Below are 55816 nucleotides of genomic sequence, written 5' to 3'. Positions count from 1 at the left end.
CTTGCAGCACTGCGCGCGCTCTCCAACCCACACCGCCTGGCGATCCTGCAGTGGCTCCGCGACCCCGTGAAGAATTTCGAAGAACAGAAAGTCGACGCCACACGCTACGGGGTGTGCGTCTCAAGCATCAGGAAGCGTTGCGAGGTCTCCCAGTCCACCGCCTCGCAGTTCATGGCTACCCTCGCAGACGCCGACCTCGTGCAGACCACCCGCATTGGACAGTGGACGTACTTCGCCCGCAACGAGGCGGCCATCGACCGGTTCCGGTCCTCCGTGGCCACGTCCCTCTAAGCCTTCCCAACCTCCTGTCGCGGGAAAAGTGAGTGAAGGCAATAAGCTTGCCCGGCATCCCAGCCCAGGAATCCGGCATCGCGTCAGCGCAACTGAACTCCGCCCAGCAGATCGGCGTCGCCCTTGGCGTTGCAGTGCTCACCACAATCTCCGTAAGCATCACCGAATACAGGCTCCCCGACGCACTGACAGCGCTGTACACCTCACGCGCCTCTAGAGACGCTGCAGCAAACGCAACAGCCAGCGCTGCACTCACGAGTGGCTACACGACGGCGCTTTTCATCGCGGCCATCCTTCTCGCGGCATCGACGCTTATCACCGCGCTGATCATCAACGCCGGCCGCCAAAAGGAAACCACCCAAGCGGCCACTCCCTAGGCAAGCCCTAAAAACAAACAGCCAGCTACGCAAGCCTCCACCGGCGGGATGCGCAAGGAATAGGGCACGGCAGGGATCGGTGTCACAAACGATCGATTACTGAGACCGTCGGGCGGTTTTCAGGGCGGGTCAGGACTGTCGAGGTAATGAGACGCGGCAAATTGTCCTCGCGGGAACGTTGCGGGTCTCCTTCCGCCGACGTAGCCTCGGCCTGGTGAACGGCGAAGGAAAGCGAAGAGAAACAGGGGCGCGGCTTTCCTGCCGATCGGATCGTTTTCGTTGCCGTTGCGATCGCAATGATATTTCTGGGAACCACGGCCTGGATGGCGTTCTTCACGATGGGCATCACGTTCCTCATCCTCGGGATGCAGAAGCCCGCAGACAACGATGAGCGTCCACCCAGCGAGTCTTCACGAGGCTGACCGCGACCGCATCATCGCGCTGAATACTTTTGTGTCCCTGTTTCTGGGGAAGGGACGGGGTCAGGCGGCCCGTGAACGCCGCCTCGGACCGCAGGCTCCCGGCACATAAGAAAGCCCCTCGACGGAGGGGCTTTCGCGGATGAAGCAGTGGGTTGGTGGTGTTGGTCAGCGGTGATGTGCGCCCCCTTCCCGGACTTCGTGTCCGTCTGACTGCATTCGATACCGAAAGACTTTAATAGCTGATCCGCGGATCATCCAGCCGCAATGCGGCGTGTCATCCCGCACACGGGATCGCCGCCCAGCTTCGGTGCCCCCGGGCAGGAACCATGCGCACCGGTGGATCCGCAGCGGCCAGTGCCTGCCCAACGGTTCTTCGGGCGACCCGGTACTCCCGGACAAGGCAGCGGATGGATAAGCCCTTAACCCTGGCATCCCGGCGGATCCTCGAGAATAGCTCCACTCTCGACTCCATCACTGCCTTCCACCGTTGGGAAAAACTCTGATGGAACCAACCGTGGGGCGGGCGCAACTCAAACTGCGATTCATCAACGGGCGAGCCGCGAAGTGGGCCCAACTCAGACTGCAGAACCGGTCCCCACTCAAACTGCCATAATCAGCGCCGTCAAGGCAGCCCGGCTGTGGCCGACCCGGGAAAAGAGAGGGTGTGCACAATGTGCACACCCTGGGCTTCGGATCGGGTCGTACCGGTTCCGGACTGGGCCGGATTGGCGATGTTTGCGGGGGAGTGGCGGAAATTCAAGGGCTGGAACCCGGTTCGAGTCCCACCTCGGGCACGTGTTTTCCCTGTTCAGGGGCTTGTGGTCCTCTGAATGTGTACAAATCTCCTTTTATGGGCCCCTGCGGGGGCCCATTTTTGTTGTTGGCTGTTGCTTTCTGGCGGCTCCTCTCTTGGCTTGGACAGCGGTGTTGCTGCTCACTCCTGCATGGCCGGGAGCGCCTGGAACTGCATGACCTGGGATCAGATCCTTAGGGTTATCCCTGTTGGCAGCCGGAACCCCTGGCAAACTGTCGCTGTCCTCGATGATGTTCTCCAGCATCGGGCAGGACTGGACGAACCGATCGGGTTTGGTGACGGCCGGGGTGCCGCCTGCACAGCCGCCTGGGCTTAGTTCAGTCTCAGCCGATCCTTGTTCCTGCCGGTCAGGCCGTGGTCACCATTGATCAGCTCCTTGGGGGACGCCCAGGCCTAAGCGCCTTGCGCGGCGCTGCCAGGTCCTGGTCGTTGGTGCAGACCCGGACGCAGCCATGATCTGTGCGGGCGGTGCAACCGTCGCGATTGTTCAACCTGAGCGGCACAGTTTTGCAGGCGGGGTATACGCGAATCCAGGATTCCACTAGCTGTATCGGATTTCTCGCAGCGCCAGTGCGGGCAGATGGTGTCGCGGTGGGGGACCGGCTTACGGGACGGGCCGGAAGAGGCGCCCGTAGTGCGTCGATGGATCCGCGCCCCTCCTGTTCTTGGGATTGCATCGTCCACCCGACGTAAGAATGTATTCGACCGCCGGCGATTATCAACTGCCGAAAAATTAGCCCACGTAGGCTATGCATTAGGAAAACAAAAAATGGGGGAACAACATGAATCAGCCGATAGACGCGGACGAGAAGGAACGGATCGCTTCTTGGAACAAACGGTGCGCGAAAGTCTGGTTCAAGTACCTTGCTTTCGTCGTTCTAACCTTTGCTCTTCTGCTAGCGCCCTTCATCCAGGTTTTCCACTACTTCCTGGACGTGACCGTCCCCTTGGTTTCAGGTGAACTGATTTATGGGCAGCCCGGCTACCAGGAATACCAGACCGCGAAGGACTGGTATCTAATTATCCTGGCCGTCCTGCTTGTCCTCTTCAGCGTCGTCTACTACCTCGGCCATCGTTGGTACAAGAGGGCAATTCGCGCTCTTGGCACACCACCGAGCGGAATGTTCAACCGATGGAATCGCTGGGTAGTGGGCTCAGCGCAAGAATCCTAAAAAGCGCAAAGCCGGCGGTACGGAAGTTTGTTCAAGAAATCCTTCGTCAGACGACAAAGCGTCCTATGGGCCACAAGCTTACGGGCATCAGTGAGGGCGGACTGAGGCAACCGCACATGACGTTGCGACGAACATCGCCGGGCGGACGGAGGGCGGGTCCGGTGAAAGAAGCCCGTCGGTAGGATCGACCTATGACCCGTAAGCCCTGGATGACTCTTAGTCCGCCTGCCCATATAGTCGAGCGTTTCTTCGCAAAGCACGGACGGGCTGGCTTGGTGCTACCTGACGGTTGGTACGGGAGGCCTTTCGATTCCCTCTTCGCTCTCACCTCCGCCGTGGATCTTCCGGATGGGCTCAAAATCGAGATTGAAGGTGGAAGGGAACTGATTTGTGAAGGCAACGTGACCATCGTCAAGACGGAGTTCGAGGAATATCCGGCTTTGAGGATTGAGGGGTTCAAGTCGGGGAACCCCCACGATGGCGTCGTAGATCGGCAGAACTATGGCGAGTCAGGTGCGGTCGTCTTAGTTTCCTAGGTGGGGCAGTCACCTCTGGCGCTTGGCGGGGCAGATCAACACCCTCAGCTCGAAGGGCGCGGGTTTCAGTGACTGCGCCCCGGATCAGAGGAGCGAAGATGGCCACCAGGACGGCGGTATATGTAATGGACCGCCACGGCTGGGCTATGTCGGCTGCGTCTAGGGTGGCCTGCAGGACACCGCTCAAGATGATGAGCCATAGCAGCGCCCACACGACCAGCCGTCGCCGTTTCGGCGGCATGCCGTCCAGGGAGTCGGACGGCCACGATTGCCACGGGTACCCTTTGCCGTCTCTGTTGCCTGACGTCACGACATCTGGGAGGCGACGAGTGTCGAACTCACGACGAACCCGATGCCGATGAACGCGAACATGGCGCCGAAGATCCGGATGAACGTCGGGTTGGCGAAGAACGATTTGGAGTAGTCGACCCCCATCGGCTTGTGGTCCTTGATCATCGAGGCATAGGCGCGCGTCGAGCCGCGAAGGTCCGCCGCCAGCATCACACCAAGGACGATGGCGGTGAGACCTAGCGCGGTCAGGCTCCACGGCATCACTGGGTTTTGCTTGCCCTCGGTGAATATTGCCGAAGCCGGCACGGACACGAAGACGACCGCGAAAGCGATCAGGTAGGCGACAAGGCCGCCCTTCACCGGCTGCCGTAATTTCATCATCGAACGCCAGGGCTTCATTGGTCCCCAATTCGGTAGTTTGGCTATTGCCGTCACCCTAGCCCGTCCGGGCGCCTTGGAGCCCCAGGAAAATGGCGGTCGGTGAGCCATTATCTGCGCACGACTTCGGGCGTGTCTTACGACGTGAACGGGTCGTTTGCCACCAGCCGCCGCGGAGCTTGGCCTTCATGGTCGCGGCGGTAGCGACGGAACCGCCTGCTATCTGTTGCTGAAGAACATCACCATGACGATGATGCCGCCGACAATGTCCAGAACACCCAGGATTTTTCCGGCTGTGGCCTTAACCCCGGCGGCTTCGGCTCGGCCGGCCATAATGAACGCCACGACGCCCGCCACGATGCCGAACAGGAACAGACCGATCACCCCGATGATGATGGAATTGCGGCGGTACTTCCGTCCCTCGTGGAAGGCGACTGCTCCCGACTCCGTCGGGCCATCCACTGACATCGTTCCGTGCAGGTCGTTGGACTCGCTCATGTATTCCCCCAATTTTCTAGGCCATCGTCGGCGTAATCGAGAGGCTACTACCTGTAGGGCAGCTGGCATAGAGCAGGAAGGAAAGGACTTTTGCCCCTACGGGGGCGACCCCGGTCTTTACGCAAACTGTCATGCCCGATCACGAAAATGACAAGCATGCTTCTCTAGTCATTGGACAAAGGCGGTGTCTAAAGTGAGCGTCATCACTCAGTTCCAAGTCTGGAGACACGATGTTTGTTGGGGAGGGCGGCCCTTGCCGCAACATTCAAATCGATCTGCCGGTGGCGATAGGCCGCCGGCTTTATTGTTGCGGGGCGCCACCCCTCTGCCTGGGCATCGGGCTACTGGCCGTCTCATAAATTATGAGCGGTGAAAAGAGAGACAAGCCAGCAGAGAAGCGATTCTTTCCCAGTGTCGGAGGGTCGTCGCCGGACTCCTCCCAGGGGTTTTCGCACTGTTCACAGATGTATCCCAACCATTTGGATTGCCTTCAAGGTGATCCTGGTGGCAGCGGCGCTGGGGTTTGCCGCTGCAAACCTGATCGGGTTGGCTGTCGTCAAACATCGTCGCTCTACTAAGGATGGAGAGCGAGGGATTACCTAGCGAGTGTCGTCGCACTCCCCGGGCCCTGTTGGGGCGGCCGGGGGACCCCGGACCGATACGCGGTCCGGGGTCCCCCTAAGGAGCCAGACCGTGGAAGTGCCTGAAAGAAGGCAAGGGACAGAGAAGTCCCCGGAAGGAGCAAGATTGAGCGTCCACTGGCGGGTGCCCAGGGCAATCGCCTGCCTAAGCGGCGGAGCGGCTTTCGTGGCATTCTCGGCGGGGTGGTGAGGGAATGATCTATTGGCCACTGATTCCTCTTACCGCAGGTCTAATTCTGCTCGGCGCCTGCGCTCTCTACGTGAGGTCAAAGCGACCCGATGGTTCTGGAAGCCACCCGAGGAGATGACTTATGGCCACCGCATTTCTTTACCTGGGCATTGCAGCTGCGATAGCTGCCATTGGCGTGCTGGGGGTTGGCCTCCGCCAGATGGTCCGGGAGCGGAGGACCACTTACCCGCGGGCAGTATTCACTATTCCTCCTGCTCTGCCTGGCTGGCGTAGGCTGCTTTTTCCTTTACGCAGGGCTGGTGTAACTACCCGCTAGAAGACCACAGACCGGACGTCGGTCCGGGGTTTGTACGAGAAGAAAGTTAGGAGGTGACGTCATGGGGCGAGCGGTCACAGCGATTGCCCGGGCGTCGTGGTGGCAAGTCGGCTTTCTCATCGCCCTCGCCATAGTGAGTCTGTTGGATCTGACCTTGCCACGCGTGGTAGGCGGCATCGTGTTGCTGGCCTTGGCCCTGGTGATCGCCGTGTGCAAGCTCTTTGTGCGGCGTGAGGGGCGAGGAGCCTCTGTCGAGGTTGATGCCACAAACCGAAGACCAAGGAAACCGACAGATGGTTAGGCCATATATCCCGCTCGCCGCCGGACTAATCATCTTCTGGGGTTGCTTCTTCTACGTGAGATCTAAACGACCTCCGCGGGGAAACCTTTCCCGGGCCGGGGCCTCGTCTTGGCCCTCCTAATGGTTGCGATCGGCTTGATGCTCTATGCATTGACCGGATTTCTGACAGCGTCAACGGGTTGATCCGAATCTTATCCAGGACAGTCGGTGCCGCACCGCCCACGGCTAGTGCCAGCAGTGGGGCAACGCACGATCGTAGAGGAGTAGAAGCGGAGATGGCTGTTGAGATGCTGAAGCCCTCACCCCGGGGCAGGTGGGAAAAGGCCGCTGTCACCTCACAGTTCTGGCTGCTCTTCGTCGCGACTATGGCCTCAAGCGTCGTCCGCGATGACCTGGGCTTCTGGGGATCCACTGCATTGACTGTTGTCATCATGGGCCTCGGATCGTTCCTGCTGGTCTACAAGGCAGTTCCCGAACGGAAAGAGCGGCTGGCTCGCGACGCCGAGCGCGGCGTCATCGAATGCGCACTCCGGTATGCGGACTCGCATCCCGATTCCCTCCGCGGCCGGTGGTTGCCGGGTTTCGCCGAAATCGGAACCGGCACGTTCAAGTTCCAGCCCGACTACATCGACAAGGGTGAGCCCGAAGGCAAGATCACTGTGTTCTCGGACGTCGGGCGCCAGGGCCAGATCGAGCCGCCCCCGAAGCGGCCTCGCGAGCTGAAGAAGAACTGGGGGATCGTGGCCCTCGCAACTGATAGAGGTCAGCTCCACTTCGCCACCGGGGAGCCTGGCTTGACGCTCATCGAAGCGCGACTGGGGTAATCATGGGAAAGAGATAGTCGACGGGCGGCCTCTAATCGTGCCATTTCGTATCCGTCAGTTCCGCGACCAACAGATCGGACCCTTCAATGACAGCCTTGCTAGCCAGAGTTCGTCTGCGGAAAGCAACCCTGATCGCTCTCATCGTGACCGTTGTTGCTTTCGCCGCGGCACTCATTCTCAGGGGCTTAGACAACGGCTCGTCCCCGCTGTTGACGATCACTTATGAATTGCTTCGAGCTGTCGCCGGGATGGGTACAGCCCTTTTGCTGGTCTTCGTTCCCCTGTACACGTGGCAGGAAAATCGGAAGGCACGACGTGCCGCCAAACGTCATGAGTGACGAGAGGCCAAGCTCCATCCGTAAAGGCCCATTCCTGTCTGAGCAGTGCCACAGGTGCCCGGCGCCTCGTTAGTTCCAGGTCTTGCGTTTCCCGGCGTGTAACCGGCAAACATCAAGATGAGGGGATATGTCCTTCACCATGAGGGAAATCAGATGTTCTGCGGTGCGGCGTGCCCGGTATAGGCGCTTCAAGCCGACATGGCCGATCTGCCGACACCACCCCCGGCGGCCGAGGGCAATGACCGCCTGCGCCGCGAGGGCCGCATCGTAATCGTGGGCGCGTCGCTGGCCGGGCTGAAGGCTGCAGAGCAGTTGCGCGCCGAGGGGTTCGCCGGCTCGCTGACCATGATCGGTGACGAGCCGGAGGCGCTCTATGACCGGCCCCCGCTCTCCAAGCAGGTGCAGACCGGCTGGGCGAGCTCAGCCGACACTACCTTGCCGCGGCGGCGTGAAGTCGGCGCCGAGTGGAAGCTGGGCGTGGCCGCCTCCGGGCTGGACTTGAAACACAACGTGGTGACCCTGTCCTTGTCCGCTGCCTTCAGCTTCGACAGCCACGACCGCCTCGAATGGTTTGAAAGCTCGCGCATATCCGTCCACGGCACTGTCGGAATGAGGTAGACGTCAAACCTGCGGCAGCAAGGGAAGGAGTCCAAAAACTTCTTGAGGGCGAGTTTGACGCTGTTTTCATTCACGCCGTGCCACCCTCCGACGAACGGCTCGGTGTGCTGACCCTGGAAACCGGGCCGATGGGGGTTGCCCTTCCATCCGGCAGCCGGCTGGCAAAGCTGGCAGCAATCAGTCCCCTGGATCTGAATGGCCAGGCTCTGATCTGGTTACAGCGCGACGGCGACCCGGATGTTCGCGAGCGGGTACTGGGTTTGCTGGTGGATGAAGGGATGATTCTGGGCCCGCACCGCTGGTCGCCGAGCATAGCCACCACCATGAGCCTGGTGGCTGCCGGCCTTGGCGTGTCGTTCAAAACGCCGCATCAGGTGGTACCAGGTGATCCTCCCGGCGTCGTGTGGCGCCCGTTTGTTGGGGTGTCTCTCCCCATGCCGACCGTACTGGTCTGGCTCCGGAACGGCGCCTCGCCATTGACCACCCAGTTGGTCGCTCACGCCCGGTGGTACGTCGCGAAAAAATTGTAAGGCGTCGGTGCGGTAGGCCCGCTGGTTGCCCCCAGCAGCGAGACGTAAACGGATCCTAATGTTCAGCCAGTCAACAATGCCGGTCCAACGTTTCCTGCGTCCCCATGGGGCGAATCTAGGCGCCTTTGCCATCAATGGACACGAAATCACGCATCTTGGCTGCATACGGCTGCGGTGAAGGAGGTTGCTTGTGTCAGGCATTTGTGGGCTGGCGTGGTCGTTGTGCGGAGTTGTCGCTAGCTTCGTAGGCGCGGCCTGTGCCAGCGCTTCTGCATTCCTGATCGGTCTCGGCGCCAGGAAATCGTTTGTAGACATCATTCGTGAACGGTGCCACGATGGCCGAATACAGGGCCCGGCGCGCCGGGCCGCGCCGGCGCAGAAGCGAGGCTGGAGGAACCAATGTCGGGGTCCGATCTAGATCGTGTGGTTGAGCAGTACCACCGAGCGCTCGATGCGTTCGTCAGGGGAGACCCGGAGCTGCAGAAGAAGCTGTTTTCGAGGCGGGACGACGTCTCACTGGCCAATCCGCTCGGCCTGCCGGCTCGGGGCTGGAGTGCAGTTGAGCAGACGATGGAGCGGGCGGTTTCTCAACTGAGGGAGGGCGAGCCCATCAACTTCGAGCGAATCTCGGGGTACGTCGGGACGGAACTCGCATACACTGTCGAAATTGAACGTGCCCGGGCCAAGGTTGGCGGATCCGATGAAGTATCCCCGATTTCTCTTCGCGTGACGACGATTTTCCGCCTGGAGGACGGACAGTGGAAAGTTCTCCATCGTCACGCAGATCCGATCACTTCCCCGCGGCCAATCGAGTCCATCGTCCAGGTTTAGGTCCGGGATCCGTGCCGCACCGGACAGGTCCGGTCGGCGTCCCGCCACTCGTGTTCCACGTCTAAGGAACTGGGACGGATCCGCTCTGCTGCGTCCGCGGCCCGGAGGGAATCATCGTCATGGTCGCAGAGCGGATCAGCCGAACCTCCAGCCGGCCGAGGTTGAAAAGTGCAGAGAAGCTACTGTGGTCCGCCGTGAATTCGTGAAGTCGCTGCTGGCGAAGAAGCAGCCGCCCAAGGGCTGGCAGCACTTCACCGTCCACGCCATCACCCATCACCCCGAAACGGCCAGCGGGTACGAGGGAACCGTCGCCGCCGAGATGGCCGGAGCCAAGACGGGGGGAGAGCCCGGACCCGGATGGCCCACGACCCGGAACACGGGACTACGTCACCAAACGCACCCAAGAAGGCCGCAGCTACCGCGAAATCCGCAGATCCCTCAAGCGCTACATCGCCCGAACGCTCTACCGCCACCTCAACGCCCTTTACGCCACCGCGGAACCGGCCCGATCCCAGGTTGCCGGGGCAGACCCTTACCCGGAATAGGAGCACCGGTTGAGCATGCCGGGCTTCGGTTTGATTACGGTTCAGGTGGTGTCCGGTTAAGGATCGTCAACCGGACAGGTTTCAGGCCCGGATTCTTGAGCGATTACAGTTTGAGAGTGAATTTCCACGCATTCAAACGCTTCATCGATCTTGCGTCTGCTCCTGCCGATGCACAGCCTGTCATCCAGGTTGAAGAACAGAACAGCGACTACGAATCTGGGGTTGCACGCATCGGGAAGGAGCAGTGGCGAATCCGCACCGCCCGGATCACACCGACGAAGCCGGGCGCCTTCGTCGCGGTCTGGAAGCGCGACGAAGGCGGATCGACCAGGCCCTTCACGGCTGACGAGTCGATGTCTGGACTGCTCGTCTTCGCAGAGGAGCAGGAACGGTTCGGGGTCTTCCAATTCACCACGGAGCACCTGATCTCGCTCGGATGCGTCAGCTCCGAGCTGCATCCTGGCAAGCGCGGTTTCCGCGTCTATCCCGCATGGTGCACCGACCTGAATCCTCAAGCGTCACGCACTCAGCGCGCGCAGGGGGCTGCGTTCTCCGAGCTTTCTCCGAGTAACGCGTCGCGGACCGTAACTGAAAACGATCGTGCCCTTCAACGGCGCCCGTAAGCCGGTGGTTCAGCGGACGCCCTGGTGACCGCAGGGATTCTTCACCGGGCAGGGGCCCGGCTCAGTAGAGTGGAACGCATGAGTCTTGAATGGGAACAAGTAATTGTCGATTCGGCACGACCGGCCGAGCTTGGACTTTGGTGGGCCAAAGCTTTGGGTTGGGTCGTGACTTTGGAAGCTGACGATGAGTTCGAAATTCGTTCTGCACCGGACCGGTTGCCAGGGTTGGTCTTCGTGCCGGTGGCAGATTCGAAGGTAACAAAGAATCGTCTTCACCTCGATTTTCGGCCGGACGATCCAGCGGCCGAGGTCGAGCGGATGGTCGCTCTGGGTGCCCGCAGGGTCGATGTTGGTCAAGGCGAGCGGCCGTGGACTGTACTTGAGGATCCAGAAGGCAACGAGTTCTGCGTTCTGGGAGCCCGAAAGAAGGCCAGTACCGACAGTTGAAAGTTCGGACAGACCACGGGCGAACGTCAGCGGATCCCTTGGCGGGCACTTGGTCGTGGCCAGCCAGCGGATGCTCCGAAGTACGAACATCGACCGCGCGTAGGCGCCTAACGGCATTTCGTGGAGTATAGGCTACATGCCATGATGACCAACGAGCGCCTCAAGCCACTGCTCGAGCAGTACGACTGGGCGACGGAACGACTTCTCACTCGCCTCGCCGGGCCCACCAGCAACTCGGGTGATGACAGCGATGTCGACGTACCGGTACTGACGGACGCCGAGTACCTCTGGGAACCGGTCGACGCGTGCTGGTCTGTACGGAGGCGCGCCGATGGGCCCGGACCGGGCGCCATCAAGCTCATCGGCGCGGGTGAGTGGGGGCGAGACGGCGCCCCCGAAAGTCCGTGGCCTCCGCCCCTCACGACGATCGCCTGGCGGCTTGACCACATCTCCGAAACGCTGTTGGGCCGATCCAACCACCTCGGGGGCGACCGAACGTTCGATCGAGCGACGTACGAATCACGACCAGATGCAGCCGGCGCTATCGAGAGGTTCCGTCAGGCCGCAGCCGACTGGCGCCGGGTACTACTCAGTGTCGATGAGTCCGACTATGACCGGACCGGGCTAAGCAGCTACCCGTACGGCAGCGATGCCGAGGAGACGTTTCCGTCGATCGTGTGGTGGGAGAACCAGGAGATCCTGCACCACGGAGCCGAGATCGCGCTGCTCCGCGACCTCTACGTTCACCACGCTCAGTAGCGACGAGCGCGCATCGCGGACAGCTCAGCTGGCGGAGTCTCTACGAAGTCGGCAATTCCATGAATGTGTCCCGAGTCATAGAGAATTTAACGTCATCTCGTGCACGAGATGATAAAGAGGATTACGTCTGCATCGGTGCATAGTGCCCGCAAGCCGGTCGATCACCGTGCCCAGGAAACGTGCCGCACGTCCCTTGCAGTTACTGGCCTAGGCCATGTACGTAAGACCCGCACGATCAAATGCACGGTGACGGGGGGATTGCTGCAACCCTGTTCCTCATGACTGGAATGAAGATCGGTTATGCCAGAGTCTCGACAAACGACCAAGACCTAACCGGCCAACGAAACGCTCTCCTTGCCCTTGGTGTTGAAGAGAAGCAGATCTTCGTCGATCACGGACTGACGGGATCTAACCGGGTTCGCCCTGGACTCCGTGAAGCGATGGCGGCATGCCGAGCCGGCGATACGCTGGTGGTGACCAAGCTGGACCGTTTGGCGCGTTCCCTTTCCGATGCCCGGGGTATAGCTGACGAGCTGACGGCCAAAGGGGTAGTCCTCAGTCTCGGCGGCAGCACCCACGATCCGACTGACCCCGTAGGCCGGCTGCTGTTCAACGTCCTGAATGGTGGCCGAGTTTGAGGCAGATCTGATCCGGGCGCGTAGATGACGGCGCCGGGCTTGGATGCCTGACTGGTCTGCTGGCTCTTGATGTCAGCGATGATGCTGTTGATGATGAGCCCGATGTCGTTGTACGGGGTAGCCGGGGGATTCCCTGGCACGCTCCAGGTGGTGACGTCGTAGACGGTGGTCAAAGCTGGTTCTCCTCACATCGTTGGGGGACTGAACGTTTGGGTGCTTCTAGAGGACACCGATCAGGTGACGGTGCCCCAACGGCCGCTGGCCGGCGTCAGGCGTTGCGGCCATCTGTGTGGGTGCTGCGGTGGCGGGGCTGCCGGTGGATGCCATGGCGAAGGCGGTGCCTGCTACTGCTACGGACACCGTGAAGGCCCGCAGCACGCTCCTGCGGCTGACGTCCGGGATGGGTTTCATCTGTTCTCCTTTGAATTGGTGACGAGAGGACCCTAGGGTCCCCAACCGGGCGTGCGAAGGTTGGAAAAGGGCCCGAACGCCAGGGTGGTCTTCGGGGCGCACAATATGCGGCATTTTGCCAAAATCTGCCAAAACGATTTGCCCATCGGCTGTGGGCTACGGTATGGCGGCTGCCATAGCGTCGTCAAGGGTCCGCAGGATTTCGATGTGATGCTTGACACGCATCCGTCGCCGCCCCTAATGTGATGCCAAGTCGATTTGGCAAAACGGTTTTTCACTGAGACTTGAAGTTTCCCAGCTCCACCCCAACCGTAGATTCCGTTCAAAAGAAAGGGAGTCGACAGCGATGTCCTCTCGAATCACGATTTCCCGGATCGCCGCCCTTGGCGGGCTGTCCACCGCGGTGCTCCTGGCAGCAACCGCCTGCGGGGCGGGGGGCCCGGCTGCGACGTCGGGTAGCGCCGCGAGCACCGTCAACGTCCTCGTCGAGGCCGGTGGCCACGCCGAACTGACAGGCGTCGCCGAACAGTGCACGAAAGATACAGGCATCAACGTCAACTTCGTCGAACTTCCTTACGACGGCATGTTCAACAGGCTCTCCAGCGAGTTCTCCTCCGGCAACGTCTCCTTCGACGTCGCCGCGCTGGACTCCGTCTGGCTTCCCAGCTTCAAGGACGCCGTCCAGCCCATCGACGAGCTCTTCACCGACGAGGCGAAGAAGGACATCTTCCCCGCGCTCGTGAAGGAAGCGAACGTGGACGGGCACTTTATCGGCATGCCGGCCTGGACCAACTCCGAAATCATCCTGTACCGCAAGGACCTCTTCGAGGACGCCAAGAACAAGACCGACTTCAAGGCCAAGTTCGGTTACGACCTCGCCGCTCCGACTACGTGGAAGCAATACCAGGACATCTCCGAATTCTTCACCAAGGACGGCATGTACGGCACAGACGTGAAGGGCGGCGTCGAAACCGAATGGCTGGCCCATGTCCTCCAGGCCGGTTCCCCGATGGTCCTCGATGCGAACAACAACGTTGTGATCGACAACGCCGCGCACAAGGACGCGCTCGACTTCTACACCAGCCTGGTCAAGTCCGCCCCTCCCGGCGCCGCTCAGGTCGACTGGGCAGCAGCGCAGAACCTGTTCAACCAGGGCAAGACCGCGATGACCCGGTTCTGGGCCCACGCCTACCGCCAGATCCCCAAGGATTCCCCGGTCGCGGGCAAGGTCGGCGCCGCTCCGATGATCGGCGGCTCCGCCGGTGTTGCCGGTGTTCCCGGCCCCTGGTACCTCTCTGTGCCCAAGGCAACCAAGAACAGCGACGCTGCCAAGAAGTTCGTCAAGTGCGCCTATGACCATAACGACCTGGGCATCGAATCCAGCCTCGGCCTGGCCTCCCGCATCTCGGCCTTCGAGAAGTACCAGGACAAGCCCGGCTACGAGAGCTTCAAGCCGCTTATCGAGACCCTCAAGGGCCAGGCAACGGCCACGCGCCCTGCCACTGCCAAATGGCAGCAGATAGTGGACACCGTCTTGGTTCCCATGCTGCAAAAGGCCGTAGCCGGCGGCGACTCCGCAACTCTCCTGGCCGACGCGAAAAAGCAGATCCAGGACCTCCTCAAGTAAGACTCCGCGGCCGGCACCGAAACACTAGTGCCGGCCGCGGCCCCAACCATCGGAAGAGAAAACCGTGCGTATCTCCGATCGCCGCTTCGCCCTGTACCTCATGGCGCCGGCGGCCCTGTTCCTGACAGTATTTGTGGCCTACCCGCTGTTCCGCCTCGTGGCAGACAGCCTCTTCAAGATCTCCCCGATCGCCGGGGGCCCCCGCGACTTCGTCGGCCTGGACAACTACATCCGCGCCTTCGCCTCCGAAGCATTCATGGGCGCCGGCTGGCGCACCCTGGCCTACACCCTCGTGGTGGTCGCCCTTGAGTTCGCCCTCGGGCTGGGAATGGCCCTTCTGTTCACGGCCCTTGGCCGGAAATCCGAGGTCTGGCGGACGGTGTTCCTTTACCCGCTGATGATCGCGCCCATCGTCGCCGGCCTGCTGTGGAAATTCCTGATGATCGACAACTTCGGGCTCATCGGCACCCTCCTGCACCAGGCGGGAATCCTGCAGAACCCCAACCAGATCGGCTGGCTCTCCAACCCGGACATCGTGCTGTTTTCCGTGGCCGTCCCGGATATCTGGCTTACCACCTCCTTCATGTGCCTCATTCTCTTCGCCGGCCTCCAGAACATCCCCGGCGACCTCATCGAGGCGGCCCGGCTCGACGGCGCCAAGGCCCCAACCCTGCTCTGCAGCATCATCCTGCCGCTCCTGCGCCCAGTCATCGCAGTGGCATTGGTTGTGCGCGGCATCGACGCAGCCAGGGCCTTTGACACCATCCTGATCCAGACCAACGGCGGCCCGCAGTCCGCCTCCGAAACCATGAGCCTGCTGATCTACCGCACCATGATCCGCTTCGGCGATCCAGGACTGGCCAGCGCCATGGGCACCATCTACCTGCTGGCCATGCTCGGCGTCGCGTTCTTCGCCGTCGCGACCATCTGGCGCCCAGGGAAGGACAACTGATGAGCACCGCCGACACCCCCATCAACGACCGTTTTGCCGCTGAGGCGGTGGCCTACCGCCCCCGGCCCGCAGGCGCCGTCTCGGCCATCCCGGCCACCGGCACCAAGGCGTCCGGTGCCACTGCCGGTGCTGCCCCCACCGGAGCCCTGACGGTCGAGCCGGCGACGCCCACTTCGGCAGTCTCGGGCACGGGTCGTCCCCGCCGTAGAAATCACCACGCCGAAGGCCTGGAAGCCGGCAGACGCAGCACCCGCACCCTGCTGTGGATCATCCTTGCAGCGGCGATGGTCCTCTACGGATTCCCGTTCCTCTACCTGCTGTTCACTTCCTTCAAGGCGCCGATCGACACCATCGCGGTGCCGCCCACCATCCTTCCCAAGGAATGGACGCTGGAGAACTACACCAACGCCCTGGGCCGCAGCGGAGTTCTGGCCTCGTTCATCAACAGCGCCCAGACCGCCATCATCAGCACCCTGCTGTCCCTGGTCCTGGCGGTTCCCGCGGCGTACGGGATCACCCGCTACAAGACACCGAGTGGCCGGGTGTTCATCATGGCCGCACTGGTCACACGGATGGTCCCGCCGGTCGCCATCGGCATCCCGTTGGCATCGATGATGTCCTCTGCGGGACTCGCGGACACCCCGATCGCGCTGTCCATCGCGCACACCACCATCTCGCTGCCACTGTCCATCTGGCTCATGTCCAGCTTCTTCGAGGCAGTTCCCAATGACCTTGAAGAGGCGGCCACAGTGGACGGGTGCAGCAGGCTCGGCGCCCTCTGGCGGGTGGTCATCCCGGTGGTCTCCGGCGGCATCGCAGTCACCGCGATCTTCGCCTTCCTGGCCTCCTGGAACGAGTTCCTCTTCGCCCTCCTGATGACCGCGGTCCGTTCCCAGACCACCCCCGTGGTTATCGCGAATTTCCAGACCCAGTTCGGACTCGACTGGGGATCCATGACGGCGCTGGCCGCCGTCTACTCGATTCCGGTCATCCTCCTCACACTTCTCCTGCAGCGCAAGATCGTCGCAGGCATGACGCTCGGCGCCGTCAAGGGCTGAGAAACCACAGCACAAAGGGAAGAACCTATGTCAAGCAACAACTGCTACGACGTGACTACGTGGCCCGTCGGCAATCCGTCCGAGGACGTCGGTGAAGTAATCAACAGCATCATCGCTGACATCAAAGACCGGCAGACGGTCACCGATGCGAATAACGGAGGAAAGCCAGGCGCGGTGATCTACATTCCGCCCGGGGACTACCACCTTCGTACGCAGGTGGTGATCGACGTCAGCTTCCTCAGGATCCATGGGTCGGGACACGGCTTTACGTCGTCGAGCATCCGGTTCAACGTTCCCGAAGACGAATGGCCCGACTTGCATGAGCTGTGGCCCGGAGGGAGTCGCATTCTCGTCGACATTCCCCTCGGCGGAGACGGGGAGGAATCCAAGGGAGCCGCCTTCTACGTTGAGCGAAGCGGGAGTCCGCGGATCAGCTCGGTCGAGTTCTCCAACTTCTGCATCGACGGGTTGCACTTCAACTCGGACGGCTCGGGGATGCATCCGGAGAACACCTACGTCAACGGCAAGACCGGTATCTATGTCGCGAACGCCAATGACTCATTCCGCGTAACCGGCATGGGGTTCGTCTACCTTGAAAACGCCCTCACCATCTACAACGCGGACGCGCTTTCCGTTCACGACAACTTCATCGCTGAATGCGGAAGCTGTATCGAGCTGCGCGGGTGGGGACAAGCATCAAAGATCACCGACAACCTGGTCGGAGCAGGCTTCAAGGGTCACTCGATTTACGCCGAGAACCACGGCGGGCTCCTGATAACCGCGAACAACGTCTTCCCCCGCGGGGCGAGCAGCGTCCATCTCAACGGCGTCACGCGTTCAAGCATCACCAACAACCGTTTGCATTCGTTCTACCCTGGGATGCTGATTCTCGAAGCGAATAGTTCGGAAAACCTCGTGGCCACGAACCACTTCCTGCGTGACCATGAGCCCTGGACGCCCTTCCTGGGAGTCGACAACGGACTGAATGACCTCAACGGACTTCTCTGTGTCAGCGGCAGCAACAACTCTGTCGTCGGCAACCACTTCTCCCAGATCATCGACTCACAGAGCATCCGGCCGACAGGTGCGACGCCTGTCATCATCCGGCTGATGGCGGGGGTTGGCAACTTCGTCTCCAACAACCACGTGGTGGCGATGGACGTTCACTCCAAGTCAAGTGACTCCTGCTTCTCGGCTCAGGTGGACGCTCTGTTGACGACCGAGGCTTCGGACGGCCTCGCCGTTACGGCCGTCATGGTCGATTCCGAATCAGCGCGGAATACGATCCTTGATTCCGGAAGTGACGCCCAAGTTATCGCAGACAGGGCTGTTAACGCCTTTAGGGCCACACCCACGATCGGTGTCGAGGCGGCACATGCACTTGTGGACCAGTATCCGGCTCAGGCCCGGCGAGACCCCCGGGGATCGCCATCCGGCCCCTGGGACGAATAAAACGCACTAAGCAATTACCCGGACGTAGAATCAGCATCAACATAAGGACGTGGGAGACAAATGAACAAGTCGGTTGGCATCAAGGACGTGGCAGCCGCAGCCGGCGTCTCTGTCACGACGGTCTCCCACGTCCTCAATGACGTTGCCTACGCCCGGGTGGGGGTGGAGACGAGGGAACGGGTCCACGAAGCGGCCCAACGGCTGGGTTACGGGCCCAACCGGCTCGCCCAGGCCCTGCGCACCCAACGCTCCGGGATGATCGGGTTCATCAGCGAGGAAATCGCCACCACCCCCCACGCAGGCAGGATCATCCTCGGGGCCGAGGAAACGGCGCGGGCCCGCGGATACAACATCATGATCATCAACTCCACCAGCACCAGCTCCCAGGATTCCAGGGAAAGTGATGTGGCGGATCTGCTGGACCGGCAGGTAGACGGCATTCTGTACGCCACGATGTATCACCGCAAACTGGCCGTCCCCAAGAACCTCGTCGGACTCCCGGCAGTCCTGGTGGACTCCGAAGACATCAGCCAAACTGTTTCCTCCGTTATCCCCGACGAAATCGGCGGTGCACGGTCAGCCGTGCAAACCCTGATCGACGCCGGGCACACCCGGATCGGCATGCTCAACAACACCGACGACGTGCCAGCAACTCACTCCCGGCTCAGGGCCTTCAAGGACACGCTGGCAGATGCCGGGCTGCCGTTCCACGCAGAACTGGTCCAGTCCGAGCACTCGGAAGTTTCCGGGGGTTACCAGGCGGCGCTGCGCCTCCTGAAACCCCCGAACCGGCCCACGGCCGTGTTCTGCTACAACGACCGCATGGCCATGGGGGCGTACCGGGCCGCCGGTGAACTTGGTCTCAGGATTCCGGACGACATTTCCTTCGTCGGTTTCGACAACCAACAACTCATCGCCGAAAACCTCTACCCCGCACTGACAACCGTCGCCCTGCCCCACTACGAAATGGGCGCATGGGCAACCGAAAACCTGATCGACGCCATCGAGGGAAAAACCGACCTGCACCTGTTCGCCGCTCACCCGACCACTCTTCCCTGTCCCATGGTCCTTCGCGATTCCGTCGCCTCCCCAAAACATACGGACGCTTCCAGCAGAGCGGCACCGGACTCGTCTACACACGCCAACACCTGACCTCGAGCGCGTCCAGTAAGAGACGCGCACAACCCTCCAAGGACCTCAAATGCACAGCACCCCAGTTCCCCCCTGCCCTGAAACGGATGTCGTCGTCGTCGGCGAGGCCATAATCGACATCATTGACACCGCCGCAGGGCCCATCGAGTTTCCAGGCGGATCGGGTATGAACGTCGCGTTCGGACTCGGTCGGCTAGGCGTCAGCACCGCATTCCTCACCGCGCTGGGCAGAGATGAACGCAGCAAGAGCATCCAACGGCACCTGGCCACCGCAGGAGTACGCCTGCTTCCGGGAGCCGAGCACCTCAACCGCACATCCACTGCCCGGGCGCTTCTGGACAGCAGTGGTTCCGCAGAGTACGAATTCGACTTCGAATGGAACCTCCCCCAAATCAGCCCCACGTTCCTCCCGAAGGTGCTGCACACGGGGTCACTGGCCTCCTTCATGGAACCCGGAGCAACCCAAGTCCGGTCCTTGCTGGAACTGTTCTCCCGCCGCTGCTTGATCACGTACGACCCCAACATCCGCCCGACACTGCTCCACAGCCACGCTGAAGCGCTCAGGACCTTCGAACACACAGTTGCCCTGACTACGGTCGTGAAGCTCAGTACGGACGATGCCCAGTGGCTCTACCCCGGCACGTCCCCTCACGACATCGCGCGGCGGCTGCTTGATCTCGGGACAGAACTGGCAATCATCACGGATGGCGCATCCGGATCCTATCTGCGGTCGAATGCCGCCGAGATCGAAGTGCCGGCATCGCCAGTGGTCGTCAAAGACACTGTCGGCGCAGGCGACTCTTACATGTCATCGCTTATCGAGGGCCTCATCCAGGACCCCGAGGACGATTTCGGCTACGGCAAACTCACCCGCCTGGGAACAGCCGCCTCGCTCGCTGCGGCCATAACCGTCGGACGGCACGGAGCGAACCCGCCAACACGGGCAGAACTGATCCGATCCCTGGAACTGGCCCAAACTTCCCGAAAGAACTCCCATGACTGAAACAACAACGCACCCTGCCAGCCCCGCCGAAGACACCGCCCCCAACATCCGGCCGATACTTCACTACACAGCCAAGAACACGTGGCTGAACGACCCCAACGGACTGGTGTGGCACCAGGGCGTCTACCATCTCTTCTACCAAAACAACCCCTTCGACAACGTCTGGGGCAACATGTCCTGGGGACACGCCACCTCAACCGACCTTCTGCACTGGACCGAACACCCGGTTGCCATCGCCTGCGACGAGGATGAAGACGTCTTTTCCGGCAGTATCGTGGTGGACCACGGCAATACCTCGGGATTCGGCACGGTGGAAGATCCGGCCCTCGTGGCCATCTACACGAGCGCCTTCAAGGAAGGCTCGGTGCACCAGGGGACACAAGCCCAGTCTCTCGCGTTCTCCACGGACGCCGGCATGACGTGGAGCAAATACGCTGGCAACCCGGTGCTTGGCCGCGGCTCGGCCCATTTCCGGGACCCCAAGGTGTTCCGCTACGAGGTACCGGCCGGTTCCTGCTGGGTCATGGTGGCGGTGGAGGCCCAGCACCAGCAGGTTGTGCTGTACCGCTCGGCCAACCTCAAGGACTGGGAATACCTGAGCACCTTCGGCCCCGCAAACGCCACAGGAGGCGAATGGGAATGCCCCGACCTGTTCCCGCTCCCCGTCGACGGAGACCCGGACAACGTCAAGTGGGTCCTGGTGGTCAACATCAACCCGGGTGCCGTGGCCGGCGGCTCCGGAGGGCAGTACTTCGTCGGCGACTTCGATGGGGTGCAGTTCACCGCCGACTCTGATTCACTTGCTCCAGCGGATGCCGACGGGACCACGGATCTCAGACACTGCCTGTGGCTCGACTGGGGACGTGACTACTATGCCGCTGTCTCCTTCAGCAACGCCCCGGAGAACCGCCGCATCATGATCGGCTGGATGAACAACTGGGACTATGCCAACTCTTTGCCCACGTCCCCGTGGCGCTCCGGGATGTCGCTTGCCCGCGAGGTCGAACTCGCGACGGTCGACGGTTTGCCGCGCCTGGTGCAGCGCCCGGTGCTGCCGTTGGACCGTGGGGAGCCGGCCGGCACCATCCACGACCTGAAACTTCACGACTCCCTGGTGCAACTGCCCGCCGCGGCGCCCGGATCAGCCCAGCTGATCGAGGCCGAGATCCTGCCCGGCACGGCCCGGACCGTTGCTTTCAGGCTTCTCGGCGGATCGGGCGGGAGCGCCGCAACGGTTCTCAGCTTCGATGCCGTGATGAGCCGGCTCACGCTTGATCGCCGCAACTCCGGAAACACCGCCTTCCACGGAAAGTTCGCGTCGGCTGAGTCGGCACCAGTGAAGCTCGACGGCGGTGTGCTAAGGCTACGTGTAATCGTCGACCAGTGCTCGGTGGAGGTCTTCGCGCAAGGCGGCAGGGTGGTCCTGAGCGATCTGGTCTTCCCCCTGTCCGCGCACCTGGGCACCGACGTGTGCGTGGAAGGCGGCACGGCCATTGTTCGGAGACTGGCCGTCACGGCCTTGTCCTAATGACAGCCCCGCACTGCAGTTCACTGGTTCGCCAATGAGGACCGAGGACCAGAACTCCGCAAGTGCGGCCGGGCTTTGGCAATCCACTGCGACCTCATCTACTCGTCGAATCATTTTCTGAGCCTACTGTTGCCCTGGAAAGTCCGGTGCCGAGGGCATGGGGACGTCCCGACCCCCACCCCGGAGAGGTACTTCCACAGGCCGGCCCGGATCGGGTCGTACAGTGGTCGGATCGGGCCGGATTCCGCACGTTTCCGCGGGAGTCAGTGTTTGCCAGGGAGGGAATGCAGTTCGAGTCCCACCTCGGGCACAGCAACCCCCTCGTCAGAGGGGTTTTTGCTTTAACGGGTGTACGTCGACCGGAGTGGGTCCCTCTGACGCTTGTCGCGGCTGGTGCATGGCCGCCGCGGTGACCTGTTCGGTTATTTGGGTTGCGGGTTCAGAGCCCTGGCTGGTCAGTCCTCCGCCTGCTGGGAGGTGGCGTCATCCGGGTCTCCTTTCTGGCTGGTTGTGCTGGGCGTGGTTGGTCCTGTACCTATTCATGTCGCGCGGTCCTGCTGACGACATGACCTGCAGGGATTTCTTGAAGATCTTTTCTCCGGACTCCTTGTTTACCGGCGGCGTGGGGGAGAGCTGGCCGCCTCGACCTCCCACAACGGAAGATCCGGGGACGCCGGGGCATAAGGGTGCCACAGGCGTGCGCGGTCCCGCCGGATCGGGCCCATCTGCGCCGAATCCTGCGTCATCGGACCAGAACCCCGTGGCGGGAGCACTCCGCGCTCCAGCCCGTCGGTGTGACCTGGACCTTCATCCGCCGCCCGCAGGCGGCGCAATAACGCGGGGGTTCCAGTACCAGGAGTTCCCGGCAGGGAAGGTGAGGGTCCGACGGCGGCCGGGAGCCGCCGTCGTCCGGCTCGCCGCAGTGGCCGCAAAAGTTAGGGGTGGAGTCGGTGGTTGAGCTCGCTGCATCGCCGGTGGTTGAGCTCGTCGAAGCCCGGTTCATAGTGTCTTCTGGAGTTCCTTGATGGGCATGTTCAGCTCGACCAGCAGGTTCAGGTCAGCGTCCGCGGGACGGCCCAAGGTGGTGAGGTAGTTGCCGACGATGACGGCGTTGATGCCGCCCATGAGGCCTTCGCGGGTGCCGAGGTCCCCGAGGGTCAGTTCCCGGCCGCCGGCGTAGCGCAGCACGGTGCGGGGCATCGCCAGGCGGAACGCGGCGATCGCCCGGAGGGCGTCCTTGCCGTCCATGATGCCTTGGTTTTCCAGCGGTGTCCCGGGCCGGGGGTTCAGGAAGTTCAGCGGGACCTCATGCGGTTCCAGGGCTGCCAGCTGGGCGGCGAGTTCTGCGCGCTGCTCGATGGATTCGCCCATACCAATGAGGGCACCGCAGCACAGTTCCATCCCGGCGGCCTTGACCATGTTGCAGGTCTCAAGCCGTTCTTCGTAGCTGTGGGTGGTGACTACCTCGGGGAAGTAGCTGCGTGCGGTTTCGAGGTTGTGGTTGTAGCGGTGCACGCCCCATTCTTTGAGCTGGTCGACCTGGCGCTGAGTGAGCATGCCCAGCGAGCAGGCGATGTTGATCTCCACTTCTTCGTTGATGCGGTCGATTGCGAATTTGATCTGGTTCATCAGTTTGATGTCGGGTCCGCGGACCGCCGCCACGATGCAGAACTCGGTGGCTCCGGTGGCGGCCGTTTCCTTGGCCGCCTTGACCAGTTCCGGGATGTCCAGCCACACGCCGCGTACGGGGGAGTCGAACAGGCCGGACTGGCTGCAGAAGTGGCAGTCCTCGGGACAGCCGCCGGTCTTGATGGAGACGATGCCCTCAACCTCCACGTCCTCGCCGCAATGCCTGAGCCTGACCTCATGGGCCAGCTGCAGCGCCGCCGGAAGGGCAACATCGGGCAGTCGCAAAACCTCCACCAGCTGCTCCTGCGTCAGCCCGCGTCCTTCCTCGAGGACCTGCCGGCGGGCGGTTTCGAGAATCTCATACCCGGTGGTCGCCGGATCTTCCTGCATCGTCATTGATCGTCCTTTGCGCTGATTAGCTGCGGATATTCCTCCAAGCAGACGCTAGTTTTCCTATGGCGGCAGGATTTTGTCGGGTGTCTACAAGCAGGCGGCTGCCGGATTGGTCCCGATCGTATATTTCATAAGTCGGCGTGCACCCGTGGATTTGTTCCGACCCCAGACAGCTTGAGGAGCTCTTGCGCTTCATTCGTGACGGTGACACCCTGGGCGTGCACAGCATGGACCGGCTCGCCCGGAACCTGGACGACCTGCGGTCCCTGGTGCAGAAGCTCACCCGGAAGGGTGTCAGGATCGAGTTTCTCAAGGAAAACCTGACTTTCACGGGGGAGGATTCGCCCCTGGCAAACCTGATGCTTTCGGCGTCGTGGGAGCCTTCGCCGAATTGAAACGTGCCCACAGCTACCGGGCCGGGATCCTGCGGGATTTCGTCGTGTCGAGTAGTTTCAGCTTCAATGAGTACATGCCGCCCGTCTGGTCTTTGCGCCCAAGCCTTCCCTCTGACGCTTCATGGATTGCCGAGCTCCGCGCTCAAGTCATGCGTCCCGATCTCGAGCGGCTCGGACGCTGGGATCCGGTGCACGTCAGAGAGCGCTTCGTCACGGGTTTTCACCCAGCGCACACGTTTGTTATCGAAGTTGAGGCCTCCGCGGTGGGTGTCATTGCTGTCCGCCCCGAATCGGATGAAAAATGGATTGAACACTTCTATCTAGCTCCGGAGTACCAAGGGCAGGGTCCGGGGGCGCTGTGCTGCGCCATGTATTGATGGCGCAACACGATCATCGGCCTTTCCGGCTAAATGTCCTCCAAGGCAGCCCGGCGAGACGTCTCTACGAACGCAACGGATTCGTCCACGAGCACGAGGATTCGATCGATGTCTTCCTCGTCGCCGAAACGGACCAGAAGTTTGTACCCAGGACAACCTGTTCCCTCTGAACGTTAGTCAAAGGCGACAGTAGCTGCGAGGCTCCCGGGTCCTGCTGGTAATCGTAAATCGCGACTTGGATGGCCGACTTGGAAGAAAGGGCGGACTGCCTTTGGCCACGGTTCGACCTCATAGAAGTCGTGCAGTAGGGCGCGGCAATCCGTCAACGAGTAGCAAATAGGTGCTCGGCCACTCGACCGAACGCGAGAACGACAAATTCCGGAAGCCAGCCATCGAAGCGGTGATGGACCGCGCCTCGCCAAACGGCAGCTCGAAGGCATGTTCTTGACCGGGGCTGACCGGCAAAAGCGCGTGTTCGGTAATCACCGGGCGAGTCTCCGACACAGGAACCCCAGGCGCGCCTGCCAGTGCTCCGCAGGATTCCGCAACGGAACGGGAAGCCGGTATTTCTGCTGCGCTTCACCCGCCAACGAAGTTAACAGTCACGCCAGCATTTGTAGGGGACTTGGCTCTGCGGGGAGCGGCCCAACGGCGGCGTGGGGGGACCGTCTTACAGCGCGTTGCGGTCTTGTTTCGCGCGGGCGCGGTGATTGCGGACGGTGTCACGGTTTGCGCAGCGCACGGAGCAGTAGCGCTGGCGACCGTTGCGCGTGACATCGACCACGACCGCCCTGCAGGGATCACCTGATGACATCCCGGCGGCGCACCGGCTGAGCCTATGTGCGCCGCGAGTGCTCAGGTGCAGTGCAGTTCCGACACTGATCACGGCGAGCAATACCTGTGGAAGAGCCTGGTCGAGGTCGCGGTAGTGAAGATGCCATCCTTCACCGTCGTGATCGGTGAGGCGCGGATAGGCGGCGGCAGCAGCCATTTGGGCGTTCAACAGATCGGCCCTTTTCCGTGGATCGCGTTCATCGACGACTGAGAGCCACGCGTCAAGGACGGCGCGGGTTTGCTCATGATCGTCTCCGGCGGAGAGCCTGTAGTCCATCGTCATACCGAACTCCCGAGTCCGCTGCACGAGGCCGTCCCTATCGGCTGGCCAATCGTTGGCCAACGAGGCGGCAAGGAGTACCGCGTACTCACCGTAAGGGTTGAGATGCATAAGGGTATTACATCATTGTTGGAGGCATGATGATTTTTCCTTGGGCTGCCGATCCGCAGGCACGATATAGGTATCCAGCGAGCAGGACGGTGCGCGCGTGATCGCGGCCACGGACCTCGGATCGGGGGTTTCGATGGCCGCGGCAAGCGGGATGGCTCTAACGGCACTGGGCATGGTGCTCACGCCGGGTCCGAACATGGTCTACCTGGTTTCGCGCAGTGTGAGTCAAGGGCCAGTGGCTGGAATGATTTCTCTCGCAGGTACCTGTGCTGGCTTCCTCGTCTACATGACGATGGCGAACCTCGGGCTCGCGTTGGTGTTCGTAGCGGTGCCGTGGCTCTATGCGGCAATGAAAGCCGCGGGAGTCCTCTACTTGGCCTACCTCGCCTGGCAGGCACTCAAGCCCGGCGGTCGCAGCGTCTTCGACGTTCGCGCCCTCTCTCGCGATTCGGCACGCAAGCTCTTCCGCATGGGCCTCCTCACGAACCTTCTGAACCCAAAAACAGCCGTGATGTACCTTGCGCTCATTCCGCAGTTCATCGATACGGGCCGTGGAGGAACAACTGTCCAGGGCTTTTCCCTCGGAGCGATCCAGATCGCGGTGAGCATACTCGTGAACGCACTGATCGTCCTCGGTGCCGGGTCGATCTCTGCATTCCTCTCCGGCCGGCCGAACTGGACGAAGTGGCAGCGGCGCGTCACCGGTTCGGCGCTCGGCCTGGTAGCGGTCCTCCTCGCGCGGGAAGTACCAGAAAAAGCACGCATATAGCGATTCTGAGGATGAGAGTTCGCCGGGCCCGCGTGCCCACACCCGCACTGCAGTAAGGAGTCCCTACGGCTCAAGCGATTTCGACGGCTTCTCCGTGCACGATGATCCCGCCGTGCGGTGGAATATCAATGGTGAGTCTGCTCGGGCGGCCGACGTGGCTGCCCTGGCGCACCACCACGCGGCTTGGCGGTTCCACGAGGGAGAGCAGGCGGAGGTATCCGCCGAAGGCAGCGGCAGCCGAGCCGGTCGCCGGATCTTCGGTGATGGCGCCCACCGGGAAGAGGTTGCGCGAGTCGAATTCGTCCGGCCCCATCCCGTAGAGCGTCGTGACGGTGCCGGCCCAGTTCTGGGCATCCATCAGCGTGCGCATGGGATCGGGGTCGAAAACGAACGAGTCAAAAGTCTTTCGTTCCGCGAAGACGAGAATGGGGTGCCAGTTTCCGGCAAAAGCGATCATCGGAGGGTACCCGGGGTGCAGCTCGTCCCGGTCCACGCCGAGCAACCCGAGCAGAGCGCTCAGGACGCCATCGGGGAACTCGGCCACTCGCGGCTCCACGCTCGTGAAGCTTGCCGTCACCGCTGCGACCTGGCCCGCAGTCTCGATAACGACGGGCCCCACCGGGGTCTCGAAAACAAAGGTCCCCGCGCCATCTCGCCCTGACAGCGCGACGGCCAAAGCAATTGTGGCATGGCCGCAAAACGGCACCTCGGCGATCGGGGAGAAGTACCGAACACGGTTCCGGCGGGGGTCTCCGTCAACCGTCGCCTCGGTGATAAAGACCGTTTCCGCATACCCGATGTCGGCCGCGATGGCCTGCATCCGGGCGTCGTCGAGGCGGGTTGCGTCCAGGACTACTCCCGCTGGATTTCCGCCGTCGGGGGTGGTGGTAAAGGCGGCATAACGAAGTACGTCGGGTGTCTGATTCATTGCTACATCCTCGGTGGGTTGTGAAGATACGGGCGTGGCGAAGACCAACAGGGCGAAGCGAAATGCGACTAGTAGCACTAGTCCTGTACGGCTCTGCCGGCCATGGCGAGGGAGATGTTTCGGGGGAGGCGCTGGGCGATGCCGGCCAGCAGGCGATTTCCCAAGCCTGAGACGACGCTTACGGGTGTAGTGCGGCGATCGAGAGCGCGCAGGGCAGTGTCGATGACCTCGCTGGCGCCCTGCAGCCGGCCGACCGCTGCGGCCTGGCTCCCGAGTACATCGAAAAACTCGGTGCGGGTAGCCCCCGGGCAGAGCGCGAGCACGCGAAGGCCGGATTCCTTCGTCTCATGTGCCACGGCTTCGGTGAAGCTCAGGACAAATGCCTTGGTTGCTCCGTAAACCGCCATCCCAGGTACCGGCTGAAAAGCTGCGGTACTGGCCACGTTGATGAGTGCGCCCCTCCCGGCGGCGAGCATCTCGGGGAGGAATGCCCGCGTGGTCTCAACGAGAGAGGCCACGTTGAGGGAGATCTCCGAGGCGATGACCGCGGGGTCTTCCTTGACCAAAGGGCCGCTCGTGGCGAAGCCCGCGTTGTTGATCAGGGTGTCGATGCGGATGCCCCGGCCGGCGAGCTCCTCGCGGAGTTCCGCTCCGGCTCCCGCACGGCTTAAGTCCTTCGAGAGCGTAGTCACTGAAATGCCGCTCGAGTCGCGCAGCTTCCGGGCGAGGTCCTCAAGCCGGTCGGTCCGCCGTGCGACCAGCACAAGGCTGGCCCCGCGCGCTGCAAATCGTGCGGCAAACTCCGCGCCGAGCCCGGAGCTCGCTCCAGTGATGAGTGCCGTGGTTCCGGTGTAGCTCATGGTCATGTCGAATCCATTCCGTGTGGCGGCCACTCTATGTAGCCAATGCCTACATAGTAGACAGTGGCACCATTGTAGTCAATGACTACTTTGTGGCTATACTGATCTCATGACCGATCAGCCCTACCATCACGGCAAGCTCCGCGAGGCGTTGGTCGCCCGTGCAAGGGAAGTCATCGAAGAAGCAGGAGTCGAGGGACTTTCCCTACGGCAGCTAGCGCGTGACCTGGGTGTGAGCCACGCGGCACCCGGCAAGCATTTCCGTGACAAGCAGGCGCTTCTCGATGCCCTCGCCCTTGACGGTTTCCGCAGCATGAATGCGAGGATCACAGAAGCGTCCGAAGCCGCCGGAGACCATCGGTCACGCTTTGTCCGGATCGCCAGGGCCTATGTGGACTTCGCGGTCGCCCATCCGGTCCTGTTGGCCGTGATGCACTCCACCAAGCACCATCCTGATGCCAGCAATGAACTGCGCAGCATCGGTGAAGACGGCATGACGGTCGCCAGGGCGATCATCGCTGAAGCCCAGGAGGCCGGGGAGCTCGCGCCAGGGGACCGCGAGTTGCTCGCTCTCGTCTGCTTCGTGAGCCTGCACGGAGCCGCTGTGCTGGCGGCGGGCAACCTCCTGGATGGAACTTCTATCGGCGCCCTGACGGTTGCCACAACAGACCTGTTGTGGGCGGGAATGGTCGCAGGTATTCCCGCACCCCGGGGAGCCTCGGGAATCGGCCCATGAGCCGCTCTCTTAGACGAACTCGGCGTCCTAAACACCCGTTGAGCCGAACCAGCCGTCAGGCATCCTTCCGCCAGAAGGCCTCCCTGTGCGTGGAGGTTTGTCGGCCTGCGGTCCGGCGGGGCACCTGCCGGAAAACGCTCACGCTGCTTTGACGACCGCAGCGTTGGCCTCGTCTTCTGCGGACCCATCGAGCCAAGTGAATCGACGGATATTTTCGGATACCCGGCAGGCGTTCTCTGGGTTTAAGCTGTCTCGGTTCCTAGGAAGTGGAACGCTAGGATTGGTCCTTCGGAATGCGGCGATTCGCGCGTGGGCTCGCGTTCCACAGCTATGTTCAATGGAGATGTTCCGCGAGAACTTACAGAACAACTTAGGGATACTCGGAGAAAGATGGCGCTTTCGTTGCCGCCCGCCAGATGGAGCCAAAGCACGCTGCCGTCAGCTGCCAGCATGTCGATGCGCCCGGTAGCGATGACTTCCCCGTGTTGGTGGATTTGCACGTAGTCGGCCCGTGAGAGCTTGGACCAGTTGGCAATGGGGGCGGGTTTCCGGTTTTCTGTATGAGATCCGGGCGATCGGGGCATCATGGCTTGTCCTTGGGTTGGGGCGACTGCGGTGTCGGAATCGTTTGAGCGTCGGGGGAGGTGGCAGGGCGGCGTTTCCGCCACCCTGCCTCCTCCATATGGGCTCTCTTCCCACGCCCGACTATCGGGCTGCCTGTTGCGATGGAGTGCGGGAAGAGCGCCCATCTGTGCCGGGCATTGGGCCGGCAGTCGGTGGTGATGGTCCGCTCGGGAGACCCGTTTTGCTCGCGAACATCAGGGCAAATCTCCCGGGGAGCTTTCGCCGTCAAGAGCCGGCTTTCGCTCAGTCCCGGTCACTGCGACGAGCGTCGGAGCGAGTGAAGCCGGCGGTGGCCCGCCCGGGTTCTTGAGGAGAAGTGCCGTGGATCCGTGCCCTACGCCAGGCCGCCCGCCCGCCGCCCAAAGACGCACCCGGCAGCAAGTCCGGTGCCTCCCGGGTAGTTGACGCTGAATAGTCCGCCGAGCATTTCACCTGCCACGAACAGGCCTTCGATGTGCTTGCCCTCTGCGTCCAGGACGCGGCCGTGGGTGTCGGATTTGATGCCACCGAAGGTGAACGTGATTCCGCAGGTGACGCCGTAGGCGTAGAAGGGTCCGGTTTCGATCGGGGCGGCCCAGTTGCTCTTGACCGGTTCGGTTGCGGCCTTCCGGCCATCCTTAACGTTGGGGTCGAACGGGGTGGAGCGCTCGATCGAGCTGTTGAAGTCCGTCACGGTTTTGGACAAGCTTTCCGGGTCTATGCCGATTTTGACGGCCAGGTCCTCGAGGGTGTCGGCGACCTCGACAGAGATGCCGGGCATCTCGTATTCTTCGCTGCGCAGCATGGGCCGAAGGCCGGCGTCGAAGATCTGGTACGCAACCGAGCCGGGCTGCTTGAGGATTTCCTTGCCGTATTTGGCGTAGGTGTAGTTCCGGAAGTCGGCACCCTCGTCCAGGAAACGCTTGCCGTCAGTGTTGACGATGATTCCAAACGGGTAGCTTTGCCGGGTGAGGCGGTTGGTGAGTTCGCGGTTGCTTTCGTTGGTGGCGGTAAAGGCATCCCACTGGACGCTGTGGCAGCTGCCCCAGTCTCCGCCCTTGGTGGCGCCGATCTCCAACGCTGCGGCGATCATGTCGCCGGTGTTGTAGGGAGTGCCGCGTACCTTGGCGTTTTCCCAGCCTTCGCCCAAGTACTCCCGCCGCCGCTTCGGGTCCGCCTCGAAGCCTCCGGCGGCGAGGATCACGGATTCTGCCCTCAGGCGCAGCTCCCCTTCAGCGGTGTTGACGACGACGCCGTCTACACGGCCGTTCTCAACGATGAGGCTTTGGGCCGCTTGGCCGTACCTGACTTCGATGCCCAGCTCTGCAGCGACCCGGGTGTGGTCTTCGATCAGGCCTTCGCCGCCGCCTACGTTTCCCACGTGCAGGCCGCCCCAGAAGAGGTAGGACCCGTCGGCACGCTCGAAGGCCTGACGCTCGTACATCAGGCGGTACTTCAGGCCCAGGCTGTTGAGCCACCGAAGGGTGGACTGGCTCTCGGCAATGAGGACTTCCGTCAGTGCCGGGTCGTTGCGGCCTTCGGTGACCTTTTCCAGGTCAGACGCGTATTCCTCAGCGCTGTAGGGCGGAACGACGGTCCGGCTGTGCCGTTCGTCCGGTTCCACGAGCCCCTGGAGGTCGTCCAGGCCGTTGTGGACGATGCGTGTGGCGCCGGCGGTGTAGAAGCTGTTGCCGCCGGCCATGTCTTTGGTGCCTTTTTCGAGCAGGATGACTTTTCGTCCGCGGACGGCAGCCGCGTGGGCCGCCGTGAATCCGGCATTTCCGCCGCCGACGACGATTACGTCGGCCTTGGTGAGGTTTCCCGCTGCAGGTTCGTTCTGATCAGCCATTGTTTTCCGTCTCCTTCATGTTGAATTCATAAGTATTTGACTGTATACACAGTCTGGCAGGGGTGATTTGGGGGTAGAGGCGGCCCGGGGGTGTTAGCGGTGGGCCGGTACGGGGGCTGGCTCTGCCGCTGTCACGGGGAGCGGTTCCTGGGCGGCGAGGCGGTTTTGGCGGCGCTCCAGGGCCACGGCGAGGGCGCCGAGGGCGATGTTGACGACCAGGAATCCCAGCGCGGCAACAAACTGGGCCTGCAGCAGGGACCGGGTGTAGTACTGGCCGATGACGGTGGCGGACCTCAGCAGTTCCATGTAGCCGCCGAGCACAAAGGCCAGTGCTGTTCCCTTGAAGAGGATGATGAGCTGGCTCACGAGAGCAGGACTCATGGACCGCAGGGCCTGCGGGAGCAGGACCAGGCGCAGCGTCCCGACGTGGGAGAAACCCAGTGCGAGGGAGGCCTCGGCCTGACCCGGCGGCAGCGCGAGGATCCCGGAGCGCAGCAGGTCACCGATGACGGCCCCGCTGTACAGGGTCAACGCGATGACCAGGAACCAGAAGTCCCCGAGTTTGAGGCCGTAGTTGGGCAGCACCAGGGACGTGAAGTAGAGCAGCAGGAGCAGGGGGATGCTGCTGAAGACGTCCGTGTAGACCCGGCAGGTCCTGCGCAGAGGTGCGTGTGTGGAGACGAGTCCGAAGGCCAGGAGGCATCCGGTGATCATGGACAGCACCATGCCGACGGCTGCGGCCGCAATGTTGTTCCACAGCCCCTGGCCAAGAAGCGCCCAGAGTCCGGACTCGGCGAACGGGGCCCACGCCGCGGCGCTCAGCTCGCCTTTGTCGTAGAGGACGCGGAAGACCAGATAGGCGCCGGCGATCACGATGAGGGCCGTGAGGATTTCCAGGAGCAGGTGGCGGCGTTTGGCGCGCGGACCGGCCGGGTCAAAAAGCGATACGGTACTCATCGGCTGAACGCCACCTTCTGATCGACTGCGGATACGAGCCGGCCGATGACCAGCCCGATGACGAGGTAGCAGAGGGCGGCCCCGCCGAAGATAATGAACGGTTGTGCCTCATCCACCGCGATCTTGTCCGAAAGGAACGTCAGTTCGGATACCCCCACCAGGGCAGCGACCGAGGTGTTCTTGACCATGGTGATGAAGACGTTGCCAAGCGGTCTGGTCACCGTGGCGAAGGCTTGCGGGAGGACGATGAGTTTCAGTGAGGCCATCGGCCCGAAGCCCAGGGCGCGTCCGGCTTCCAGCTCGCCGCGGTCCACGGTGTTCAGGCCCGCGCGCAGGGTTTCGGCTACGAACGGCGCGGTGTAGAGCACCAGGACGATGGCGGCCGAGGTGTAGAGCGAGTACTGGATGCCCAGGACCGGCAGTCCGAAGACGAACAGCACCATCTGCACGGGAAGCGGCACGTTCCTGAAAATCAGCACGTAGGCCGAGGAAACAGCCCGGGCCGTCCTGATGGGGCTGGTCCGCAGTGCGGCGAGCAGTGTCCCCAGGAGCACCGAACCGGCGGCACCCAGGAGAACGAGTCCCAGAGTCACCATCACGCCCTGGCCGAAATCGCCGAGGTGATTGAGAAGGAATGACATCAGCGGATCCCTACAGCGTTACTTTGGGCGGGGTAACGTCGCCGGGCTTGACCTGGCCGATCGTGGCGTCGTAGGCCTTCTTCCAGTCCCCGTCCGCGATGGCCTTGGTCAGGAGCTGATCGAGGTAGTCATGAAATGCTGCGTCGTCCTTGGCCACGCCGATGGCAAATTCCTCGGCATCGGCCAAATGGCCGTCCGCGATGCGGTAGGCATCCGGATTCTGGGACTGGACACCGAGCAGGATCGCCTCGGTCGTGGTCACCGCGTCGACCCTCTTATCCTTCAGTGCCTGCGCGCATTCACTGTAGGTGCTGAACAGGACCACGTTGGCCGCGGGCACGGCCGCACCGATGAGCTGGGCCGCGCGGGCCCCGGTGGTGGAACACACGGTCTTTCCGGCCAGGTCCTCGGGTTTGTTCACTGAGCTGTCGTCCTTGCGTACCAGCAGGGCCACGTTGCTCTCAAGGTAGGGTCCGGCGAAACTGACGACTTTCTTCCGTTCGTCCGTCACTGCATAGGAGGCGATGACGGCGTCGACCTTGTTCTGCTGCAGGAACGCCTCACGGTTTTTGGTGACCGCCTCAACGAACTCGACATTCTCCGCACTGCCGGTGAGGTCCCTGGCCAGGATTCTGGCCATCTCAATGTCCAGGCCTTCCATCTTGCCGGTGACCGGATTCTTCACGCCAAAGAGCGGCTGGTCGAATTTGACCCCGACGATCACTTTGCCGCGTTTCTGGATCTTGTCCATCGTGCTGTTGGCCGGGAAGCTCCGGGCCGGTTGGGTCTCGGCGGCCGGGGTGCTGCCGCCGCAGGCTGTGGTGCCCAGGACCAGTGCGCCGGCGATGGCCAGGGCCGGCAGGAAGTGCTGGCGTTTCATGGTGACTCCTTAGGGTGGGTGCGTCGTTGCACAGGTGCTGTTAGTGGACCGAGGAGAGGAAGGCTTTGGCCCGGTCGGAGGAAGGGGAGGTGAAAAACGTTTCAGGGTCGGCAATTTCCACGATGGCTCCGGCGGCCATGAACACGATCCGGTCCGCGAAGGCCCGCGCGAACGACATCTCGTGGGTCACGACGATCATCGTCGTGCCGCTCTGCGCGAGGCTCCGCATGGTCGCCAGAACCTCGCGGGTGGATTCCGGATCGAGCGCCGACGTCGGTTCATCAAAGAGCAGGACCTTGGGATCCATGGCCAGTGCGCGGGCGATGGCCGCGCGCTGCTTCTGGCCTCCGGAGAGCTGGGACGGCCGGCTGTGTGCCTTGTCGGCGATGCCGACCATGGCAAGCAGTTCGTGGGCCCGCGTCTCTGCCGCCTGTTTGTCCAGGCCGAGAATTTTCCGTGGGGCGAGGGTGATGTTCTCCAGGATGGTCTTGTGGGAGAAGAGGTTGAAGGACTGAAAGACCATCCCCACCTCGGTACGGAACTTGTACAGATCCGTGCCCTCCACCGGCTGTTCGTGGCCGTCGATGAGAATGTGGCCCTCGTCGATGGCTTCGAGCCGGTTGATGCACCGGCACAGCGTCGATTTGCCCGACCCTGACGGGCCCAGGATGACGACCACCTCGCCACGGCGCACCGACAAATCAATGCCGGTCAGGGCCTGCATGCTGCCAAAGCGCTTGCCGACTCCGCGGAACTCAACGACGGTGTCCGTCTCCGTGATGGCTGTCATGATCTATCTCCTTTGATGGAATACGACTGTATACAGTGAAGTACAGTGTGGCATGGTGACCGCAATCACGGCAAGTCATTACGAGTCTTCGATGGGTGCGAACGCTTCGCCACCACCGCGGCAGTTACAAACGGCAGCGGTCTGCGCAACCGTGGCAGCACCGGGCTGATGCCCGGGAGAAGGCAGAAAAGCTGGGGCTTCGGGGCCCGGAGAGCTAGCCGGAGAGCCCGGCAGTGATCTTAGTGGGAGGCCGATTTCCGCAGCAGGTCTAGCCTGATCCGACGGGCTGTCTCCATGTGCTCGCGTGCGGTGTTCCGCGCAGCAGTTTCGTCGCCGGCGGTGATGGCCGCGACCAGCTTCGAATGCTCGGCCAGGGCCTCGTCCCAACGCTCTCCCACAGACAGAGTCGAGTGCGGCGTGCGGATCAAGTGGGTGGACAGCCGCTGCAGGAGATCCTGGAGCACGGGATTGTGCGCAGCCGCCCAGACGGCAGCGTGGAACTCCAGGTTCGTCGACGCCCGGGTGTTGTCATCCGGCTCCGAAAGTGCGCGGTCACGTTCCACCAGGCCTTCGAGCTGCATAATGTCAGTGATGTCGTGGGACAGGGCCGCCTGCCCGGCCGCCTCCTGTTCCAAAAGAATCCGCACGTCATAGACCTGGATGACTTCCTGGGGTGTTGCCTGATGGACCTGCAGTCCACGGGCGCCGCGGTCCAGAAGACGGTCGTGCTGGAGGCGGCGAAGAGCCTCGCGCACCGGCGTGCGGGAGACACCGAAGCGTTCCCCCAAGGTAACTTCCCGCAAGGGAGTGGCCGGAGCAATTGCACCCGCTAGGATTTCAGAGCGCAGCTGGGCGTAGATCGAATCCCCGTCGTGCCGCATCGTTTCAGAACCAGGTGACACAACTTTCCTTCCACAGTGGCGACTCGGAAGGGAGGCTTACGCCGCCACTCGGTCCCGCCAGTTCGCAGACCCGAGCCATCGCCCGGATCCTCCTAGTATTCCAGTGGATACGCGCGTGTCCAAGATGTGTGGTCCTTTCCATCCGGCTGGTGCATGAACCGGAGTTGTTCGGCCGCTGCCGGCCTAGTTCTTCGCCAGCAACTTTTCGCCATCCGGACGGAGCTCTCCCGTCGGTGATACGTGCCGGTAAAGGGCTTGGCGGGTGATGCCGAGTTCGGTGCAGAGATCGCGGACTTTGGTTCCGGGCTTGCCCAGGGAGGCCGTGGCGAGCCTGAGTTTGGCCGAGGTCAATTACTCGGGAGACTGAGTCGCATGGCACTTCTTCGTCCCAAAGAGCCGAATCGCTATGTGCGTGCCCACATCATGAGCATCAAATCAAAGGCGATATTAAGAGCAAATCAGGAGTCCAATGATTATCACGATCGAGGCCGACCGCTACTTCCACATCACAGGCCTATCCCCGACGGAAATCGAGAACAGTATCAACACGGCTGTAGAGATGGCCCGTAACCACTCGTTGAATGAAGGATGGCAGGGCATTCTCGTCACCCGCCACGGACCTGATATGTACACAGTGAGTGCGGAACGGGACCTGCCGCAAAAAGTCCCGAGCAGGTGCCGGACGGCTGAGAGCTCACCGCAGCCGTGCCGGCAGTAGACTGAAAATCAGCGAGCGGACTGCCGTGGTACCCGGTCGCCGGCCGGTACGCTCCGGCAGTGCGCGTCGTCCGACGGAGAGGGCCTCAGCGATGGAACCGACCTATGTGATGGCCGAGAGCGCCCCGGCGCCCGTGGGCCCCTACTCCCAAGCGTGCGGTATACCGAATGGTCTGCTGTTCCTTTCCGGGCAGACGCCCATCGACCCGGCGACCGGGCAGCTGGTCGGCGGTGGCATCGAGGAGCAGACCGCACGCGTCTTCGACAACCTTGGCCTCGTCCTCGAGGCAGCCGGCAGCAGCTTGCGCGATGTCGTCAAAGTCAACGTCTTCCTCGTCGACATGGACGACTTCGCAGCGATGAACGCCGTGTACGCGAGGTACTTCGACGGCCAGTACCCCGCGCGCACGACGGTCGCCGTCGCCGGGCTCCCGCTCAGGGCGCGCGTCGAGATCGAACTGCAGGCGATGCGCCGCGTGGGGTGATCCAAACGCACGACCACCTCGATTCGCTCACTCCCGAGATCATCGACACAGCCAGAGAAGCCCTACTCATCGGCAACTAAGGCCTGCGAATTTACTGCCAAATAGCGCTGCGATCCACAAAATAACCGTGTGAATCGCGGAGCTATTTGGCGTTGTTTTGGCGGCGTTTTTGGCGTGCCTCTGGTGCACTCGCCGCGGCGTGCTGCCGGTCCGCGCGAGGGTGTTGTGGAATTCAGGCGGGCTAGTGCTTGGACAAGCGTGGACGGGAGCGCTCGATGATGCTGGTGGTCGCGGCAATTGCTGTGAGGGCTGTCGCCAGCAGAAGCGGTGCCCAGACCGTTTGTGCGATGGTTGCACCCGCGACGGCTGTCCCGGCTGATCCTGCAGCGATCTTGAGTGCGCCCACCCAGATGAAGACTTGGCCGCGGGCCTCGATGGGTGCGTATTCGCTTCGCGCGGCGAGTGTTGCCGCGAAGAACATCGCGTTGGCGATCCCTGCCAGGCCGAAGGCAATGAGGGATGTGGGAAGCGTCGGAGTGAGCATCACCAGTATCAGCGTTGCCGCGACGAGTGCGGCGAGGGAGCTCATGAGAGGGTCTGCGTCGCGGCGAAGGGGCCGGAGCATGAGCGCTGCTGATCCGAGGAGATTCCCTATCCCATATGCCGCGACCAGTGTTCCGGCGGCTGAGGCCCCGCCGAACGCGGGAGCAGTTGCAACGGCGTAGATCGGTAGCGCGGCGACAGAGAATGCGACGGTCACGGTGAGTCCGAGTGTGCGGCGCAGCGGACCACGTGCCCAGATGAGGCGCAGTGTTCGACCGGGGGACGGCACCTCAACGGCCTTGTCGGGCGGCTCTTGCTTGGGGAGTGCGAGGACGGCTCCAGCACCAACGACGGCGGCTCCGGCCAGGACCAGTGTCGCGGTGAGTGCGTCGGATGCTGCCGCGATCCATGCCACTGCTGCCGGGCCGAGGGTGCCGCTGATCCCGTAGCTTGCGACGTCCCAGCTTTGTGCTCTGCGTTGGCTGCGCTGCCCGGGGCCGGCGATAGAGGGCAGGCGGCTGCTGATCCCGCCGGTGAGCATCGGCCCGAAGATGCCCGAGGCAAAGAGCAGCATGGCTGGACAGATCGCCCAGGCGACGGGCAGGAGCAGTGCAGCAGCACCGAGCAGCACCCCGTGGATGACGGCGGAGCACGCGATCACTTTGCGTCCGTCACGTGCTGTATCGAGGCGTCGTGCGATGAACGGGCCGAGCAGGTGGGGTGCGGTGATTGATGCTCCCAGGAGCCCGGCCAGCCAGCCCGGCATCCCGCAGGCGTGGGCGAGCAGCACAATGGCGACCACTGCGCCCCCGTCTGCGCTGCGAACCAGGGTTGCGGCGAAGACGTAGCGGGCCAGCGCACCGATCCGGCGGTCCTCCCTGCAGGGAACGCCGAGGCCAGCGCTACGGGTTAAGCCCGAGCTCATCGACAATCCTGCCAACACGGGCACGCTGCTTCGCAGTCAATCCTTGGAGGGGAAGAGGCAGGCACGATTGTGATGCCAGTCCCAGCTGTTCCGCTATTGCCGCAACAACCCGGATACTCCCGCCAAACTCGGCAAATAACTGCCACAACGGTGCCAGCCGTTCGGACTCCGCGAACGCATTGGAGGCCCGCCCTTCCAGGGCGGCCTGGGTGATCCGCATCGCCGGGGCGGGCAAAGTGCCGCCAATGACGGAGTACCAGGCATCGCACCCGGCAGCCAGTCCGGCGGCGGCCTTGGCGTCACCGGAAACTCCGATGGTCACGTGCGCAGGGACGGCGGCGCGGATTTCCTGAACCCGCGCGTGCGCCTGCTCCGGATCGGCCGGCACGCCGGGGATTTTGATGGAAGCGATTCCGGTCAGTTCCGCGATGCGTCCGTACAGTTCGGTCGTGAAGGTGAAGTGGGTGGTGCCCGGATTGTCATAGACGATGACGGGCAGCGACGAGTTCGCGGTGACGGTTTGGAAGAGTTCGAACACGTCATCGTCGGTGAGGGGTTGATAGGTCATGGGAGCCAGCAGGAGCCCGGAAGCTCCCGCCTGTTCTGCCCTTTCAGCGTTCGCGAGGACGTGTGAGGTCCGCAAGGCCCCGACACCAATGAACACGGGTGTTTCGTCGGCGTGCTCGACAGCAAGACGGGCCACACGGCTTCGTTCCTCACTGCTCAGATACGCGTAGGAGCCGGTGGATCCGAGCGCCGTGATGGAATCAACCTTCGCCTCCGAGAGCCGTTCGATCAGACGAACGAAGGCATGCTCGTCAACAGCATCATCTGCCAGAGGGGTCAGGGGGAAGGCACTCAAGCCGGTGAACATGGGTATAACTCCTTTGTTTGAATAACGGGGAAGCAAAGTCTGAGCCACCTGCCGCGGCTGGGCGGGCTGAGCTGCGGGTCACCTGTCAGCAGGTATTTCCCGCGCAGCGACAGTTCTGGCGGACGCGTCTAGTTGGAGGACTGCGGCCTACTTCGGTCCTTGGCTGATGAGGTCAGGGTCGGTGCGGGCGGCGGCGGGTTCGCGAGTGTGCGGTTGCCGTCGGCCACCGCGTTGCGCGGCGGCCCCGGCGAGGACGACGAGCGTGATGCCCCCGAATTGGGTGAGCGAGGGCTGCTGGTGCAGCACGAGCAGCCCGAGGAGCACCCCGATTGCCGGTTCGAGGGCCATCAGGGTACCGAACGCGGTGGGCGTCATCCGGCGCAGGGCGAGCATCTCAAGCGCCATTGGCAGCACCGGCATCAGGACGGCCAGTCCGAAAGCGACAGAGAGGACACCGAGGTTGAGATGTCCGGCGGACTGTGGGATGCCGACCACCGCTGCCGTGGCAGCTGCGACGGGAACGGTGAGTGAAAGCGCACCGATGCCCGTGAAGCGGTCGCCGATCCGTTGTGTAAGCACGATGTAGACGGCCCACCCGACGGCCGCGAGCCCTGCCAACCCGATACCGGCGAGGTTGATCTCACCAGCCCAAGGTTCGGTCAGAAGGACGACGCCCAGCAGCGCCAGGGCTGGCCAGATAAGCGCCCGTGCGCTGTGGCTGCGCACCGCGGCGACAGTCAGCGGACCGAGGAACTCGATCGCGACGGCGGTGCCGAGCGGGATGCGTTCGATGGAGGCGAGGAATGCGATGGTCATCAGTCCGGTGGCGACGCCCAGCCCCAGGAGCACGGGGATGTCGCGGCGGCGTAGCGCGCGCAATGGGGGCCGGGCAACGGCGAGAAAGATGAGTGCTCCCACGCTGAGTCTGAGCCAGGCTGTTCCGGCCGGCCCCACCGATGCGATCAGATCCACTGACAGGGCCGAGCTGAGCTGGACTGAGAGCATGGCGGCAACGGCCAGCCCCCATGGCGGCACAGGGACATTCTTGGGGACACGTTGGCTCACGGCCGGCCGCCCTGGGCCAGCCGGTCACCGATCGCGCGTATGCGGGGGTGGATGAGCATGTCAGTCTCTTTCGTTGGCTGGCGTGCCGGCGGTTATCAGGCGGCGGGCGACGCGGACATCGTGACCGAGTAGGGTCAGCCGGGCGGTCAGGTCCTCGGCTGCGGCGTGGAGCGCCTCATCGGTCATGGGTTCGAGCGCGTCGAGGATGAACAGCGCGGCGGTGGTGTTCTCGCCGAGCTGGGTGCGGCGTGCCTGGCGCCAGTTCCAGCGCCGGCAGGTCACTCCGGCGTCGTCGCACCACACGACCTCGCCAGGTTCCGGGTGTTCGATCACCGCGGCGTCGCCGGCGGCCGTATCGAAGGGCTCCGTGCCGGTAGCGCGGACCAGCCGGGGCGCACCGCTGTAGCGGTTTAGGTCCTCCCCGCCCAGCGGGATCTGGTGGAGCACCGAAACCGCGTTATAGAGGTCGGTGAGACGGTTCACCCGGGGCAACCCGGACACCGCACGGCGCAGGAGCGCCTCCAGGCTGTTGCGCGTGCGGCTGGGTTTGGGGCCGAAGGCCTGGTAAGCCTCGCGCCACGCAGCCACGTGTGGGAGCTGCTCAACCGGCCGGCCGTTGAGCAGCCCCCGGGCTGCGGACTCCGCCGCCTGGAGCATCTCCTCTCCGGCCTGGTCACTCGGGCCAGGGACGAGTCCGTCAACGGCCAGCAGCAACGCCCGGTAGTCGGGCCGCAGCGCGAACACGGCGGCGTCAACATGGCCGCCGTCGAGAAATTCCTGAAGCATGCCTGACTCAAGCATCGGACGCCTCCGGCCGGTGACCTGTCCCCACGCCCGGCTCGAAGACGGCCAGGGAGAACCTCGCCGGCTCCGTGCGCGGATTGGCGTAAGAGTGTGCCACGTCGCCCGGGAACGTCACCGCATCGCCCTCATCGAGGGTGAGCAATTGACCTGCGACCTCCACCGTGACCGTGCCCTGCTGGACCTGCAAAAGCTCCTTGGTGCCCGACGTATGGGCCTCGCTCACATGACGGTCGCCGGGATCCAGCGTCCAGTCCCACAGTTCAACCACGTCCGGCGGTTCGGTGCCGGCCACCAACACCCCGCGGCCGCCGTACTCACCGCTCCACAAAGCAGCGCCTTCACCACTGCGGGTGACCTTCACCGGCTTCGGCCGAGGGGGCTCGACCAGCGCGGGCAGCCCCACGCCGAGCGCGTCGCTGATCCTCAGCAGGGTTCCCACGCTGGGATTCGCGGCACCCTGCTCCACGTTGACCACCATCCTTCGGCTTACCCCGGCAGATTCCGCCAGCTGATCAAGCGTCCAGCCCCGCGACTGCCTCTCCTGCTTAACCCGGGCGCCGATTGCCAGCGCCAAGCTCGTTGTACTCTCATCCATAAGTGCATCATACTGCACTTTCAGTGCACTCGATGTCTGCCCGTCGTTAGGCCGCCGTCAACGAGTGGCCAAAAGACCCTCTTGAGCTTCGACGTCGCACCTCATGCCGCCAATCAGGACCAAGCCGTGCAGGACTCTCGTAGACGATCTCCAGTGAGAAACGCGACAGCGACCGCATCCGCTGCTGTCTTGGAAGACAACAGTTTTTCGACACTAGGCGCCGATGCCCCAAACGCTGAGCCGGGTCGGCGTGATTCCTAATCTCCTCATGGGGGAGTGGGTCCGCAACGCTCTGAACCGGCCAATTTGCGGTGTGTACAAAAGTGCCCACTTTGGGCTTTCGGACTCGGTCGTACCGGGGCCGGATCGGGCCGGATTCCGCAGGTTTCCGGGGGGAGTCCAGTGTTGGCAGGGGAGGGAATGCAGTTCGAGTCCCACCTCGGGCACGTGTTTTCACTGTTCAGGGGCTTGTGGTCCGCTGAATGTTTACAAATCTCCTTTTATGGGCCCCTGCTGGGGCCCATTTTTGTTGGTGGCGGCTGGTCTGGCGGCTCCTTCTCTTGCTTGGACAGCGGTATTGCTGTGTACTCCTTCATGGGCGGGAGCGCTTGGAACTGCATGACCTGCTGCGACTTGGGATCACTCGGGCCTCCCGTCTTGCTGTTTGTGTCGGGCGTGGTTGGCCTTGTACCTGTTCATCTCCTGGAGTTGCGGTGATGACATGACCTGCGGGAAGTTTCTGGGAGATTTTCTGGTCCTCGATTCGTTCCTTTTCTTGGCCGGAGAGAGGTGCACGGGTGTTGGTCCGGCAAAGGATGTGTGGACATTGTCCACGCCGATGTAACGTGATGCCGTAGAACACCGGTGACCTCCTGCCTGGTCCAGGCGAGAGCCGGAAAGGAGAAGCGATGAGCACCCCTCCATACCTGCGCTGGGACGAATCAGGCCAGCAGCAGCTCCTCGCCCGGGCTGAAGCGCTGCTCCAGCGGCGAAGACGGTGCCTGCTCGGAATAGCCGGGGCGCCCGGTGCCGGAAAATCCACCATCTCCGAATGGCTGCTGGAGCACCTGGACCATCCCCGGCAGGTCGCCCTGGTCCCCATGGACGGATATCACCTGGCGCAGTCGCTGCTCGTGGATCGCGGGCTGGAGCACCGCAAGGGCGCTCCGGAGACCTTCGACGGTGCCGGCTACGTCGCGTTGCTCCGCCGGCTGCGCTCAGAGATCTCGCGGGAAATCTTCGCACCGGTGTTCCGCCGTGAAGTCAACGACGCGATTGCCGGGGCCATCGCCGTCCCGCCGGAAACACGCCTGATCATCACCGAAGGCAACTACCTGCTCTTAGACGAGGCCCCCTGGAACGAGGTCGCATCCCTCCTGGATGAAACCTGGTTCGTGGAACTCGAACAGGGCGAACGCCTGCGCCGGCTCACCGCCCGGCACCTAAGATTCGACAACGACGCCGCCATCGCCGAATGGCGCGCAACCGGCAACGACGAACGCAATGCCCGCCTGGTAACACCAGGAAGCCAACGCAGCACGCTCGTCATCGAACACACACCCGCGACCGTCTCGGCGCCCGGCCGCGAGTAAGCGGCCAGAAACCCAGCCGCGGCTTCAGCGGGACTGCGGCGTTACTCACTGCCTGGAACACAAAATGCCCCCGAGATTCTTTGATGAGTGCCCACCCTAACGTGCCTTCGTAGCCCCTTCTGAGCGGCGGCTTGTCATTGTCACGGCTATCGGCGGCGTAGGCAGACTCACAGACTGCGGTAGTGACAGACTTCCGGTGTTGTGAACGCATTCTTCCCGTCTTGCGAAATGCAGGCAAGCCGCAGTTCTGTGCCCGGGGTTGGTGCTGGTGTTTTGGGTCTTGCTGTCAGGGCCGACGGGGGATTGGACGGTTTATTGAATACGCAACATCTGCCACGGACGCGGCTGTCCCGTCCTCGTCTGATTAGGAGGCCGCCGCGTTGGCCGGTGGTGAATTATCCAGGCCCAGCCAGGCCAGGGCTGCGGCGACGAGGGCTTCGGTTCCGGTCTTTAGGGTCGGCTGGAGGACGGGTAGGAACATCGGCGAGTGGTTGGCCGGAACGTCATCCAGCACCCGGCCGTCCCGTACGGCAGCCCTGTAGGTCTGCGGGTCCGTTCCGCCGATGCCCCAGTAGGTGTAGGGGATGTTGCCGGTCCGCGGAATATCGCTAAAGTCCTCGCTGGCGGTCTGGAGCTCGAGGCTGCCGGCCCGGTCGCCGAAGTAGGTGCTGAAGGCCCCGGCTACGCGCGTGGTTGTTGCCTCGTCGTTGACGGTGAGCGGAAAACTGTCGAAGGTTTCGAAGTCCGGTTCTTTGGGGGAGCCGCTGGCGGCGCACTCGGCTTGGACGGCGCGTCGGACAGAGTCGAGAATCCGCTGCCGGGTGGCGTCGGTGTAGGTGCGCAGGTTCAGTTCCATGACCGCCTGGTCGGGGATGATGTTGCTCTTGGTTCCGGCGTGAAGGCTCCCGACGGTGAGGACGGCAGGTTCGGTGGGCGGGGTTTCCCGGGAAATGATTGCCTGCAGGCGAAGGACGATCATGGCGGCTAGAACGACAGGATCAATGGTGTTCTGCGGCATTGAGCCGTGGCCGCCGCGGCCGTGGACTGTGATGCGGATGCTGTCGGCGCTGGATAAGACCGGGCCGGACCGGGTGGCGACGTGGCCCGAGACTCCGGGCAGAACGTGCTGGGCGAGTGCGACGTCGGGCGGGGGGATGCGATCAAGGAGAGCGTCGTCGAGCATGCCGCGGGCTCCGTCGCCGGTTTCCTCGGCGGGCTGGAACAGGGCCACGAGCGTGCCTCGCCACTGGTCCTGGTGCTCGGCGAGCAGTCTGGAGGCGCCCAGCAGGCATGCGACGTGAACGTCGTGTCCGCAGGCGTGCATGACGGGCACACGGTCCCCGACCTGGTCCTGAGCTGTGATGGTGCTTGCGTAGTCCGCGCCGGTCCGTTCCTGCAGGGGCAGCGCGTCCATGTCGGCCCGGAGTAAAACCGTTGGCCCGTTGCCGTTTTGCAGCACCGCAGTGACTCCTGTTCCCCCGATCCCGGTCTCCGTTTGGAAGCCGTAGGAACTCATGCTGCGCGCCACGTTGGCGGCGGTGCGGTGTTCCTGGTGTGAGAGCTCAGGGTTTTGGTGGAGGTCCTTGTAGAAGTCCTCCTGTTCCGGGCGGATTGACTCGTAGTGTTGCAATATCTGTTCGGTCGCGGCCACGAGGTCTCCTTTCGTCCGGCTCGAGCGTCCTGCCCTGCCCCCCCAACGTACGCCGGGCCGGTCCCACCTGCTAGGTCTTGCCCGGTTTGCGACGACGTCACGCAGCAACCCCCCGCCGACCCCGGTGGTGACGCCCAGCAGGGCGGCCGAAACGGGGTTCATGCCCGCGTCCAGGGCCGTGACTGCTCCGGTGGTACAGAACAGTGCCAGGCCGCCGGCGTCAAAGACCAGCAGTGTCCGCGGGAACCGCTGGACACGGCGTGCGAAAAAGTAGACCAGCAGTGCAGCGGCCACCGGCGGAACCAGGTACACCGGCTGGGTGAAAGGCGTCGGGGTAACGCCGATGATCAGGTCCCGCACCACGCCGCCCCCGAGCCCGGTCAGCGACCCCAGCAAGAGCGAGCCCACTATGTCAAAGGGCCGCCGCGCGGCCAGCAGGCCCACCGGCGCTTTCTTAGGGAGCGCTTTCGCGCCCTGAGCGGCGGCTCCGTCTTTGGCCATCAGTCTCCTCGCTCCCGAAGTTGACCTAAAGCGGTTGGGATTTCGTATGCCCGAGGACAGACCAAATTGGTGGAAGCTTTACATAAGATCCGCTATCAACTCCCGCCCTGCAGAGTGGCCCATGGCCGATAGCGGAGGTGCCATCCCGGCGCCGTGATGCTGGACTCCTTGGCTGCTTCGGGGGAATAGCGGGGGCTGTGGCGGTCTTGTTCTAACCGGGGCGTCGACAACCGGCTGCCTCGTGAAAGGACCTCATTGCCCACTCCCTTTATCCCGTTCACCATGCGCGCTACTGTCCGCGACGACCACAAGCGCTCTTTCCGCACGGACATAGAACGTCTTACCGGCGGTCATCGCGGGTGGGCGCCGCTGGACGTCGTCAAATCCACCGACACCCAGGCGCTGCTGCGAGGAGCGATCGCTCAAAGCGTTCACACCGCTACGGACGCGAGCCTCGCCCGCTACCTCCAGGATCGCTTTGTCGCTGATAACGATATTTATTTGGATCTCACCGTCTGCATCGGACGCTAGCAGACGCCCACGCAAGCCCCGGACCACGCTGGTCCGGGGCGTTTCCATGTGATCGAAAGGCAGCCGGGCACGTACCGTCTCGCCCCTTGAAGGCATCGTGGCCAATTAGTGCAACGCTCTGGACCATGCAGCGGCAGCGCTGAATGACGTGGCGTCCCCGGCTGTGATGCGGGTGTGAGGCAGGGAAGGTGTTCCAACCAGTGAAAGTCCAGGTGGGACTGCAAGGCGGGACATCCTAGGGTTGAAATTCCTCTACTCCCGCAGACCGGGTAGTCAATGCCAGCAACGGACGGAGCCCCATTGGTTGACATTGCAGTCGAGCAGGTTCGCCAAGTAACATCTCCCGCAGCCATCACACCGGTTATTCCGGGTTTCCACCCTGACCCCACAATCTGTCGGGTCGGCTTCGACTATTTCCTGGCAACGTCGAGCTTTGAGTACTTCCCCGGAGCGCCGATCTTCCACAGCCGGGACCTCGTAACTTGGGATCAGATCGGGAACATCCTCACCCGGCGGAGCCAGTTCGCTGTTGGGGACGGGCGTCCTTCAGGCGGGATCTTCGGCTCAACGCTCAGGCATCACAACGGTGAATTCTGGTTCGTCACCACGAACATGAGCGACTTCGGTGGCGGTCATTTGCTGTTGCGGTCCAAGGAGGCTGCCGGCCCGTGGAGCGACCCAGTACAGATACCGGGAACGCTGGGCATCGACCCGGATATCGCGTGGGACAGCGACGGAAGTTGTTACCTCACCTGGGTGGGGTTCGGCCCCGGCGAGAATGAGTCCGGTATCGTCCAGGCGCGGCTGGATCCCGACGCTGGCCGCCTCTTGGAATCTCCCAGGAAGGTGTGGCAGGGAACAGGGTTGGCCTACCCGGAGGGGCCGCACTTGTATGAGGAGGGCGGCTGCTGGTATCTGGTTTTGGCCGAAGGCGGCACGGAACGCGGTCATGCCGTTTCTGTCAGCCGTGGCAGCAGTCCCGCAGGTCCTTTCGAACCGCATCCGAACAACCCCATCCTCAGTCATCGAAGCATGGCGGCGCCCGTCCAGAGTGTCGGCCACGCGGACCTGGTCGAAACGGTCGATGGTGATTGGGCCGCGGTCTACCTCGGTGTTCGTCCCCGAGGCGTTGTTCCTGGCTTTCACGTCCTGGGTCGAGAAACTTATGTTGCGGGTATCTCCTGGGACCAGGGTTGGCCGCGGTTCGATGAGGACCGTTATCAGGTTCCCGTCGTCGGGTCTTCGTTTATTGACGTTTTCTCTTCAGGCAGCCTTCACCCGCGGTGGATTTCACCCGGCCAGGACCCGGCTTCGTTTACGGCCGAAACCCCCGAAGGTCTCCTTATCAGGCAGAGCCAGACTGGCAGCGTTCCCATCTTGGCAACCAGGGTCCTCGGACACGTTTGGGATGCACGCGCGTCAGTTCTTCTCTCGGGTGACGAGGCGGTCAGGTTCCTCCTGAGGATGGACGACTTCCATTGGTATGGCATCGAAGCCTCCGGACGCCAAATCCGGGTCGTGGCCCAGATCGGACCCCTTCAGCAGGTGGTAGCGACAGCGGAAATCGACCCAGCCCCTGGACCATTTCAGCTGGAAATCGCATGCAACGACTCACCCTTGGCGGGCCAACCGGGCATAAATACTGGGCCGGACGAAGTCACATTGGGCTTTCGAGAGCACGGCGAGCTGACGACGCTCTCGCGGATGGACGGCCGGTATCTGTCCACAGAGGTCGCCGGCGGGTTCACCGGCCGCGTTGTCGGACTGGCGGCAACCAGCGGCAGCATTGTCATCGAACGGTTCGAATACAACCATCACGATTAGCGCCGCTCGAGTTCGTCCATCCCTGAGAGTCTCCGGCCCCATTTAAGGCACGATTGCGCTCTCCCAGCCAGTGCGGGAGCTCCACACTCGGGGATGAATGCGTGCGAACCTAAACGCCGGCTTCGACGGCTCGTCAAACAGTGGAATGTGAATGACTGCTGGTCGCATTCGTGGACTCATCGCACGAGGGATGCTGCGCGGCTGACCGCCGGCGGTTCTCCAGGATCAGTGGCAGAAGGGCCGCAGGAGAGGCAGCAACGGCGGCGGCCTGCGAGGCTTCCTCGGCCTCCCCGTATCCCCAGAGTGCGAATATTGTGGGGATTCCGTGTATAGCTGCTCCCGCGACGTCGTAGCTTCGGTCTCCGACCATTGCGGGACTGGAGATGTCTACGCCTTTGGAATGGAGCCGAAGCAGCAATTCGGTGATGACGTCTGCCTTGCTCGCTCTTCCCTCGCTATCTGACGCTCCGCATACGGTGATGAAGTGGCAATCAATTCCGAACATTCGTGCCAGTCTTATTGCTTGATCTTCAACCTTGGATGTGGCTACGGCCATCGGAATGCCGGCCGAATGTAGGCATTCGAGTAGATCGATGATCCCTTCGTAGGGGCTGGACTGTTCGGCGCCATGATCGGCGTACGCTTTGCGATAATGTTGGAGGGCCTTTCGGGCCGTCTTTTCGTCCAGTTGTGTGACTGATCTGAAGGACTCGATCATGGGCGGACCAACGAATCGGCGCAGTATGTCCATGCTGGGGACCGGCGCGCCCACAGCTGCCAATGCCTGTGCAGCACTTGTTGTAACGCCCGGTGCTGAATCCAGGAGCGTGCCGTCCATGTCGAACAAGATGCAGCTGATGCCAGTGAGAGACGGCCGGGCTTGATGAAGTGTCATTTTTTCGAGGCTTTCGGTCTTGAAGTTGTTTCCGTTCCGGTTGAGTCCGGGGGATTATTGCGGTGAAGGGCAGGCATGGATCAAGTGAGTCTTGATCAGATTGATCAGAGGATTCTTGCGGAGCTTACGAAGAACGCTCGCATGAGCCATGCAGAGCTGGCGACCAAAGTCCTCCTTTCGAGGAACGCTGTGCGCCAGCGGATCGAGCGGATGGAACGGCAAGGGTATATCCAGGGGTACACGATTGTTGCCGGCCCTCCGGGCCAGGGCCCGGTGTCCGCCTTCCTGATGGTTTACAGGAAGGACCGGGTGCGGGGGGCGGACGTCATCTCCGTGTTGCGGTCGATTCCCGAGGTGGTTCTGTGCGATGTCGTGAGCGGTGACTTTGATCTTCTGGTGAGGGTCGAGGCCCGGTCGCTGGCGAGGGTTCAGGAGATCTGGGAGCAGATCGCTGCTATTCCCGGAGTCACGGACACGGTGACGGCCATGACGCTTTCCAGTTTCATCAGGCGGGGCGCCGGAGGTGCCCGCGCCACGGAGTGAAAGTGATCAGACTCCGGTCATGTTTGGATTTCTGACAGGCAGCACGGCGGAGTCCAGCAGTGACCGAGCTGCGTCCCGATCCAAGAAGTTCTTTCTGGTGACGATGTCCAGAATGGTTGATCCGTCCTGGAGGGCTTCCTTGGTGCGCAGTTTTGTGCCGGCTGCTCGGAGGAACTGGAGGGGCGCAGGCCCTCGGCCGCGCCCCTCCAGTTCGATCAGTTCTTGATGCAGATGACTTTGGGCTGGGTCATCTCCTCATACGCGAAATGGACGCCCTCCCTGCCCATGCTCCCGTACTTAGCCCCGCCGAATGGCATGCCGTCGAACCGGTAATCAGAGGAATCATTGATCATGACGCCGCCTGCTTCGAGCTGGCGGGCCGCATCCATGGCCCTGGCCAGGGAGTCGGTGAATATGCCCGCATGAAGACTGAACTCGATGGCATTGGCGACGTCGATGGCCTCTTCGAAGGTGTTGAATTTACGAAGCATGACCACAGGGCCGAAGACCTCATCCCTCCACAGGCTGCTGTCCGCCGGGACGGCTTCCAGGACGGTCGGCTGAAGCACATTGCCGTCCGTGACGTTGCCTGAGAGCAGGACGGCGCCGGCGCCGAGGGCCAGGTCCAGTTTGGACCGGAGCTCCTGCAATGCTGTGGGGCTGATCATGGGTCCGACATCCGTCTGTTCATCCGATGGATCTCCGGCAACCAACCGCGCCGTTGCCTCCAGGAAGCGCTGGCGGAACGCGCCGTACACGGGGGCGGCCACGAGGATCCGCTGCACCCCCACGCAGTTCTGGCCGGCGGCCCAAAATGCTCCGGAGACGCAGGATGCCACGGCTTTCTCGATGTGTGCATCGTCCAGGACGATCACGGGTGCGTTTCCGCCGAGATCCATGGAAAGCTTCTTCAGGCCTGCCGTGCGGGCGATACTCTCCCCAGTGGAGAACCCCCCGGTGAAGGACACCATTCGTACGTCCCGGGACCGAATGATTTTTTCGGCCACTTCCCGGTCGCCGTGAACAATCGTGAGGGCTTCCGGCGGGAGGCCGGAGCTCACGAGGGCGTCCGTGAGCAGCTGGGCTGACAGGGGAGTCAGCGCAGAGGGTTTGAGGATCACGGCGTTTCCTCCGGCGATTGCCGGGCCGATCTTGTGTGCCACCAGGTTGAGGGGGTCGTTGAAGGGAGTGATCGCGGCAATGATGCCCAGTGGTTCGCGGGAGTACCATCCTGTGCGGTCCTCTGAGCCCTCGTAGGAGTCAAAGGGTATGACTTCACCGGCGTTCCGGCGTGCTTCGGCAGCCGAGAGGCGGAGCGTGTTGACCGCGCGCAGTACTTCCTTCCGCGCCTGGCGGATCGTCTTACCGGCCTCGGACACAATTGTTTGCGCGAACTCCTCGTTGCGCTGCTCGATCTCCGTTGCGGCGCCGTCCAGTATCTTCCCGCGTGCGTTGCGGGACAGAGCCCGTGCCTTCCGGGCGCCGATGCGGGCCGTTTCGATCACGGCATTGCCGGCGGTGGCTTCGGTCAGCGAAACCGCGCCGACCACTCGGCCGTCGTAGGGGCTCATCACGTCGCGGAACTGCGGCAGCGCCGTTTCCGTCGAGCACAGCGTTGATTCAGACATTTGCGGCTACTTCCTTGCTGGCTGCGTGCATTGCGATGATGTCAGAGAGCAGGGCGTAGGCGGTCTCCACACGGCCGGCTCCCGGTCCGGAGACGGTTACGGGGCCCAGAAGGTCGGTGTCGAAGGACACGGCATTGGTTGCGCCGGAAACTCCGGCCAGCCCATGGCTGAGGGGGAGTGCTACGGGGGAGACGCCTGCGGTCACTGACCCGTCCGGGTTCCGCCGCGCTGAACCCACGAGCTTCCAGCGGCGTCCCTCGCGGGTTGCCTTCTGGATATTCTCCGGCGTCACTGTCGAAATCCCCTCCCGCTGAACGTCCTTTAGTTCGATGCCTGCGTCGAGCAGCTCGTTGGCGAGGATCAGTACCTTGAGCTGAACGTCGTATCCCTCGATGTCGGCTGCGGGATTGGCTTCGGCGTAGCCGAGTTCCTTTGCCTCGCTGATGGCCTCTTCGAAGTCCAGTCCGGATTCCATCCGCCCGAGCACATAGTTGCTGGTGCCGTTGAGGATGCCTTCGAACCCGTTCAGCTTCAGCCCCGCGAACATTTTCTTGGCCAGGCGGATGACTGGAGTGCCGCTCATGACGGCACCCTCGAATTCGAAGTGCACGCCGTTCTGTTCGGCCAGGGCGGTCAGTTCGGCGCCGCGGAGGGCAACCGGGCCCTTGTTCGTCGTGCAAACGCTCTTGCCGGATTCGAGGGCCCAGCGTACGTGCGAAACTGCTGGCTCGCCGTCGTCGGGATTCGTGAACGTGGCCTCGCAGATGATGTCGGCGGTGCAGTCACGGATAACTAATTCGTTATTGGTGTCCGCGGACCCGCCATGGGCGGCGAAAGTTTCGCTTCCACCGTCCAAATTGAGTGCGATGCCGAGGTCGATCCCCTCGGGCTGGACCAGCGAGCCGAGACGCAGGTCGGTGATGGCCACGACACGCAGGCCGAAGCCCAGCTCGGAACGAAGTGTGTCACCGCGTGTTGCGACCAGTTCGGCCAGCGTCCTGTTGACGCCCCCGAAGCCGATCAGCGCAATGTCATAGGTGGTCATGGTGCTCCTTAAGTCAGATACATCGGTCCTCCAATGCTCACCGCATTCCATGTCCGTCAGTGCATGTCATTGTGACCGAACAGCCGGGCGAACTGACCATCTGTGTGCCGATTCGGCAGCAGCGCCGCGAGGTAACTTAGGTGCAACATAAGCATGTTGAAATGTTTTTAATGACCCAAAAGCCGTTTTCGTGTTACTTTCATCACTACCGCCACTGCACAGCCCGAGGCGCCCTGCCCCCAAGCCGGGGCGATGTGCGCATCTTTCGCATCAGACCTATCCACTCACCTGGGAGAAACCATGGAACCGTCATCACCTGTCCAGCTAGACACACAGCCCACGTTTCCCCCGTCGACCGACACTGGGCTCCGGCGGTCCATGGGGGCACGCCATCTGGTCATGATCGCCATGGGCGGGGTGATCGGCTCAGGGCTGTTCCTGAGCTCGGGCTACACCATTTCCCAGGCCGGACCGCTCGGCGCGGTCATCGCCTATCTGGTCGGCGCCTTCGTTGTGTACCTGGTTATGGCCTGCCTCGGCGAGCTTGCCATCGCGTATCCGGTTTCAGGCGCCTTCCACATTTACGCGGCGAGGTCGATCGGGCCGGCCACAGGGTTCGCCACGGCCTGGCTGTACTGGCTCTGCTGGGCAGTGGCCATCGGATCGGAGTTCACTGCCTCCGGTCTCCTCATGCAGCGCTGGTTCCCGGATGTTGACGTCTGGGTGTGGTGCGTCATCTTCGCCTCGATCCTCTTCGGATTCAATGCAGTTTCCTCGAAGTTTTTCGGCGAGTCCGAGTTCTGGTTTGCCATCGTCAAAGTCGGCGCCATCGTGGTCCTCATCGTTCTTGGTGGCGCGGCGTTGTTCGGCATCCACCCGCTCAGTGAGGGAGGTAGCCACCCGTTCATGTTTGAGAATTTCAACACCTCCAGCGGTCTCTTCCCCAACGGTTTCAGCGGCGTCCTAGTCACTGCACTTGCAGTGTTCTACGCCTTCTCCGGCTCGGAACTCATCGGTGTGGCAGCGGGGGAAACAGCTGACCCCGCCACCAGCATCCCCAAAGCGATGCGCAGCACAGTCATCCGCCTGCTGATCTTCTTCGTCGGGGCAATCGCTGTCATCGCAGCTACCATCCCTTTTGATCAGGTAGGCCTGGATGAAAGCCCGTTCGTGACTGTCTTCTCATCCATAGGCATTCCTTTTGCCGCCGACATCATGAACTTCGTCATCATCACCGCCCTCCTCTCCGCTGGAAACAGCGGCCTCTTCTCCTGCGCACGGATGCTCTACTCCCTTGCCGATGAGGGGCACGCCCCCCGGGCGCTGAAGAAACTGACCCGGGGCGGTATCCCCCTAATCGCGCTTTCAGTCAGCATGCTCGGAGGCCTTGCGTCGCTCATCAGCAGCGTCGTTGCGCCCGAAACGGTCTACCTGGCTCTCGTTTCAGTGGCAGGTTTCGCCGTCGTCGGGGTCTGGATGTCCATCACCGCCTCGCACTTTTTCCACCGGAGGTCCTTCGTCAGGAACGGCGGCGATGTCGCCGCCCTTGCCTACAAGGCCCCGCTGTTCCCGCTGGTGCCCATCCTGGCCTTTTCGCTCTGCGTAATTTCGCTCATCGGCATCGCTTATGACCCCAACCAAGTAGCAGCCCTCTATTTCGGAGTTACCTTTGTTGGCGCCTGCTACGCCTTCTTCTACTTCAAGTACGGACGCAAGGCGCGCGCAAACCAACTGTCCTAATGCCGCCATCAACCATCGCCTACCCAGCTTCTCGGCCGGGGACTTTCGTCCCCGGCCGAGAAGCCGTCCAACGGATAAACCATGAATTCACAAGACCTGAGGCAACGCGTACGCAGTTCGGGCCTCGACGCCGGCAGCTGGCTGTAGATTGACGCAGCAGCTTTCGAGTCAAACGTCCGGAACCTCCTGTCTATGATCGATAACCGGGCGCTCCTGTGCGCAGTGGTCAAGTCCCATGCATACGGACATGGAGCTGACCTTTTACTCCCTTCCCTTGTTCGTCTAGGCGTTCCCTTCGTCGGAGTAGGAAGTAACGAGGAGGCAGCCATTGCACGCCGCTGCGGTTTTGCGGGCCGGATATTGCGTGTCCGTGCCGCGGCTCCGCAGGAGATCAAGGCCGGCATGCGTCACGGAGTCGAAGAACTTGTTGCCGACCCGCAGAGCGCCTGGGAGATGCACAAGATCGCTGCCGAGGCCGGGACGGCGATCCGCATTCACCTCGATATCAACGCTTCCGGGATCAGCAGGCACAGCCTCGACGTCTCGTCCACGCTTGGGCGGGCATCTGCGGTAGGGATCGTGAGCCACCCTGGGCTCATACTGGCCGGGATCATGACTCATTTTCCCAAGGACGATACCGGCCATATCGAAACGGCTCTACTTCGTTTCCGCAGTCAGGCGTTGACGCTGCTCCAACTGACCGGAACGCGCCGGGAGGACGTGCTGCTCCACTGTGCCAACTCCTACGCCGCGCTGCACGTCCGCGGCTCGTGGCTGGACATGGTCCGTGCCGGGGCAGTCCTCTACGGCGATTCGGAACCTACAACAGGGCACTTCCAACGGTGTTTGGCCTTCAAAGCCCGGATCGCTTCCATTAATAGCTATGCAGCAGGTACCAAGGTCGGCTACGGGCTAACCCACACCTTGGACCGGGACTCAAGGCTGGCATCAGTGACAGCGGGTTACGGAGATGGTTACCGGCGGGCACTGGCCAGCCAAGGCAGCGTGCTTGTCCGCGGCCGACGCGCTGCCATAGTCGACATCGTTTCGATGAATTCCATGGTTGTCGACGTCACCGACGTGGCGGGAGTTTCCCCTGGAGACGAAGTCGTGCTGTTCGGGCGGCAGGGACGCGCAGAAATCGCTCCCGCAGAACTGGAAGCAGCGAATTCAGCGATACTCGCTGACCTCTACACTGTGTGGGCGCAAGGAAACCGCGTCCTGGTCAACAATGAAGACATGTGAGAATAGGCGTAGTCATCGGGCGGAAGGAGCACGGAGCATGGATTCTTCCTCGGAAGCGTCGTCCATGGCCCAAGGACTTCGAATAGTTCGGTTGGTCGCAGACCGGGAGAAGCGGGGCAGGCGGCTTCTCGGCGTTTCCCAGCTCGCATCCGAGCTGGATATGGAACAAAGCCGCGTCTCACGGCTGACGCAGGAATTGTGTGAGCTGGGACTGCTGGAGCGAGTCGAACGCGGTCCCTTCCGAACCGGTCCACGTTTTTTCAGCCTGGCCGCAGCGCTGAATACCGGCTGGGTCCGCGAATCAAAAACCGAACTTGAGGCCTTAGTTGCTTCTTTCGGCCTTAGATCCAGAGTTTCCGTCCGTGATGGCTTCCGGGTCGTTCTCCTGCGGGCCTCCAGTAACGATGCGGTACCCGGCAGCTTCGTGAAACCCGGCATGGTGACGCCCGTGTGGTGTACCGGCTCCGGACGGGCCTTGCTGTGGGACGACCAACAGCCAGCCGTGGAAGTCCTTCTCCAGGATGTCAACTTTATCGGCGTAGGCGGTCCGGGGGCGGCCCATTCGCCGCAAGAAGTCGCCGAACTGATGGACCGGGACAGGGCGCGGGGCTTCATTGTCGCGGAGGAAGAATTCGAGCACGGAATCTACGAACTGGCCGTTCCGGTCCGCAACCCTGAAGGATCGATTCTTGCCGCGCTCAGCGTCCTCGGCAGCCGGGCCGAGATCAAACCCAGCACCAATGACATTGCAAAGGCCCTTACGGCAGCAGCCGAGCGGCTGGGGTCCTTTGAGGGCCGTCCCCGGGGTAACGCGGTCCGGAAGGGCCTTGCCAGCTGATATGAGTTGAGTCTGTCCTTCACAAACACCTCCGGAGATGTCAGGACGGGATGTATCAGATTCCCTTGAGGACCTGAGGTTGATCCGCGGGATCCTCCCGACACCTTCGGAGGTGTTTGTTATGTCTGTTCAGGGCGTGGTGACCGGTGAATCACCCGTTGTTGTTGCTGTCGACGTTGGCAAGAGGACGGTCGCGTTGTCGGTCACCGATGCCGCCCGGCACCGCCTGTTGGGTCCGGTGGACTTCGAGATGACCGGACGGGGCCTGGACGGGATCC

At 62.6% G+C, this 55816-nt stretch carries 55 protein-coding genes and 3 pseudogenes (1 of these 58 cut by a window edge); 32 read left to right on the top strand and 26 right to left on the bottom strand.

Going from position 1 to position 55816, the window contains the following annotated elements; all coding sequences use genetic code 11:
* Nucleotides 1–291 carry the 3' portion of an ArsR/SmtB family transcription factor gene (locus ARTB_RS07830; protein WP_186329212.1) on the top strand. Its footprint begins 48 nt before the window's first position, so the window shows 291 of its 339 coding nt (coding positions 49–339); its start codon lies off the left edge, out of view; the stop codon is at nucleotides 289–291.
* Between the two features lie 47 nt (nucleotides 292–338).
* Nucleotides 339–668 (top strand): hypothetical protein, encoded by a 330-nt coding sequence (locus ARTB_RS07825; protein WP_243178518.1) that lies wholly within the window; start codon nucleotides 339–341, stop codon nucleotides 666–668.
* An 82-nt stretch (nucleotides 669–750) separates the two neighbouring features.
* Here ARTB_RS07825 and ARTB_RS07820 read toward each other — a convergent pair whose 3' ends face one another.
* Nucleotides 751–1017 carry a hypothetical protein gene (locus ARTB_RS07820; protein ID WP_243178516.1) on the bottom strand — a complete coding sequence of 89 codons (267 nt, stop codon included), beginning with the start codon at nucleotides 1015–1017 and terminating at the stop codon, nucleotides 751–753.
* A gap of 1669 nt (nucleotides 1018–2686) precedes the next feature.
* Between ARTB_RS07820 and ARTB_RS07815 the strand changes: the two genes are divergently transcribed.
* Nucleotides 2687–3076 carry a hypothetical protein gene (locus ARTB_RS07815; protein ID WP_243178515.1) on the top strand — a complete coding sequence of 130 codons (390 nt, stop codon included), beginning with the start codon at nucleotides 2687–2689 and terminating at the stop codon, nucleotides 3074–3076.
* 191 nt (nucleotides 3077–3267) lie between these two features.
* Nucleotides 3268–3612 (top strand): hypothetical protein, encoded by a 345-nt coding sequence (locus tag ARTB_RS07810; protein ID WP_243178513.1) that lies wholly within the window; start codon nucleotides 3268–3270, stop codon nucleotides 3610–3612.
* A 306-nt stretch (nucleotides 3613–3918) separates the two neighbouring features.
* Here the strand turns inward: ARTB_RS07810 and ARTB_RS07805 are convergent, their stop codons facing one another.
* A complete protein-coding gene (locus tag ARTB_RS07805) occupies nucleotides 3919–4302 on the bottom strand; it encodes a hypothetical protein (protein WP_243178511.1) in 384 nt (127 codons plus the stop codon).
* Nucleotides 4303–4500: 198 nt separating this feature from the next.
* Entirely contained in the window at nucleotides 4501–4779 is a 279-nt protein-coding gene (locus ARTB_RS07800; RefSeq protein WP_243178510.1) for a hypothetical protein, read from the bottom strand.
* A 1723-nt stretch (nucleotides 4780–6502) separates the two neighbouring features.
* Between ARTB_RS07800 and ARTB_RS07795 the strand changes: the two genes are divergently transcribed.
* The 9 genes and pseudogenes from ARTB_RS07795 to ARTB_RS07750 form a co-directional block, all read left to right on the top strand.
* Complete coding sequence (locus ARTB_RS07795; RefSeq protein ID WP_243178508.1) at nucleotides 6503–7051, top strand: hypothetical protein; 549 nt, start codon at nucleotides 6503–6505, stop codon at nucleotides 7049–7051.
* A gap of 536 nt (nucleotides 7052–7587) precedes the next feature.
* A complete protein-coding gene (locus tag ARTB_RS07790; protein ID WP_243178507.1) occupies nucleotides 7588–8007 on the top strand; it encodes an FAD-dependent oxidoreductase in 420 nt (139 codons plus the stop codon).
* Nucleotides 7977–8537 (top strand): LysR family substrate-binding domain-containing protein, encoded by a 561-nt coding sequence (locus tag ARTB_RS07785; protein ID WP_243179579.1) that lies wholly within the window; start codon nucleotides 7977–7979, stop codon nucleotides 8535–8537. Before ARTB_RS07790 ends, ARTB_RS07785 begins: the two co-directional genes overlap by 31 nt.
* Nucleotides 8538–8960: 423 nt before the next feature.
* A complete protein-coding gene (locus ARTB_RS07780; RefSeq protein ID WP_216699090.1) occupies nucleotides 8961–9368 on the top strand; it encodes a YybH family protein in 408 nt (135 codons plus the stop codon).
* Between the two features lie 178 nt (nucleotides 9369–9546).
* A pseudogene (locus tag ARTB_RS07775) lies at nucleotides 9547–9706 on the top strand (ParB/RepB/Spo0J family partition protein); the annotation flags it as partial.
* Between the two features lie 323 nt (nucleotides 9707–10029).
* Nucleotides 10030–10536, top strand: a complete 507-nt coding sequence (locus tag ARTB_RS07765) for a MepB family protein (RefSeq protein WP_243178506.1) — start codon at nucleotides 10030–10032, stop codon at nucleotides 10534–10536.
* 78 nt (nucleotides 10537–10614) lie between these two features.
* Complete coding sequence (locus tag ARTB_RS07760; RefSeq protein ID WP_090582409.1) at nucleotides 10615–10983, top strand: VOC family protein; 369 nt, start codon at nucleotides 10615–10617, stop codon at nucleotides 10981–10983.
* A 120-nt stretch (nucleotides 10984–11103) separates the two neighbouring features.
* Entirely contained in the window at nucleotides 11104–11742 is a 639-nt protein-coding gene (locus ARTB_RS07755) for a DinB family protein (RefSeq protein WP_243178505.1), read from the top strand.
* Nucleotides 11743–12020: 278 nt separating this feature from the next.
* A pseudogene (locus tag ARTB_RS07750) lies at nucleotides 12021–12402 on the top strand (recombinase family protein); the annotation flags it as partial.
* A 197-nt stretch (nucleotides 12403–12599) separates the two neighbouring features.
* Here the strand turns inward: ARTB_RS07750 and ARTB_RS07745 are convergent.
* Nucleotides 12600–12791, bottom strand: coding sequence for a hypothetical protein (locus ARTB_RS07745; protein WP_243178504.1), 192 nt, complete (start codon nucleotides 12789–12791; stop codon nucleotides 12600–12602).
* A gap of 346 nt (nucleotides 12792–13137) precedes the next feature.
* Between ARTB_RS07745 and ARTB_RS07740 the strand changes: the two genes are divergently transcribed.
* The 7 genes from ARTB_RS07740 to ARTB_RS07710 all read left to right on the top strand — a co-directional run bounded on the left by ARTB_RS07740 (nucleotide 13138) and on the right by ARTB_RS07710 (nucleotide 21563).
* Complete coding sequence (locus ARTB_RS07740; RefSeq protein WP_243178502.1) at nucleotides 13138–14418, top strand: ABC transporter substrate-binding protein; 1281 nt, start codon at nucleotides 13138–13140, stop codon at nucleotides 14416–14418.
* 64 nt (nucleotides 14419–14482) lie between these two features.
* Nucleotides 14483–15370, top strand: a complete 888-nt coding sequence (locus tag ARTB_RS07735; RefSeq protein ID WP_243178500.1) for a carbohydrate ABC transporter permease — start codon at nucleotides 14483–14485, stop codon at nucleotides 15368–15370.
* Nucleotides 15371–15597: 227 nt separating this feature from the next.
* Nucleotides 15598–16428 (top strand): carbohydrate ABC transporter permease, encoded by an 831-nt coding sequence (locus ARTB_RS07730; protein ID WP_308197232.1) that lies wholly within the window; start codon nucleotides 15598–15600, stop codon nucleotides 16426–16428.
* A 27-nt stretch (nucleotides 16429–16455) separates the two neighbouring features.
* Nucleotides 16456–17880, top strand: coding sequence for a right-handed parallel beta-helix repeat-containing protein (locus tag ARTB_RS07725; RefSeq protein ID WP_243178499.1), 1425 nt, complete (start codon nucleotides 16456–16458; stop codon nucleotides 17878–17880).
* A 60-nt stretch (nucleotides 17881–17940) separates the two neighbouring features.
* Entirely contained in the window at nucleotides 17941–19032 is a 1092-nt protein-coding gene (locus ARTB_RS07720; RefSeq protein WP_243178498.1) for a LacI family DNA-binding transcriptional regulator, read from the top strand.
* Between the two features lie 49 nt (nucleotides 19033–19081).
* Nucleotides 19082–20035, top strand: a complete 954-nt coding sequence (locus ARTB_RS07715) for a carbohydrate kinase family protein (protein WP_243178497.1) — start codon at nucleotides 19082–19084, stop codon at nucleotides 20033–20035.
* Nucleotides 20028–21563 carry a glycoside hydrolase family 32 protein gene (locus ARTB_RS07710; RefSeq protein WP_243178496.1) on the top strand — a complete coding sequence of 512 codons (1536 nt, stop codon included), beginning with the start codon at nucleotides 20028–20030 and terminating at the stop codon, nucleotides 21561–21563. Before ARTB_RS07715 ends, ARTB_RS07710 begins: the two co-directional genes overlap by 8 nt.
* Before the next feature lie 742 nt (nucleotides 21564–22305).
* On the opposite strand, the gene bsaP is transcribed toward ARTB_RS07710, so the two are convergent.
* Nucleotides 22306–22566, bottom strand: coding sequence for a biotin synthase auxiliary protein BsaP (gene bsaP, locus ARTB_RS21925; RefSeq protein ID WP_084476061.1), 261 nt, complete (start codon nucleotides 22564–22566; stop codon nucleotides 22306–22308).
* Nucleotides 22563–23588, bottom strand: coding sequence for a biotin synthase BioB (bioB, locus tag ARTB_RS07705; protein WP_243178495.1), 1026 nt, complete (start codon nucleotides 23586–23588; stop codon nucleotides 22563–22565). The genes bsaP and bioB overlap by 4 nt, the downstream gene beginning before the upstream one ends.
* A gap of 167 nt (nucleotides 23589–23755) precedes the next feature.
* Between bioB and ARTB_RS07700 the strand changes: the two are divergent.
* Nucleotides 23756–23988: pseudogene (locus ARTB_RS07700) on the top strand (recombinase family protein); the annotation flags it as partial.
* A 66-nt stretch (nucleotides 23989–24054) separates the two neighbouring features.
* The gene (locus ARTB_RS21845) at nucleotides 24055–24357 is read left to right on the top strand and encodes a GNAT family N-acetyltransferase (RefSeq protein ID WP_368859393.1); all 303 of its coding nucleotides are present in this window, start codon (nucleotides 24055–24057) and stop codon (nucleotides 24355–24357) included.
* A gap of 288 nt (nucleotides 24358–24645) precedes the next feature.
* Here ARTB_RS21845 and ARTB_RS07690 read toward each other — a convergent pair whose 3' ends face one another.
* Both ARTB_RS07690 and ARTB_RS07685 read right to left on the bottom strand, forming a co-directional pair.
* Nucleotides 24646–24843, bottom strand: coding sequence for an antibiotic biosynthesis monooxygenase family protein (locus ARTB_RS07690; protein ID WP_243178494.1), 198 nt, complete (start codon nucleotides 24841–24843; stop codon nucleotides 24646–24648).
* A gap of 184 nt (nucleotides 24844–25027) precedes the next feature.
* A complete protein-coding gene (locus tag ARTB_RS07685) occupies nucleotides 25028–25582 on the bottom strand; it encodes a CGNR zinc finger domain-containing protein (protein WP_243178487.1) in 555 nt (184 codons plus the stop codon).
* A 97-nt stretch (nucleotides 25583–25679) separates the two neighbouring features.
* On the opposite strand from ARTB_RS07685, the gene ARTB_RS07680 reads away from it, so the two are divergent.
* Entirely contained in the window at nucleotides 25680–26351 is a 672-nt protein-coding gene (locus ARTB_RS07680) for a LysE family translocator (protein WP_243178486.1), read from the top strand.
* Nucleotides 26352–26421: 70 nt separating this feature from the next.
* Here the strand turns inward: ARTB_RS07680 and ARTB_RS07675 are convergent, their stop codons facing one another.
* Both ARTB_RS07675 and ARTB_RS07670 read right to left on the bottom strand, forming a co-directional pair.
* Nucleotides 26422–27279: a PhzF family phenazine biosynthesis protein gene (locus ARTB_RS07675; RefSeq protein ID WP_243178484.1), complete on the bottom strand. Its 858-nt coding sequence runs from the start codon at nucleotides 27277–27279 to the stop codon at nucleotides 26422–26424.
* A gap of 77 nt (nucleotides 27280–27356) precedes the next feature.
* Nucleotides 27357–28145 (bottom strand): SDR family NAD(P)-dependent oxidoreductase, encoded by a 789-nt coding sequence (locus ARTB_RS07670; RefSeq protein ID WP_243178483.1) that lies wholly within the window; start codon nucleotides 28143–28145, stop codon nucleotides 27357–27359.
* Between the two features lie 103 nt (nucleotides 28146–28248).
* Here ARTB_RS07670 and ARTB_RS07665 point away from each other — a divergent pair, with 103 nt between their 5' ends.
* Nucleotides 28249–28875, top strand: coding sequence for a TetR/AcrR family transcriptional regulator (locus ARTB_RS07665; RefSeq protein ID WP_243178480.1), 627 nt, complete (start codon nucleotides 28249–28251; stop codon nucleotides 28873–28875).
* Nucleotides 28876–29833: 958 nt separating this feature from the next.
* Here the strand turns inward: ARTB_RS07665 and tcuA are convergent.
* The 7 genes from tcuA to ARTB_RS07630 form a co-directional block, all read right to left on the bottom strand.
* The gene (tcuA, locus tag ARTB_RS07660) at nucleotides 29834–31327 is read right to left on the bottom strand and encodes an FAD-dependent tricarballylate dehydrogenase TcuA (RefSeq protein WP_243178478.1); all 1494 of its coding nucleotides are present in this window, start codon (nucleotides 31325–31327) and stop codon (nucleotides 29834–29836) included.
* A 93-nt stretch (nucleotides 31328–31420) separates the two neighbouring features.
* Nucleotides 31421–32284: an amino acid ABC transporter permease gene (locus tag ARTB_RS07655; RefSeq protein WP_243178476.1), complete on the bottom strand. Its 864-nt coding sequence runs from the start codon at nucleotides 32282–32284 to the stop codon at nucleotides 31421–31423.
* Nucleotides 32281–32925 carry an amino acid ABC transporter permease gene (locus ARTB_RS07650; protein ID WP_243178475.1) on the bottom strand — a complete coding sequence of 215 codons (645 nt, stop codon included), beginning with the start codon at nucleotides 32923–32925 and terminating at the stop codon, nucleotides 32281–32283. Before ARTB_RS07650 ends, ARTB_RS07655 begins: the two co-directional genes overlap by 4 nt.
* Before the next feature lie 10 nt (nucleotides 32926–32935).
* The gene (locus ARTB_RS07645) at nucleotides 32936–33805 is read right to left on the bottom strand and encodes a glutamate ABC transporter substrate-binding protein (RefSeq protein WP_243178474.1); all 870 of its coding nucleotides are present in this window, start codon (nucleotides 33803–33805) and stop codon (nucleotides 32936–32938) included.
* 40 nt (nucleotides 33806–33845) lie between these two features.
* Entirely contained in the window at nucleotides 33846–34595 is a 750-nt protein-coding gene (locus ARTB_RS07640) for an amino acid ABC transporter ATP-binding protein (protein ID WP_243178473.1), read from the bottom strand.
* A gap of 239 nt (nucleotides 34596–34834) precedes the next feature.
* A complete protein-coding gene (locus tag ARTB_RS07635) occupies nucleotides 34835–35497 on the bottom strand; it encodes a GntR family transcriptional regulator (RefSeq protein ID WP_243178471.1) in 663 nt (220 codons plus the stop codon).
* Nucleotides 35498–35680: 183 nt separating this feature from the next.
* Entirely contained in the window at nucleotides 35681–35848 is a 168-nt protein-coding gene (locus tag ARTB_RS07630) for a hypothetical protein (protein ID WP_439954105.1), read from the bottom strand.
* Nucleotides 35849–36306: 458 nt separating this feature from the next.
* Here ARTB_RS07630 and ARTB_RS07625 point away from each other — a divergent pair, with 458 nt between their 5' ends.
* On the top strand, nucleotides 36307–36699 hold the full coding sequence (locus ARTB_RS07625) for a RidA family protein (RefSeq protein ID WP_243178468.1): 393 nt from the start codon (nucleotides 36307–36309) through the stop codon (nucleotides 36697–36699).
* A 241-nt stretch (nucleotides 36700–36940) separates the two neighbouring features.
* On the opposite strand, the gene ARTB_RS07620 is transcribed toward ARTB_RS07625, so the two are convergent.
* The 5 genes from ARTB_RS07620 to ARTB_RS07600 form a co-directional block, all read right to left on the bottom strand.
* A complete protein-coding gene (locus tag ARTB_RS07620) occupies nucleotides 36941–38167 on the bottom strand; it encodes an MFS transporter (protein ID WP_243178467.1) in 1227 nt (408 codons plus the stop codon).
* Nucleotides 38145–39041 (bottom strand): dihydrodipicolinate synthase family protein, encoded by an 897-nt coding sequence (locus ARTB_RS07615; RefSeq protein WP_243178465.1) that lies wholly within the window; start codon nucleotides 39039–39041, stop codon nucleotides 38145–38147. The genes ARTB_RS07620 and ARTB_RS07615 overlap by 23 nt, the downstream gene beginning before the upstream one ends.
* Before the next feature lie 147 nt (nucleotides 39042–39188).
* Nucleotides 39189–40106 (bottom strand): EamA family transporter, encoded by a 918-nt coding sequence (locus ARTB_RS07610; protein WP_439954104.1) that lies wholly within the window; start codon nucleotides 40104–40106, stop codon nucleotides 39189–39191.
* A 60-nt stretch (nucleotides 40107–40166) separates the two neighbouring features.
* Nucleotides 40167–40892, bottom strand: a complete 726-nt coding sequence (locus tag ARTB_RS07605; RefSeq protein ID WP_243178461.1) for a B3/B4 domain-containing protein — start codon at nucleotides 40890–40892, stop codon at nucleotides 40167–40169.
* Between the two features lie 7 nt (nucleotides 40893–40899).
* Nucleotides 40900–41505 (bottom strand): helix-turn-helix domain-containing protein, encoded by a 606-nt coding sequence (locus tag ARTB_RS07600; RefSeq protein WP_243178460.1) that lies wholly within the window; start codon nucleotides 41503–41505, stop codon nucleotides 40900–40902.
* A 908-nt stretch (nucleotides 41506–42413) separates the two neighbouring features.
* Here ARTB_RS07600 and ARTB_RS07595 point away from each other — a divergent pair.
* Entirely contained in the window at nucleotides 42414–43097 is a 684-nt protein-coding gene (locus ARTB_RS07595) for a nucleoside/nucleotide kinase family protein (RefSeq protein WP_243178459.1), read from the top strand.
* A gap of 364 nt (nucleotides 43098–43461) precedes the next feature.
* Here the strand turns inward: ARTB_RS07595 and ARTB_RS07590 are convergent, their stop codons facing one another.
* A complete protein-coding gene (locus ARTB_RS07590; protein ID WP_308197229.1) occupies nucleotides 43462–45249 on the bottom strand; it encodes an amidohydrolase in 1788 nt (595 codons plus the stop codon).
* Nucleotides 45250–45504: 255 nt separating this feature from the next.
* On the opposite strand from ARTB_RS07590, the gene ARTB_RS07580 reads away from it, so the two are divergent.
* Together ARTB_RS07580 and ARTB_RS07575 are read left to right on the top strand one after the other, a co-directional pair.
* Nucleotides 45505–45780, top strand: a complete 276-nt coding sequence (locus ARTB_RS07580; RefSeq protein ID WP_028277917.1) for a hypothetical protein — start codon at nucleotides 45505–45507, stop codon at nucleotides 45778–45780.
* 300 nt (nucleotides 45781–46080) lie between these two features.
* A complete protein-coding gene (locus ARTB_RS07575) occupies nucleotides 46081–47604 on the top strand; it encodes a glycoside hydrolase family 43 protein (protein ID WP_243178455.1) in 1524 nt (507 codons plus the stop codon).
* Nucleotides 47605–47737: 133 nt separating this feature from the next.
* Here ARTB_RS07575 and ARTB_RS07570 read toward each other — a convergent pair whose 3' ends face one another.
* Nucleotides 47738–48499 carry an HAD hydrolase-like protein gene (locus tag ARTB_RS07570; RefSeq protein ID WP_243178452.1) on the bottom strand — a complete coding sequence of 254 codons (762 nt, stop codon included), beginning with the start codon at nucleotides 48497–48499 and terminating at the stop codon, nucleotides 47738–47740.
* A 75-nt stretch (nucleotides 48500–48574) separates the two neighbouring features.
* Here ARTB_RS07570 and ARTB_RS07565 point away from each other — a divergent pair, with 75 nt between their 5' ends.
* Nucleotides 48575–49042, top strand: coding sequence for an Lrp/AsnC family transcriptional regulator (locus ARTB_RS07565; protein WP_243178450.1), 468 nt, complete (start codon nucleotides 48575–48577; stop codon nucleotides 49040–49042).
* Nucleotides 49043–49257: 215 nt separating this feature from the next.
* On the opposite strand, the gene ARTB_RS07560 is transcribed toward ARTB_RS07565, so the two are convergent.
* Complete coding sequence (locus ARTB_RS07560) at nucleotides 49258–50670, bottom strand: aldehyde dehydrogenase family protein (protein WP_243178447.1); 1413 nt, start codon at nucleotides 50668–50670, stop codon at nucleotides 49258–49260.
* Complete coding sequence (locus ARTB_RS07555; protein ID WP_243178446.1) at nucleotides 50663–51715, bottom strand: homoserine dehydrogenase; 1053 nt, start codon at nucleotides 51713–51715, stop codon at nucleotides 50663–50665. Before ARTB_RS07555 ends, ARTB_RS07560 begins: the two co-directional genes overlap by 8 nt.
* 300 nt (nucleotides 51716–52015) lie before the next feature.
* Between ARTB_RS07555 and ARTB_RS07550 the strand changes: the two genes are divergently transcribed.
* The 3 genes from ARTB_RS07550 to ARTB_RS07540 all read left to right on the top strand — a co-directional run bounded on the left by ARTB_RS07550 (nucleotide 52016) and on the right by ARTB_RS07540 (nucleotide 55538).
* Nucleotides 52016–53455: an amino acid permease gene (locus tag ARTB_RS07550; protein ID WP_243178444.1), complete on the top strand. Its 1440-nt coding sequence runs from the start codon at nucleotides 52016–52018 to the stop codon at nucleotides 53453–53455.
* 147 nt (nucleotides 53456–53602) lie between these two features.
* On the top strand, nucleotides 53603–54700 hold the full coding sequence (gene alr / locus ARTB_RS07545; protein ID WP_308197231.1) for an alanine racemase: 1098 nt from the start codon (nucleotides 53603–53605) through the stop codon (nucleotides 54698–54700).
* 37 nt (nucleotides 54701–54737) lie between these two features.
* Entirely contained in the window at nucleotides 54738–55538 is an 801-nt protein-coding gene (locus ARTB_RS07540) for an IclR family transcriptional regulator (protein ID WP_243178439.1), read from the top strand.
* The last annotated feature ends 278 nt before the right edge of the window (nucleotides 55539–55816 follow it).

The sequence above is a fragment of the Arthrobacter humicola genome, assembly GCF_022803015.1.
GTDB lineage: Bacteria > Actinomycetota > Actinomycetes > Actinomycetales > Micrococcaceae > Arthrobacter > Arthrobacter humicola_A.
The sequence above is the reverse complement of the archived record's forward strand: the minus strand, read 5'-3'. Positions and strand labels throughout refer to the sequence as shown.

Excerpts from the sequence above, each read along its gene's own strand:
- ARTB_RS07815 (WP_243178515.1), top strand. The coding sequence starts at position 2,687 with ATGAATCAGCCGATAGACGCGGACGAGAAGGAACGGATCGCTTCTTGG.
- ARTB_RS07810 (WP_243178513.1), top strand. The coding sequence starts at position 3,268 with ATGACCCGTAAGCCCTGGATGACTCTTAGTCCGCCTGCCCATATAGTC.
- ARTB_RS07805 (WP_243178511.1), bottom strand. The coding sequence starts at position 4,302 with ATGAAGCCCTGGCGTTCGATGATGAAATTACGGCAGCCGGTGAAGGGC.
- ARTB_RS07800 (WP_243178510.1), bottom strand. The coding sequence starts at position 4,779 with ATGAGCGAGTCCAACGACCTGCACGGAACGATGTCAGTGGATGGCCCG.
- ARTB_RS07795 (WP_243178508.1), top strand. The coding sequence starts at position 6,503 with ATGGCTGTTGAGATGCTGAAGCCCTCACCCCGGGGCAGGTGGGAAAAG.
- ARTB_RS07790 (WP_243178507.1), top strand. The coding sequence starts at position 7,588 with ATGGCCGATCTGCCGACACCACCCCCGGCGGCCGAGGGCAATGACCGC.
- ARTB_RS07760 (WP_090582409.1), top strand. The coding sequence starts at position 10,615 with ATGAGTCTTGAATGGGAACAAGTAATTGTCGATTCGGCACGACCGGCC.
- ARTB_RS07745 (WP_243178504.1), bottom strand. The coding sequence starts at position 12,791 with ATGAAACCCATCCCGGACGTCAGCCGCAGGAGCGTGCTGCGGGCCTTC.
- ARTB_RS07740 (WP_243178502.1), top strand. The coding sequence starts at position 13,138 with ATGTCCTCTCGAATCACGATTTCCCGGATCGCCGCCCTTGGCGGGCTG.
- ARTB_RS07725 (WP_243178499.1), top strand. The coding sequence starts at position 16,456 with ATGTCAAGCAACAACTGCTACGACGTGACTACGTGGCCCGTCGGCAAT.
- ARTB_RS07720 (WP_243178498.1), top strand. The coding sequence starts at position 17,941 with ATGAACAAGTCGGTTGGCATCAAGGACGTGGCAGCCGCAGCCGGCGTC.
- ARTB_RS07715 (WP_243178497.1), top strand. The coding sequence starts at position 19,082 with ATGCACAGCACCCCAGTTCCCCCCTGCCCTGAAACGGATGTCGTCGTC.
- ARTB_RS07710 (WP_243178496.1), top strand. The coding sequence starts at position 20,028 with ATGACTGAAACAACAACGCACCCTGCCAGCCCCGCCGAAGACACCGCC.
- bsaP (WP_084476061.1), bottom strand. The coding sequence starts at position 22,566 with ATGAACCGGGCTTCGACGAGCTCAACCACCGGCGATGCAGCGAGCTCA.
- bioB (WP_243178495.1), bottom strand. The coding sequence starts at position 23,588 with ATGACGATGCAGGAAGATCCGGCGACCACCGGGTATGAGATTCTCGAA.
- ARTB_RS21845 (WP_368859393.1), top strand. The coding sequence starts at position 24,055 with ATGCCGCCCGTCTGGTCTTTGCGCCCAAGCCTTCCCTCTGACGCTTCA.
- ARTB_RS07685 (WP_243178487.1), bottom strand. The coding sequence starts at position 25,582 with ATGCATCTCAACCCTTACGGTGAGTACGCGGTACTCCTTGCCGCCTCG.
- ARTB_RS07675 (WP_243178484.1), bottom strand. The coding sequence starts at position 27,279 with ATGAATCAGACACCCGACGTACTTCGTTATGCCGCCTTTACCACCACC.
- ARTB_RS07670 (WP_243178483.1), bottom strand. The coding sequence starts at position 28,145 with ATGACCATGAGCTACACCGGAACCACGGCACTCATCACTGGAGCGAGC.
- ARTB_RS07665 (WP_243178480.1), top strand. The coding sequence starts at position 28,249 with ATGACCGATCAGCCCTACCATCACGGCAAGCTCCGCGAGGCGTTGGTC.
- tcuA (WP_243178478.1), bottom strand. The coding sequence starts at position 31,327 with ATGGCTGATCAGAACGAACCTGCAGCGGGAAACCTCACCAAGGCCGAC.
- ARTB_RS07655 (WP_243178476.1), bottom strand. The coding sequence starts at position 32,284 with ATGAGTACCGTATCGCTTTTTGACCCGGCCGGTCCGCGCGCCAAACGC.
- ARTB_RS07650 (WP_243178475.1), bottom strand. The coding sequence starts at position 32,925 with ATGTCATTCCTTCTCAATCACCTCGGCGATTTCGGCCAGGGCGTGATG.
- ARTB_RS07645 (WP_243178474.1), bottom strand. The coding sequence starts at position 33,805 with ATGAAACGCCAGCACTTCCTGCCGGCCCTGGCCATCGCCGGCGCACTG.
- ARTB_RS07640 (WP_243178473.1), bottom strand. The coding sequence starts at position 34,595 with ATGACAGCCATCACGGAGACGGACACCGTCGTTGAGTTCCGCGGAGTC.
- ARTB_RS07625 (WP_243178468.1), top strand. The coding sequence starts at position 36,307 with ATGGAACCGACCTATGTGATGGCCGAGAGCGCCCCGGCGCCCGTGGGC.
- ARTB_RS07620 (WP_243178467.1), bottom strand. The coding sequence starts at position 38,167 with ATGAGCTCGGGCTTAACCCGTAGCGCTGGCCTCGGCGTTCCCTGCAGG.
- ARTB_RS07615 (WP_243178465.1), bottom strand. The coding sequence starts at position 39,041 with ATGTTCACCGGCTTGAGTGCCTTCCCCCTGACCCCTCTGGCAGATGAT.
- ARTB_RS07605 (WP_243178461.1), bottom strand. The coding sequence starts at position 40,892 with ATGCTTCAGGAATTTCTCGACGGCGGCCATGTTGACGCCGCCGTGTTC.
- ARTB_RS07600 (WP_243178460.1), bottom strand. The coding sequence starts at position 41,505 with ATGGATGAGAGTACAACGAGCTTGGCGCTGGCAATCGGCGCCCGGGTT.
- ARTB_RS07595 (WP_243178459.1), top strand. The coding sequence starts at position 42,414 with ATGAGCACCCCTCCATACCTGCGCTGGGACGAATCAGGCCAGCAGCAG.
- ARTB_RS07590 (WP_308197229.1), bottom strand. The coding sequence starts at position 45,249 with ATGGCCAAAGACGGAGCCGCCGCTCAGGGCGCGAAAGCGCTCCCTAAG.
- ARTB_RS07570 (WP_243178452.1), bottom strand. The coding sequence starts at position 48,499 with ATGACACTTCATCAAGCCCGGCCGTCTCTCACTGGCATCAGCTGCATC.
- ARTB_RS07565 (WP_243178450.1), top strand. The coding sequence starts at position 48,575 with ATGGATCAAGTGAGTCTTGATCAGATTGATCAGAGGATTCTTGCGGAG.
- ARTB_RS07560 (WP_243178447.1), bottom strand. The coding sequence starts at position 50,670 with ATGTCTGAATCAACGCTGTGCTCGACGGAAACGGCGCTGCCGCAGTTC.
- ARTB_RS07555 (WP_243178446.1), bottom strand. The coding sequence starts at position 51,715 with ATGACCACCTATGACATTGCGCTGATCGGCTTCGGGGGCGTCAACAGG.
- ARTB_RS07550 (WP_243178444.1), top strand. The coding sequence starts at position 52,016 with ATGGAACCGTCATCACCTGTCCAGCTAGACACACAGCCCACGTTTCCC.
- ARTB_RS07540 (WP_243178439.1), top strand. The coding sequence starts at position 54,738 with ATGGATTCTTCCTCGGAAGCGTCGTCCATGGCCCAAGGACTTCGAATA.